We start from the raw sequence: 56,212 nt of genomic DNA, 5'->3' as shown, positions 1-56,212 counted from the left end.
GGCGCTTGCGAGCCGGTATCCGCGCGCACCGTGACAGTACGGGACACGACCTGTGCTGGCACCAACCCCAGCTGTGGGGTCTGCTGCCGGAACGCGTGGAACCGGACGTGGCCGTACCCCCGTGGCCGCGGTTCCTGCGCGGCTGCGTCCTCTACCGGGAATCCCTGGAGAGCCAGCTCCCGAACGCACCCGTCCACGACCGGGAGTACGGCGCGTAGGCGTGCACAGTGTTGCCCGCTTCCCGCCACGGACGCCCGGGACCACGCTCGCAGGATGCGTCCGGCGATGCCACGATGGAGCCACGCGCCGGAAAGCGAGCGTCCATGGGAGATACCGCCACCGCAGGGACGAGGTCGCGGCTGTTCTCCGGCCGGGACCGGGCCGTGATTGCCGCGGCCTCCCTGTCCATGCTCCTTGTGCAGATGGACTGGTTCGCCCTGAACCTCATGCTGCCGGTCATCGCCCGCGACTTCGACACCCCCACGACGGATCTGCAATGGCTGGTCAGCGGATACATGCTGACGCTGGGCGCGTTGATGATCACAGGCGGGCGGGCCGCCGACGTGCACGGCAGACGGCGGATCATCGTGATCGGCCTGAGCGGATTCGCCGTCCTCTCGATTGTGTGCAGCGCCGCACAGAACGAGGTGTGGCTCGTCGTCGGGCGCGTGGTCCAAGGCGCGACCGCGGCGCTCATCTTCCCGGTCGCGGTGGCCGTGGTCACCGCGTACTTCCGTGATGACCGGCAGGGCCGGGCGGTCGCCACGGTGCTCGCCTTCAGTGCGATCGGCACCGCTCTGGGTCCCTTCGTCGGAGGCGCGTTCGCGGAGTACGTCAGCTGGCGCGCGGTCTTCCTGCTCAACGTTCCGTTCTGTGCGGTCGCGGCCTGCCTCATGTTGCGGTACGTCGGCGAGACCAGGGACGAGAAGGCCGGCCACAGCCTGGACATCAAGGGAGCGTGCGCCGTGGCCGGCGGACTCGCCGCCCTCATGCTCGCCGTCGACCAGGGCAGCCAGTGGGGATGGGGTGCACCGGCCACCCTCCTATGTCTGATCGGGGGTGCGGTCCTGCTGGTCGTTTTCGTCGTCATGGAGCAGCGGACCGCCGAGCCGCTGCTGGATCTGTCGCTGCTGCGGAACGGCCCCTTCGTCACCGTCACCCTCGCCGGGTCACTGTCCAATGTCGTGTACTGCCTCGTGGCCGTACTGTCCGCGCTCTACCTGCAACAGGCGCGCGGTCTGCCGCCGCTCGAGTCCGGCCTCGTCTTCCTCTCCCTGTCCGCCGGAGCGGGAGCCGCCAGTTACTGGTCGGGGCGGCTGGCGCAGCACTGGCGCCCGGAGTCGCTGATGGCCGCCGGAATGCTGTTGAGCGGTCTCAGCCTGCTCGGCCTCACCTGGGTCACCTCACTGGCCCTCTACGCCGCGGTCTTCGCCCTCGTGGGCGTCGGCCTCGGGCTCGGCTGGGCGCTCACCAATGTCGCCACACAGTCCTACGTACCCGCCTCCCGGCTCGCCGCCGCGTCGGGGCTGGTGCTCACTTCGCTGGTGCTGTTCGGCGCCGTGGCGGTGGCCGTGGCGTCCACCGTCCTGGAGGCGGTCAGCGGATCCGCGTCCCGTGCGGCCTCCGACGGGCCCGCGATCGAGGGTGTGCTGAGGGTCGCTGCCGCGCTCGCTCTCGTGGGCGCGGCGGCCTTGGCGGCGGTAGCCCGTAAGTACGCTCCTGGCAGGGTTGCGCCGTGATGCCACGGTCCCCTCACCCGGAGTGGAGAGCATGCACCTGCTGCTGACCTCGGACACCCACCTGCCCAAGCGGGCACGTGAGCTGCCGGCCGAGCTGCTGGAGGGGATCGAGTCGGCCGATGTGGTGTTCCATGCCGGCGACTGGGTCGATGTCCGCACGCTCCACCTGCTGCAGACGCGCGCGTCCCGGCTGGTCGCGGTGTACGGCAACAACGACGGTCCCGAACTGCGTGCCCGGCTGCCCGAGGTGGCCCGGGCAGAGCTGGGCGGCGTTCGCTTCGGAGCCGTCCACGAGACCGGGCCTGCCCAGGGCCGTGAACGCCGTTGCGCCGAGCGCTTCCCCGACCTGGACGTTCTGGTGTTCGGACACAGTCACATCCCCTGGGACACGACCGCAGCCGGGGGTCTGCGGCTGCTCAATCCCGGCTCACCGACCGACCGCAGGCGGCAGCCGCACTGCACGTACATGACCGCGGAGGTGACCGACGGGCGGCTGGGCGAGGTCCGTCTGCATCGCCTGTGACCCGCACGGGGCGCGTCGTGGGACAGTACCGCCCGTGATCCGCAACCGTGGTGGGAAATGGCGCGTCTTCGACCCTGTTGGCCGCGCGCGCGGCCTGGTGATGCGACCAAATGGGGGGAACCTGCGGTGAACAGATCCAGAGGGTGGACGAGACGCGGAGCATGGCTGATCGCCTCCGCCGTGCTGGCGTCGGCTGCAGTGGGGTGCAAGGACACAGGAGACGCCGGGGAGAGCGCGGGATCGAAGCCACCCGAGCCGGCGGCTTCTGCGAAGACGCCTGACGGTGACAAGGGCAAGGGCGACGGAAAAGAATCGGCCAAGCCGTCGCAGGACGCATCGAAGAAGCCGGGCGGCAGCGGCTCGACCGGTGCACTCACCTGCGATCAGCTACGGAACGCCGAGTTGCAGAACTCCTCGCTGCGGTTGCCCGACGCCCCCGAAGGGACCATCGCCCTCACGGACGGACGGTGGGAAGGCGACGGCGTGGTGATCGAACTGCAGCCGCAGTGCGGCATCGGGGACATGACCGGGGATCCGGCAGCGGACGCCGTGGGGGCCATCAAGGTGACGACAGGGGGAACAGGCAAGTTCTACGGCCTGGTCACCTGGCGCAACGACGCCGGGACGCCGGTTCCGGCGGCCGCGGCCTCACTCGGCGACCGCACTCCGGTTGTTTCGGTCGGCATCTCCTCGGAGCCCCCGAAGCAGGCGACCGTCGTCTACCTCACCCGCGGTGACTCCGATCCCGCGGCCGTGGTGACGCTCAGGCGGACCGCCGTCTACCAAGTGACGGGGCCTGCCATGGTCGAACTCCACCACAGCGATGCCCCGTACACCCCGTGACATCGAGCGCGACCGCTCGCCATGGGTCAGGGCGAACGGGTGACGCGGCGACGAGCCGGAACTTCTTGCCGGGGAACGAGCGTTGCCACGATGACGCGCGGCAACGCGCTGACGACGTCGGAACGAACCGAAGAGAAGCCGAGGTGGCACCGGTGGCGATGTGGGATCGGATCAAGGACCAGGCCAAGATTCTGCAGCAGGCCCAGGGGGTGCGGGGCTCGAGCGGTCACGGATCCGGATCGGGCTCTGGGGGCGGGCCGAAGGCCCTTCTGGTGAAGGCGCTGAAGTCGCAGCTCACTTCAGTGAAGGCCGAGCTGAAGAGCGGCGCCTACCGGGATGCCAGCATGGCGATGTGTGCCCTGGTGGCCGCCGCCGACGGGCATGTCGACCCGGCCGAGAGGCAGCATGTCGAATCGCTGATTCTGGGCAATGACGTCCTGCAGAACTTCCCCCCGGACCAGTTGCGTCAGCGGTTCAACAAGCACGTCGACCTGCTCGCGGGCAACTTCCAGCAGGGGAAGGCCGAGGCGATGCAGGACATCGCGAAGGCGGCGAAGAAGCAGACCGAGGCCAGGGCCGTGATCCAGACCGGCCTTGTCGTCGCCGGGGCGGACGGCTTCGTCGCGCCGGCCGAGGAGCAGGTCATCCGGGAAGCGTGTTCGGCACTGGGTCTGTCTCCTGCGGAGTTCAGCCTCTGAGGGCACGCACCGTCTGTCGTGACCTTCCCGGGCGTCAAGCCGGGAAGGTCACGCCGCGAGGGTGCCGTCCGCGCGCACCGATGCTCCGGCCGGGTGACGTCACCGGCTCGCACCCGCTCCCCGGTGTCCCTCTTTCGCGCGTCGGCATAACGTGAAAAGCCTCCGCGGAGGCAAGCCGTGTCCGCTTCCCATGAGAGGCGTCCGATGAGCGAGAACATCTGGAACTACCCGTCCGCGAGTGGCCACGCCGCCGGCATCGAGCTGGCCGGCTTCAAGGTCGAGGCGCTGGACGGGAGCATCGGCAGGGTCGACAAGCATTCCGATGACGTCGGGTCCGCATACCTTGTCGTCGACATCGGCATCTGGATCTTCGGTAAGCATGTGCTGCTGCCCGCGGGCACCGTCACCCGCATCGACACGGCAGGCGAAACCATCTTCGTCAGCCGCACCAAAGACCAGATCAAGGCGGCGCCGGAGTTCGACAAGGAACAGTACGTCGGAAACCCGGAGTTTCACGAGCAGATCGGCATGTATTACGGCAGCCATCGCGCCTGACGACAGCGGACCGCCGGACTGCGCCCGGCTACGGGCCGCTGTCGCAGGTGCGCAGCCGGACGAGTGGCCGGTGGCGGCGAGAGCGGCCGAGCGCCTCGCAGTGACCCGCAGCACCGCGTTGGCCTGCTGCACGTCGGCCGATATACGGGGAATCGTGCTCGCCACGCCGGGCACCGATACCGAGGAGGCCGGACGCCCCTCGCCCAGCAGGCCCGCGGCCAGTGCGACGGGCACCATGCCGTCGCCGAACACTGCCACCGCCCGGGCCACGAGGAACAGCCGGAAGTTGCCGTTCCACAGCCCCGGCCGCTCCGCCGCCACGCCGTCCAGGCGGGCCGGATCGGTCAACTCAGTGGCAGGGGCAGGGGCAGGGGCAGGGGCGTGCCCGCCCGTCGCACATTCATCCGTCACGTAGGCGAGATCTATCAGCCAAAAGGTCTGGACCACCAGCCGTTTACCGACGCCCGCCGACGCTCCCACGCCTCGTCCCCCCGGAGCCGGAACGAGGCGCAGGCGAATGATGTGCGTCACATCCGTACGCAACCATTCGCCAGCGACAAATCAACCAATAGGCCGGATAAGCCTGTCACCCGTGCCGCGATTGGTCCGCCTTGCTCCATTTTCGATGGAAGGGCCAGGACTCCCGACAAACGGAGGGGATGATTCCAGGGCGCTTTCCGGCACCGGTGGACCTCTGGTAGACGTGGCTGAGCCCTGCCCGCACCAGCCGGAAGTCTCGCCATGGACCAGGACCGCGCAGCCGACCACATAGCCTTCACGATCGACCTCACCTTCGAGGAGGCCCGGCGACGGGCCGAGGTCGTGACCGCGCTCGGACCGGACTGGGACCCGGCTGCCGCCCTCCGCTCCGAGGACGAGGCCTACGCGCTGCTGTACTCGGGCCTCGACGCCGAACAGCAGCGCACGTACGACATGCTCGTGGCCGCCGGTGTCCTGCCGGGAGGGGAGCCGGGCCGTGCGGCTGCCCATTGATCCGCAGGCGGACCACGCCCGCCGCGCCTGGGTCCCCTGCCCCGGCTGCGACGACGCACGTGACTGCGCCCCCTGCGCCGACGGGCGCAACTGCCGTGACCACTGGCGCTTCCTGATCTCCAACAAGGGCACCCGGGTCCATCTCCAGTGCCCCAGCTGCACCCACATGTGGACCCTCGAGACCCGCCGTGGCGGCCGTCCGCCAGGGTGAGGCGGTCGGAACACGTCGTGGAACCGCGGGGCCGCTGTCAGCGTCCGTCCGGGCAAGAGCAAGATCACGGACGCCGAGCTGAACAGGGGATTCCGCACATGCCCGGTGCTGCTGCCCGCTACCTCTATCTCGCACGGCACGGCGAGGCCTCGCCGGACGAGAGCGAGCTGACGGAGAACGGACGCCGCCAGGCCGTGCTGCTGGGCGAGCGGCTTCGGCGCAGCCCGATCACGGCGATACACCACGGTCCCCTCCCGCGGGCGTGGCAGACGGCCCAGCTGATCCGCGCCCAGCTCGGTGATGTGTCCCTGCAGCCGTCGGAGCCGGCCGGGGACTACATCCCCTACCTTCCGCAGCGCGACGAACTGCCGGCGGAATCGGCCGACGCCATGCTCGGCCGTCTGGCCCAGTTCCCGGCCGAGGAGCGTGAGAATGGTCCGCAGTGGGCGCGGGCGGCTCTCGCACGGTTCACCGGACCCGTCGAGGGCGACGAGCCCCTGCATGAGCTGATCGTCACGCACGCCTTCCTCGTCGCCTGGCTGGTGCGGGACGCCCTCGACGCTCCGAAGTGGCGGTGGATGGGCCTGAACTGCGCCAACGCCGCACTGACGGTCATCCGGTACGCGCCGGGCCGGCCCTCGTCGGTGATGTTCTTCAACGATATGAGCCACCTTCCCGAGGATCTTTGCTGGACCGGTTTCCCGCCGGAGCTCCAGATCTGAGGCACCGGCCGTCGAGCGGCACGCGCCGGCTCATTCCTGCGCCGGGGGATCCTCACCCCGCGTCGGGTTCGGCTGCCGGACATACACGACGGTCGTGGCCAGGAGGACAGCGGCGGCCAGGAACAGCAGCGCGGACACCGACCAGCCCAGGTGAATGAGGTACGCACCGATCAGACCCCCGACGAACATCGCGAGGATCGAGGCGGAACGGCGCTTCGCCGCTCCGGCACGGTGGCCGATGGCCGGGTCGTGTCCGAACGGGGAGCTGCTCAGCAGCGCGGTCGTGGTCGAGGTGGTGACCAGCGTCGTGCTCAGGGCGGGGACGTGCGCGCGCGTCGTGGTGACGTTTCGCATGCCCATGGCGACCGCGAGCACCGCAGTCACCAGGACCTGCCGGGCGGACGTGGTGCTCGGCGACAGCACGAGTCCCCATGCCGTGAGACCGGCGGCCGAGATGAGCAGGCCCTCGACCGCGAGGGCGAGGACGAGCCACCGGTGTGTACGGGCCTCGAGCCGCGGCTCCATCCTGGCGCCGATCACGGTGCCGACGGCGAAGGAGCCGAGCGAGACGGCCGGAACCATGGTCGACAGGCCGCCCTCCCCCGCCGCGCCGAAAGCGAGAAACAGGACGTTGCCCGTCTGCATGGCCGTGAAGACGGGCCCCAGTTGCAGGAAACAGGCCGCTTCCACCACTCCGGTGGACAGCGTCAGGACGATCAGCAGCGGTGTGAGGGCCCGGGGGCTCGGATCCACGTCCCCTCCTCACAGCCGGCGCGACTGCCCCCGAGTGTGACCGCACGCCTGCGGCCGACGCGGGATTGGGCCGATCGCGGGCACTGGCACCCCGCCCGACGAGCCGCTTCGCTGGTCCGTTCGCGCGAACGCCCGAACTGTCGCACACGTTCGCGCCGAAGGCTCCGTAACCGTGGGATCTGCACACAGCGGTCACCCACACCTAGGACCCCGTACGTTCCGTCGGCTGGCCGTCGTCCTGTCCGGCCTCCTGGTGGCCGGACTTCTCACCACAAGGTCCGCAGCCGCGGACCGTGCCGATGAGCCCCGTGAGCTCACGTCCAGGGAGCAGGCCGGCCTGGAGTTCGCCGGTGATGTGCTCCGGGGGCTCTTCGGCCGCGGGGCCGCCTTGAGCAACTGGCCGTACTGACAAGGGCGGCGGCCCCTCGGGAACAGGTGTCGCCGGGGTCCGGCCCGCTCGTCAGCGGGCCAGGGCCTCCCCGGCCGCGGCGTGGGCCGCCTCGCGATCGTGCGGGACCAGGCCGATACGGGTGCGGCGGTCGAGGACGTCGGACTCGTCGAGCGCGCCCTCGTGCCGTACCGCCCACACGAGTTCGGCTCCGGTGACCGGATGCCCGGGTACCACGGGGCGGGCCAGGGACGGGTCGGCGAGGCCGAGTGCGTGGACGGCGGGGGCCTCCGTGCCGTAGCGGCGGACCAGCCGCCGGGGCGCGTCGATGCCCGCGAGCGTGGCGGGAGGGGCGGCGCCGATCAGGGGCAGGGAGGCCGTACGGCACGGGCCCGCTGCCAGGCCGACGGCCGCCACCGCCGCGTCGAGCGCGTCCTGGGCCATGCGCCGGTAGGTGGTGAGCTTGCCGCCGACCACCGTGACGACTCCGTCGGGCGCGGTCAGCACCGCGTGCTTGCGGGAGATGTCGGCGGTACGGCCCGAGGCGCCCGCGTCCAGCAGCGGCCGCAGCCCGGCGAAGGCTCCCACGACGTCGTCCCGGGTCACACCGATGTCGAGGGCGGAGCCGAGTACATCGAGCAGGAAACCGATGTCGGTCTCGGGCACTTCGGGTACGTCCGGGATGTCGCCGTCGACGGGTTCGTCGGTGAGCCCCACGTAGACGCGGCCGTCGCCCTGGGGCAGCACGAGCACGAAACGGCTGCTCTCGCCGGGGATCGGGATGTGCATGCCGGCGGTGAGACTGCCGAGGTCCTCTGAACGCAGGACGAGATGCGTGCCGCGCGAGGGGCGCAGCCGGATGTCGTCGACCAGGCCGCCGGCCCAGACACCTGCGGCGTTGATGACCGTACGGGCCCGGATCAGCAGTTCCTCGCCGGTGAGTTCGTCGCGGACGCGGGCACCGGAACCGCTGAGGTAGAGGGCGCGGGTGCGCGTGAGGACACGGGCGCCATGGGCGGCCGCGGTGCGGGCGATCGCGGTCACCAGGCGTGCGTCGTCGGTGAGTTGGCCGTCCCAGGACAGCAGTCCGCCGCGCAGGCCGGTCGGCCGGAGAGCGGGTGCCATGTGGCGGGTCTCCACCGAGGAGAGGGTGCGCGGGGCGGGCAGGGTGGCGCGTGAGGTGCGGGCGGAGACGCGCAGCAGGTCGCCGGCGCGGAATCCGGCCCAGGCCAGTGCGGCCTGGCCGCGGGAGACCAGCGGGGTCAGCGGCAGGACGAACGGCTGGGCGCGCACCAGGTGCGGGGCGGTGCGTTCCATGAGGACACCGCGCTCGACGGCGCTTTCGTGGGCGACGTCGATCTGGCCGGTGGCGAGATAGCGAAGTCCGCCGTGGATGAGCTTGGAGCTCCAGCGGGAGGTGCCGAACGCGAGGTCGTGGGCATCGATCGCGGCGACGCTCAGTCCGCGGGAGGCTGCGTCCAGGGCGGCGCCCGCACCGGTCGCGCCGAGGCCGACGACCAGGACGTCGACCTCGGTGCCGTCGGCGAGTTCGGCGAGTTCGCGGGCGCGGCGTGCCGCGTTCAGCGACGAGGCATGGGCGGGGCTGTTGCTCGGTCGGCTCATGGGGTGAGGGTCCTCTCCAGAAGGGTGCGCAGTTCGCCGAGGAAGGCCGAGTCGGAGAGCTCGGGGTCGGTCCCGTCGGTCATGGTGCGCAGCGAGAGCGTGAAGGACTGCACGACGAGCAGCAGCGATCGCGCCTGGCGGTCGAGGTGGGCCGCGCGTACGGATCCGTCGGCGTGGCCCTCCTTCAGCGCGCCGGCGATGAGCCCGAGCAGCGCGTCCTGGCTGGCGCCGCGGCGGTCGAGCACATAGGGCAGCAGGAGCTCGGGGTCCACGTCGAGGATCTTGTGGAAGAGCGGGTGCGCGCGGAAGGCCGCGACTCCGGCGACCAGTCCGTCGACCAGCCGGACGCGGGTGGGGGCGTCGGGCTCGCTCGCGGGCATGGCCGACACGGCAAGGCCGATCCACTCCCTGGTCATCACGTCGCCGACCAGGGTCCTGACGTCCGGCCAGCGGCGGTAGAGCGTCATGCGCGACACCCCGGCGCGGCGGGCCACGTCGGTCAGGGTCGTGCGGCGTACGCCGACGGCGAGGACGCAGTCGCGTGCCGCGTCGAGGACAGCATCCGTGTCCGAGGTGTTGTGACGAATGGGCGTCATCTGTCACAGTGTAATGCCAGAGCGGGCCGTGTGGCACGGCGCCTTGCGAAATCGACGGTGAGGAACGACCCAAGTGACCCAAGACATGCTGTGGAGCGGCTGGGGTGACCCGGCCAAGGCGGCCCCGCTGCCCGACTCGGTGATCGGTCTGCTGCGCGACCTGCTCGGGGTCACGCCCCTCGAGACGGGACCGGCGGTGCTCGACGGCATCGACGTACCCGAGAGCCCGCTTTCCGCCGGGGCGCGCCAGGCGCTTGCCGACTGCGTCGGCGACGCGCACGTGCACACGGACGCGGAGAGCCGCATCCGGCACACCCGCGGCAAGTCCACCCCGGACCTGCTGCGCATCCGCGCCGGTGAGGTCGACGACATCCCGGCGGCCGTCCTGCTTCCGGGCAGCCATGACGAGGTGCTGGCCGTCCTGCGCGCCTGCGCCGAACATGGCGTGGCGGCGGTCCCCTTCGGCGGCGGCACCTCCGTCGTCGGCGGTCTCGCCCCGGAGGTGAAGCGGTCCTTCGTCGCGCTGGATCTGCGCCGCCTCGACGGGCTGCTCGCACTCGACGAGGTCTCGCGCACCGCCACCCTCCAGCCGGGGCTGCGCGCACCCCAGGCGGAGGCGCTGCTCAACGAGCGCGGCTTCACGCTCGGCCACTTCCCGCAGTCGTACGAGTGGGCCTCGATCGGCGGTTTCGCCGCCGCCCGCTCCAGTGGCCAGGCCTCGGCCGGTTACGGCCGCTTCGACGAGATGGTGCTCGGCCTCACCGTCGCCACCCCCGAGGGCACGTGGGAGGCAGGACGGGCGCCGCGTTCGGCCGCCGGCCCCGACCTGCGCCAGCTCGTCCTCGGCTCCGAAGGCGCACTCGGCGTGATCACCTCGGTGACCGTGCGGATCCGGCCCCTGCCCGCGACCCGTGTCTACGAGGGGTGGCGCTTCGCCTCCTTCGAGGCCGGCGCGGCAGCGCTGCGCACGCTTGCCCAGGACGGGCCGCGGCCGACCGTCCTGCGGCTGTCGGACGAGACGGAGACCTTCATCGGTCTCGCCCAGCCGGACAAGATCGGGAACTCGGACGCTCCGCAGCCGGGCGGATGCATGGCCATCGCCGGCTACGAGGGCACCCCCGAGGACACCGAGGACCGCAGGACCCGTGCCCGCGAGGTGCTCCTGGCCTGCGGGGGCGAGTTCGTGGGTGAGGAGCCCGGCGAGCGCTGGGCCCACGGGCGCTACAACGCGCCCTATCTGCGCGACGCGCTGCTGGACGCCGGCGCGTTCGCCGAGACCTTGGAGACCGCCGGGTTCTGGTCCGCACTGCCGGCGCTGTACGACGAGGTGCGCCAGGCCCTCACGGCCACCCTGACGGAGGCCGGCACGCCGCCGCTGGTGATGTGCCACATCTCGCACGTCTACGAGAACGGCGCGTCGCTCTACTTCACCGTGGTCTCGGCGCAGGGGGACGACCCGGTCGCGCACTGGGCCCCGGTCAAGCGGGCCGCCAACGACGCGATCCTTGCGGCCGGCGGCACCATCAGCCACCATCACGGCGTCGGGACCGACCACCGCGACTGGTTCACCCAGGAGATCGGTCCGCTCGGCATTCGCGTCCTGAAGGCCGTCAAGGCCGAACTCGACCCGGCTGCCGTCCTCAATCCCGGCGTGCTCATCCCCGTCCGCTGACCGAGCCCCCTGCTGTCCGAAAGGCACCTATATGCGACAGTTCACCGCCGTCGTCAATCCGACCGCAGGGGGTTCCAGCGGTACGGCGGCCCTGCTTCCGCTGGCCCGGCTCCTGCGGGAGGCCGGCGCGCAGCTCGACACGCAGTACAGCCGCAGCCTCGAGCATGCGCAGGAGCTGGCCCGGCGGGCCGGCGAGCAGGGGCATGTCGTACTCGCCGTCGGCGGGGACGGGATAGCCGGGTGCGTGGGCGGGGCCCTCAGCGGCACGGACACCGTGTTCGGCCTCGTGCCGGCCGGCCGCGGCAACGACTTCGCCCGCGCGCTGGGGCTGCCCTCCGACCCGGCACCCCTGGCCGAGCTGCTGCTGCACGGCGAACCACGGGCCGTCGACACGATCGAGGTCGAGTCGGCCGTGCACGCCAGGACCACCGTGCTGGGCAGCGTGTACGCGGGCGTCGACGCGGTCGCCAACCGGTACGCCAACACCTCCCGGCTGCTGCGCGGTGCCGCCTCGTACTACGCCGGCGGGCTGCGGGCGGTCGTGTCGTGGCGGCCCGCCGCGTACCGGATCACCATCGACGGCGTGGAGCACGAGCGGCTCGGCTACACGGTCGTCGCGGCCAACTCCGGCTTCTACGGCTTCGGCCGCAAGGTCGCCCCGGAGGCGCGGCTCGACGACGGGCTGCTCGATGTCGTCGTCATCCAGCACGCCCCCAAGCGCCTGTTCTTCACGATGATGAACGAACTGAAGACGGGCGCGCACCTCAAGCGTCCCCAGGTGGAGATCCTGCGGGGCAAGGAGGTCCGTATCGAGGCCGACCGGGAGGTGCCGTACGGCGCCGACGGCGAGGTCGACGCGACGCTTCCCGTGACGGTGCGGGTGCAGCCGGGCGCACTCAACGTACTCGGCTGACGCGAGCGGGACGGCCCCTGGACGGGGCCGTCCCGCTGCTCACTGCTCGCGCATGCCCCAGGGGGAGCCGTACTCCTCGAGGAGATCGAGGAAGGGACGGGCGTCGAAGGCTTCCGGCCCGAGAATGCCCCTCCCCGACCAGGCGTCGGTCGCGACGAGTTCGAGGGCGACCACCGGGTTGACGGCCGTCTGCCACACGACGGCCTGGCTGCCGTACTCCTTCATGGACCACTCGTTGTCGACGACGTGGTACAGGTAGACCTCGCGCGGCCGGCCGTCCTTGGTGCCCTTGACCCAGGTGCCCGCACAGGTCTTGCCGCGCATCCGGTCGCCGAGAGTGGCGGGATCGGGCAGGCAGGCCGCGACCACGTCACGCGGCGAGACCTGGACCGGCCCTTCGGGCCCCTTCACCATGACCGGATCGGTCTTGTCCAGACCCACCTGGTGCAGGACCTGCAGCGTGTTGATGAAGTCCGTGCCGAGGCCGTACTTGAAGGTGACCCGGTTCGCCTCCACCCAGCGCGGGATCAGCAGCACCTCTTCATGCTCGACGTTGACGCACTCGACCGGCCCGATGCCCTCGGGGAAGTCGAACACCTCGGGCTCGCTGAACGGCGGTGTCGTGAACCAGCCGCGGCCGGCCTCGAAGATCACCGGCGGGTTGAGGCACTCCTCGATCGTCGTCCAGATACTGAACGAGGGCGCGAAGTCGTAGCCCTCCACCGTGAGGTTCGCTCCGTCCCGGATCCCGACCTCCTCGATGGAGTCGAACAGTTCGTCGGCGGCGTAGCGGGCGAACACATCCGACAGACCCGGCTCCACTCCCATGCCGACGAGGGCCAGCCGGCCCGACTTCTCCCAGTCGTCCGCCAGCGAGAACTGCTCGTCGCCCAGTTTGACCCCGCACTCCTCGTACGGCCGCTCCGGGTGCGGATGCGACAGGGACATCGCCATGTCGAGGTAGTGTGCGCCTGCCGCGAGCGACGCGCGGAACAGCGGCATGACGAAGCGGGGGTCGGTCGCGTTCAGCAGGGCGTCGCAGCGCTCCCGCCGGAGAAGTTCCGTGACCGCCGCCTCGTCCGATGCGTCGATCCGGGCGGCGGCGAACCGGCCTTCCTCCGGTCCGCCGGAGCCGCTCCCGGCGGACGCGACGGCGGCCACGGCAGCCTCGGCTCGCGCCTGGTCGTAGTCGGCGACGACCATCCGTTCGAAGAATCCACGGCGGGCGGCGATCCGGGTGATGGCCGTACCCACACCACCGGCGCCGATCAGCAAGATGCGCATGACGAGGTCCTTCCCTGTTTCCCGGGGACTGTCCCGGCCCCCCGATCAAACTCATCGGCGGTTGATACGGTCAATGGCGTTGGCATAAGGCGCTCCCCGCGAGGAAAGGCAGGCCGATGGCGAAGAAGGTGGTGCCGGAGTCCGAGCGGCGGCGTCGTCGTCCCACGAAGACGGGCGTGGTCCTTTCGGAGCAGCTGATCGTGACGACGGCGCTGCGGATGCTGCGTGAGCATGGCGCCGCCGGGCTGACCGCCCGCCGTATCGGTGCCGCGCTGGGGGCCGATCCGAGCTCGCTCTACCGGTACTTCCGCGGTATGGACGAGCTGACGCTGGCCGTCGGTGACGAGCTGATCGGCCGCGCACTGCGTGGCTGGTCCGCGTCCGCCGACTGGCGGGCCGACCTGCGCGAGCTGGGTCTGCGCATCCATGCCGCCTATCTGGCCCATCCGCAGGCCGCGGTGCTGACGGCGAGCCGCGTCTCCGGACGTGCCCATGAGATCGCGTCGGACGAGATCATCCTCGGCGTGCTGCACCGGGCGGGTTTCCCCACGCCCGCGGCGGTGCGCGTCTACCACTGCTTCATCGACCAGACGCTGGCCTTCGCCGCGCTCGACGCGGCCACCGCCGCGCTGCCCGAGGCGGCCCGCCGGGCGGACGAAGCCGTCTGGCAGGCCACGTACGCCCGGCTGCCCGCGGACACACACCCCTGTATCGCACCGGCGGCGCCGCATCTCGTCGCGGAGATGAACGTCAGCGCCTATCCGGCGGCGCTGGACATGCTCATCGAGAGCGCTGCGGCCCGGCTCGCCGCAGTGTGACGGCCGCACGGGGCCGGGTCATCCTGGCGCCGGCGCCGACGGGCTCTCGATCCGGGCGAGTTGAGCGGCAAGGCTGCCCAGCCATTGCTCCAGGTCGATGAGCACCGGCAGTGGAGGGCTGACCGGTGGCTCGGTGGACGGGCGGAACACCGAGCGGACAGGAGTCCGCCTCGGCGCTCCCTCGGCACACAGTTCGGCCACCCGGTCGGTGGCGAGCGCGACTTGATCCGCCGCCGTACCGACCCGGGCGACCGCATCCGGGGGGATGGCCACTGTCGGCTGGTCGATGCGGGGCAGCGAGTGGACACCCAGCAGGACGTGGTTGGCGGCGATGAGGACGGCATGCCAGTCCCACATCGCGGCCGGCCGTTCGCCCGGTTCGCTGCGGAACTGCAGATAGGCGGCTTCGGCGAGACGCAGACAGTGCAGGGCGGGAATCGTGGAGGGTGGGGGAACGGATCCGGGCGGTTCGGCCACGAGCCCCCGGACGGTGCCCGGGACCAGCGGGGCACAGGCATGCAGCAGCGCGCCCATCGTTCGTCGGACCTCCCGGCGCGCTCCGGCGGGCCACGCGAGCAGCCCGCACAGCAGGCCGATCGCGCTGCCGGTGACCACGTCCTCGATCCGGATCTCCGCCAACTGCCAGGAAGCGGGAGCGAGCTGGGCGAACGCCGCCGCGACCACCAGCGTGAACAGTGCCTGCGCCCAGGCGATGCCCAGCAGTGGCCCCAGTGCGAAGGCCGCCAGCATGCCGGGTGCGAGCAGTACCGCGTAGGCGTTGGTGTGCTGCCCGGCCACGAACAGCAGCGTGCCTGCCGCCACGGCCCCCAAAAGAGTGCCGATCACCGCCGAACGCACCGCCGACCAGGTCTCCCACACGGTCGTACGACCGAGCGTCAGCACCGCGAGCAGCACCCAGAAGCCGTGTTCCAGATCCAGCGACCCTGCCACCAGCCGGGCCGCGCCCAGTCCTACGGCGATGCGGACCGCGTTCTGGAACTGCACCGAACGCAGGGTCATGTTGCCGGCGAGACGCCGCCACCACAGCGCGGGGGCGCTCGCGTCGGCGTACCAGAACAGCTCCTGGGGCGGGATCGGATCCGTACGTCTGCCGTCGAGCCCGACCGTCACGGAGACATACAGTGTCCGGACGGAAACGGCGGTGCCGAGGACTGCGGCCTGACGGCGCAGCGCCCTGCCGCCGGGTACGCGGTGCGGGGGGCCGCTCGCCTGGGCGAGGCGCTGTGCCTGGAAGTCCCGAATCGCCGTGTCCAGGGCAACGAGGCCGGCGGCGGGGGGCGGCCGTCCGGTGCGCAGGGCGGCCGCGACGGCATCACACAGCGCGGACACGCGGGCGAGGAGGCCGGCCGACGTGGCATCCGCGTCGGCGTCGGCGCTGCTCCCCGGCGGGGCGGTGCCGGCCGGCCGGAGATCCCCCGAGTGGGCCAGTTGGTCCAGCAGTCTGCGGGCCGCCGTACCGGCGTGCGCAAGCGCCCGGTCCGCCCGGCCGGGCCCTGCGGGCCGTTCGGCGGGCGGCAGGCTGGACAGCCGCAGGTTCCGGCCGGTCGCCCGCAGTTGGTCCGCAAAGGCGGCCTGCTCCGGCGGCGGACGGGCCGCCGTATCGTCTCCCGCCGCGGAGGCGGCGGTCGAGATGGCGTCCGCCAGCCGCTCGCGGTAGGGGACGGCCGTCGGCGCGGGGAGCAGGAAGACCTCGCACAGGGCCAGCACCAGCACGCCGAGGGTGATGCCGGTCAGCCGGTCCCCCAGGGCCTGTGGTGCGTAGGGCGGGAAACACGCCAGGATGTAGCAGAGCTGGAGCCCTGGCGCCGCTCCGGCCGCGCGGGGGCCTGCTACCGCGGCGAAGGCGAGCACGAACCCGACGACCAGCATCCCGAGGACCGCCGCCCAGGTGCTCACTGCCAGCACTGTGCCCAGCACGACCAGCAGCAGGCCGACGGGCAGCGCACGCAGCATCACGGCGGCCCGCTGCCGCCCCGATCCCGGGATCTGTGACATCGCGCCGAGCGCCACCGGCCCGAACAGAGCGTAGATCGCCGTCTCCGGCCGGTCCACGACGTACACGAAGGGGTAGAACCCGGCGCTCGCGGCCACGGTGACCCGGACGGCCCTGTGCACGATCGCCGTACGGTCGGGACCGGACGGGACGAAGTGGTGACGCTGCCCGCCCTTGCGGGCGGATTCGGCGCGCGTCACGGCAGTACCTCACGGCTGCCGTCCGCCATGCCGACGGCCGCGGGCGGTGACTGCGACAGCCCCCGGCCGTGAACGGCGAGCCGGTGGCGTACAGCCGTGTCGACGACCGACGCGGCCGGCATCGCGGCCCCGCCGGGCCGTGGGACGGCGTCAGATGCGTACTCGGGCGGCCGTTCGAGCGTCATCGCCGTGCTCGCCGCCGACGCGCCGGCGAGCGCGACCACGGCCGTGATGAAGGCCCCCGTCCGCGCCGTGGTTGACGGCTCTGCGCGCATGGGCACGTTCCTCTCGGGCGATGCCTGGCAGGCGTCGCGAGTGGGCCGGGCGTGGGCCCGCGTCCCATTGTGGGTGTGTACGCGGCGGACCGCAGCCCGGGCCGCGGAGTCCGGGGTGCGGCGGACGGGACGCGGACCAGGCCGCCCGGGCGGCCTGGTCCGGGACGCGGCGGACGTCCCGTTCGGCGAGCCGGATCGCGCGGGACGGGCGGGCCGGGGTGACCATGGCAGAGGGTGCAAGGAGGTCGTATGCCCGCCGAGTCCGCTGCTGCCGAGTTCGCTGCGCCGCGTGCCGTCGTCCCACTGCTCTGGGAGGTGACGGAGCGGTACTTCACCCTGCTGCAGGCCCATGCGTCCGCGGAGCGGATGCGGGAGGAGGTGCTGACCGACGACTTCCGCACCGGGTTCGTCGACGGTCTGGTCCGGGAGGGTGACCAGGGGCTGCGGGAGTTCCTCGCCGCGCGCTCGGACTTCTTCGACGAGTCGCACACCGTCGAGCAGATGTCCACGCCCGAGCAGCTCCCCGACGGCCGCGTGCGGGTCCGCACCCGGCTCCAGTTCTTTCTGCGGCAGCGGATCGGCAAGGCGCCGGCGAGCGACAGCTTCACGGGAAAGGCGTTCCACCTGTGGGAGTTCGCTCCACGGCCGGACGGGTCGTGGCGCGTGGCGGCCCAGCTGGTGGAGGGCTTCGCCGCGCTCGACGCCAACGCCCGGCGGCTGTTCTCGCAGCCCGCCTCCGGGCTGACCCTCGACGACCGCTGACCCGGACCCCGCCACCCGACCGCCCCCCACGGAGGCCGACCACGTGCGCACCTTCCTGCCGGTCCTGTTCGCGCTCTGCGCGGCGCTGAGCAACGCCGTCGCCACCGTTCTCCAGCGCAAGGCCGCCCTGAGCGTGCCGCGGTCGGAAGGTCTGCGTGCGGGGCTGATGGTCGATCTGCTGCGGCGGCCGCTGTGGCTGGCCGGGATCGGGGCCGTGATCGCCGCCGGTGTCTGCCAGGCGCTGGCCCTCGCGACCGGTCCGCTGACCGTCGTGCAGCCGCTGTTCATCCTCGAACTGCCGCTCACGCTCGTCGTCGCCTCGCTGCTGATGCACCGTGGACTGCCGCGGTCCGGTTGGCTGGCGGTGGCTGTGGTGGTGGTCGGGCTCGGCGTCGCGCTGGCCGCGGCGTCCCCCTCGGGCAACCGCACCCATGTAGCGCTGGACCGCTGGATCCCCGCACTCGCGGTGTGCGTCGCAGCGGTCGTCGTTCTCTGTCTGACGGCGATCAAGCATCCCGAGGGCCGGATCCGGGCAGGTTGTCTGGGCGCAGCCACCGCCATCGGATTCGCGGTGACGGCGGCCTTGATGAAGGCGTCCATGCACATCCTCGACGACTACGGAGTCGCCGCGTTCTTCACCTCCTGGCAGACGTACGCCTTCGCGGCGGTCGGCGGGGGCGCGCTGTTCCTGCTGGAGAACGCGATGCAGGCCGGGCCGCTGGTCGCCTCGCAGCCCGCCCTCACCCTCGGCGACGCGACGGTGAGTATGGTGCTCGGAATCATCATCTACGAGGAACACGTCCGCGCCGGCTGGTGGTTGCTGCCTCAGCTGCTCGGTGTCGCCCTGATCGCCGCGGGTGTCCTGGCACTTGCCCGGATCCCGCTCACGCAGTCGCTGGTCGCACCCGACGAACCGCAGAAGGACGCGGACGCCCTGTAGTCGGTTCTGCGTGGTACGGACCCTTGCTTCCCGACCCCTCAGCGTGGTTCAGTGGCTCATCCACTCAGCCACTGAGGAGAATTGTGGAGACACTGCCCCGCGAGACGATCGTCGACGCACTGGAGATGCGCCTGAGGGAGGACATCCTCACCGGCCGCCATCCCACCGGCAGTTATCTGCCTCCCGAGCGCGAACTCGCGGACGGCTACGGCGTCACCCGGACCACCCTCAAGCACGCCTTCGGCCGCCTGGTGCAGGCCGGACTGCTGGAGACCCGGCACGGCGTGGGCACCCGGGTGCGGGACTACGCGCGCCTCGGCGGTGCGGATCTGCTGCCCATGCTGGTGCGGCACAGCCCCGGCTGGCTCGGCGAGATCTTCGAAGTACGGCGCAGCATCGGCGCGTTGATCGCGGGCCGCGCCGCCGAGAAGGGCACGGCGACGCAACGCACCGAGCTGCGGGAGTTGCTGGCCGCTGTAGCGGGCGCCGAGGGCGGGGATGCGGTCCAGCTCGCCGACATCGAGGTGCACCGTGCGCTGGCGCGCGCCACCGGCAACCGGGTCTACACCCTGCTGACCAACACCCTCTTCAACGCCTACGTACCGATGCGGGCCCATCTGGTGGGGCCGTTCCTGGACCCGGAGGCCGCCCATGCGCGACTGGCCCCGGTCGTCGAAGCGGTCTGCGCGGGCGACGGTGCGGCGGCGCGCGCCGCTGCCGATGTGTATCTGAGCGCCACCGAGCGGATCATGCTCGACGGACTGGGGGTCGGGTGATGGCCGGGCGCGGAACGGAGTTCACCGAGACCATGGCCGGTTCGGTGCGGCTGGCCGGCGAGAGCGAGACGCGTCCGATGCGGCTCGATCTGGCCGTACGGGCCGAGGAGTTGATGCTCCCGCACCGGACGACCGACGGCACGCTGAGCGGCCGGGTGCGGATCGCCGGGTGGGCCGACGACCGCGATGTCCGGGGCGAGCTGGAGATATCGCCGATCGCCCGGCGGCGGATCCGCTACCGGCTGGACTTCACCGCCGAGGACGGCCGCCGCTACTCGCTCGACGGGTGGAAGTCCGTCTCGGCGCTGCGGCCGGTGCAGTCGATGACGGTACTCCCGTTCACGCTGCTGGCGGACGGCAAGGAGGCCGGACGAGGCACTCTGCGCTTCCGCGTGGCGACCGCGCTGCTGCCCTTCCTGGGCAGCTTCCGCTTTCCCCGGGCCCGGGGCGCACAGGACACGGCACGGCATCTGGCACCGCGCTGGAACGGCAGCCCCGGCCGCACCGAGGTCTGGTACACCACGCTCACCGACCCCAAGACCCGCACCGGAGTGTGGCTGCACCACGAGCTGACCGCGCCGGCCGACGGCTCCCCCGCACACGCACACGGCTGGGTCGCACTCTTCCCGCCCGAAGGCCCAGTCGAGCACGCCCGGTTCGGCCCCGAACCGTGGCAGCCGGATCCTGCCGGCTTCAGTGTGGAGGGGATCGAGGCCGGACCCGGCCGGCTGCGGGGGTCCGCGGGCGGATTCGGCTGGGATCTCACCGAACGCCCGGATGGCGAGCCCCTGTTCACCTTCCCGCGCTGGTCCTGGCGGCGTCCGCTGCTGCCGGCCGCGCAGATCCTCCCGTCCGCGCACGCCTCCTACACCGGCACGGTCAAGCACCCGGGTGGCGAACTGCACCTCGACGCAGCCCCGGGCGCTTCCGCCCGGATCTACGGACACGGCAACGCCCGCCGCTGGGCGTGGCTGCACGCCGACCTGGGCGGCGGCGACGTCCTCGAGATCGTGGCCGCCGTGTCCATGCGTCCCGGGCTGAACAAGCTGCCGCCGCTCACCTTCCTGCGACTGCGCAGGAACGGCCGCACCTGGCCGCGCCGGGCGGAGCGCAGCGCCGTCGGCTGGGCGGGGCTCGGCCGCTTCCGGACACGTATCGGCCTGCCCGTATGGACGGTGAGCGGCACGGCGGGGCTGCGCCGCATCCGGGTCGAGGTGACCCAGCCCGAGGAACGCACCCTGGCGCTCGACTACACCGATCCCGACGGCGGGGCCGCCGTGTGCCGCAACAGCGAGAGCGCGGACGCCCGGGTCCTGCTGGAGCGGTGGTGGGGCCGGTGGCGTACGGAAGCCGAGTGGTTCCTCGACGGCACGGCGCACGCGGAGGTGGGCGACCGGTGAGCAACAGGCTCGGCGGCCTCGTCGCCGCTCTTCTCGCCGACGACGGCAGCGCGTCCTGGCCCGGTGCGGTGACCGACCGGCTCGGCAGGATGCTCGATGCGATGCCCGCAGCGGCCCGGGCCGGGGTGCACGGTGCGGCCGCGGCCATCGACGCGTACGCCGCGGTACGCACGGGCCGGCGGCTGAGCGGGCTCACGCCGGGCGAGCGGGAGAACGTGCTGGCCTCGCTGACCGCCCGCCCCGCACTGGTGCCCGTGCTGGACGCCGTGAAAGTCCCGGTGATGCTGGCCGCGGGCACGGAACGGATGCTCCACGAGGAGCCGCGCCGCGCGCCCTCCGCGCCGCCGTTCGAGGATCCGCCGCTGGACTGCGTGGCGTCGGCCGAGTGGCCGGACCGTTCGACGGCCGACGCCGTCGTGATCGGCTCCGGCGCGGGCGGTGCGATCGCCGCGCGCACGCTCGCCCGCGCCGGGATGCGTGTCGTGGTCCTGGAGGAGGGACGCCGGCACACCACCGCCGGATTCGGGCGGCGGGCACCGCTTGACCGGTTCGCGGAGCTGTACCGCGACGGAGGCGCGACCGTCGCGCTCGGCAACCCGCCCGTGGTGCTTCCGGTGGGCCGGGCGGTGGGAGGCACCACCGTCGTCAACTCCGGTACGTGCTACCGCACTCCGGACCATGTGCTCGCGCGCTGGCGCGACAGGTTCGGAGTGGACCTGGCCGACGCGGCCTCCTTCGCGGCGCGCCTCGACGAGGTCGAACGCACTCTGCGGGTGGCGACCCAGCCGCTCGACGTCCTGGGCCGCAACGGGCGCACGGCCCTGGTCGGCGCCGAGATCCTCGGCTGGAAGGCCGGACCCCTGCGGCGCAACGCGCCTGGCTGCAAGGGCTCGTGCCAGTGCGTCGTCGGCTGTCCGACCGGCGCCAAGCAGAGCGTTCAGCTGTCCGTGCTGCCTGACGCATGCGCCGCGGGGGCACGGATCGTCACCAGCGCGTACGTGCGCCGCATCCTGACCGATCCGGACCGGCCCGGCGGCCCGCGGGCCTGTGGCGTCAGCGTACGGCGGCCGGACGGAACGGACTTCGAGATCCTCGCACCGCTCGTCGTCGTCGCGGCCGGGGCGCTGCACTCTCCCCCGCTGCTGCGGCGTTCCGGTCTCGGCCGTCACCCCCGGCTCGGGCGCAATCTCGCCGTCCATCCGGCGACCAGCGTCGCCGGGCGCTTCACGGAACGGATCACCGCGTGGCACGGCGTCCTGCAGAGCGTCGGCATCGAGCAGCACCACGACGACGGGATCCTCATCGAGGCCACGGCCGGGCCTCCGGGCATGGGATCGTTCGTGTTGCCCGGCGTGGGACGCGCCCTGCGGACGGAACTGGAGGAGGCGGGCAACCTCGCCACACTCGGCGCGATGATCGCCGACCGGCCCTCGGGCCGGGTCCTGGGAGCTCGGCGCAGTGTGCTGCGCTACGACCTCGATCCTCGCGACGGCCGACGGCTGCTGCGCGCGGTCGAGGCCATGGGAGAGCTGCTGTTCGCGGCAGGCGCCGAGGAGGTCCTGACGGGGATCGCGGCCGCGCCTCGGGCCCGTTCCGTCGCGGAACTGAGGCTGCTCCTAGGGAATGTGACGGCACGACAGCTGCATCTGTCGGCGTTCCACCCGACGGGGACGGTCGCCATCGGGGCCGACACGCAGACCGCGCCCGCCGATCCCCATGGCCGGCTGCGCGGCGTGCACGGCGTCCTGGTCGTGGACGGATCGGCGTTGCCGAGCTGTCCTGAGGTGAACCCTCAGCTGACCATCATGGCAACGGCACTGGCGGTGTGCGAGGCCGCTGCCGCGGGCGGCCCGGCCTGACCCCAGGGGCAGAGCGGCGGTTACGGGGCACCGGCCTGCGGCCGGTGCCCCGTAATGTCAGCTCGGCGGTGTGAGCTGCCCCAGCGTGTGCTCCAGACGGCGCACGGCGGAGCGGGCGCCGTCCGACGGCAGGGCCGAGAGTTCGCCGATCAGTGCGCGCACCCGGGCAGTCGCGTCGTCGGTGCGGTCGAGTTCCCGTTCGGTCCAGGCCGCGCGGACGACGCAGCGGGCTCGCTCGTCCAGTACCTCGGCGCCGAGCGCCTCGAACGCGGCGTCGGCCCTGTCGAGCAGGACGAGCGCCTCACGGCGGACGGCAGCCGCTTCCCCACCGTCCTGGGACCCGCCTTCGTCCTCCCCATCGTCGTCCTCGTCGTATTCGTACAGGTCGTCGAGGAGCAGCTCTGCCGTCTGTGTCCATGTCCTGGCGCGCTCCAGCAGGAGCTCGGGCCCGTCGCCGCCGACAGCCGAAAGCGCCTTCTCCATCAGATCCTTCGCGGCCCGTGAGTCACCCTCCTGGGCCTCGAGCCATGCCAGGGACCGCAGTGCCCGGGCGAGGGCGACCGCTTCGCCCACGGTCTCCCACAGGTCGACCGCGCGGTGGTAGGCGGCTACGGCCTCGTCCTGCATCCCCGCGCCCGCGAGGCATTCGGCGGCGAGCGTGGCCAGCTGGGCGTGCGGCCGCTGGTGTTCCCAGCCCTTGACCACCTCGGCGGCGAGCAGATACTGCTCGGCGGCGGCCCGCTGGTCACCGAGTGCGCGCAGGTTCCGCGCGAGCGTCTCCCGTGCCTGCACGGCGCGCTCGTCGCCGTGCTCCAGCAGGTCCGGCAGCACGGACTCGAGCACTTCGGCCGCCTCGGCGGCGCGTCCGGTCTCGCCGTAGGCCTGGGCGAGGACCAGGCGGGCATACGCTCCCGCGCCGGCCGAGTCCCCGGCTGCATCGAACCAGTGCGTCGCCTCCAGGGCGTAGAGCGCTGCTTCGGACTCCTTGCCGTCATGCTGGTAGAGGATCTCGGCCAGCGTGAGCCGTATCCGCCCCAGCTCGTCCGGCTCGACGAGTTCGGCGCCGTGCGTGAGGGCGGCGCGCGCCACCTGCTCGGCCTCCTGCGGGCGTTGCAGCATCAGCAGCAGCCGGGCGCGGCGGCTCAGGGACTCGGCGGCGTCCCACGGCCGGCCGGCGGTGATGCTGCGCCCGGCCGCGGAGGCGAACAGCTCGTCGGCACGCTCCACGTCGCCCGTGTGCCAGGCCTGTTCGGCCCGCAACTGCTCGGCGTCGGAGAGCAGATCGCCGATCTCGCCGCCCTCCTGAGTGACCGCGCCGGCGAACTCGGCGACGAACGCCGCCAGATCGGAGTCGAAACGCGTGTGGTCGAGGACGAGCTCACCGCCGTCCGTGTCCCGCAGGGCCGGCTCGAGCTTCAGCGCGGACAGTGCGGCCGTCGCGATCCGCCGTGTCCTGGTGGGATCGGACGGGTCCAGCGCCTGCGCCGACGCCGTGGCCGTCGCCAGCAGCTTCCGGATCTCGTCCGGCTCCGCCCCCGTTTGCGCTGCCGCGTACACCACCCTCAGCTCGTTGAGGGCCGCCCGGCCGGGGTCTCCGGCTGCCCGGTAGGCGGCGACGGTCTGCTCGAAGAAGCTGCGGACGGTGTCCCCGCCCGCGTGGCCCGCGCGGACCGCGCGGCGTTCCAGCAGGTCGGCGGCGAGCATCGGGTCGGGCGCCTCGTCCCGCTCGGCGACCAGAGCGTCGACCCTGTCCCATGCGGACGATGCCTTCGGGTGGCCTTGCGTGCGCAGTTGGCGTGCCTCGGCCACCAGCTCGGACAACGGCTGCTGCGACGCCGCCTCCTGCGGTGCCGGTGCGACAGCCGCAGAAGGTACGGCGGCGGTGAGCGACGCGGCCCGGACGCCCAGAGGCAGGCTGTCCACCAGCGGCCGGGCTCCGCGCCGGCCGGCCAGCCGGCGGGAGACCACGTCGCTGCCGTTGCGCAGGTCGAAGCGGGCCGCGATCGACACGGCCTCGGAGTCCAGGATGTCGTACAGCTCTCGCACCGTGCGCTGCTGTCCCGCGTACGCGACCGCGGGCTGCGTCTGAAGGCCGAGGGCCAGCAGGCGCTGGAGCAGTACGAGCGTCCCGGTGAACATCTCCAGTCGCGCCGAGGGGTTGCCCTGTGAGGTGAGGTGCGAGGCGTGCTCGGCGAGCAGTTCGAGGCCCCGGCCCTCGTTCCCGGTCAGTGCGCAGAACTCGATGTGCAGACCGATCGACGGCAGCAGGCTTTCGTTGCCCCGCGCCATGCGGTAGCCGCGCAAATGGTTTCTGCGGGCCTCGTCGGCGCGCCCGGTCCGCAACAGCGGCAGCAGTGACTTGGCGAGGACCCGGTGCGGCTCCTCCATGCAGGTGGAGCGGCCGGCGAGGACCGGCTCCCACACTTGCAGAGCCTTCTCGTCCTGTCCCTGTCGCAGCCAGTACCAGCCCTGGTCGTTGAGCTCGCAGGCGTGGCAGTTGGCCATCTGATCACGGTCAGCCGCGGTCCACGCGGCGAACGCGCGCGCCGCCCGCTCGGTGTCGCCGGTGTCGTCGGCGAGTTCGAACTCGGCCTGCCGAACGGCTCGTTCGCTGTAGCCGCCGACGCGGTACCGGCGCTCCATCTCGGCGAGCCACTTCTCCATGCTCGCGAGCGGCATCTCCGGCAGGGACAGCATGCCGGAGCTGACCCACTTGAACAGCCAGTGGAAGGTGTAGGTGTCACTGGAGTCGAACGCCGAGGGGTCCTGGTCCCACTCCTGAAGGAGCCGGGCGAACGGGACCATCATCTTGCCCCGCTCGGTGCTGTACTCGTACGCCTTGATCAGGCCGAACAGGGCCTGACGGAGCAGGTCGCGGTTACCGGTCGACTCGGCGGCCGCGACCAGTTCCTCGGCGCGCGCGTTGCGCAGGAGGCCGTTGGGCGCGGACGCGTTCTCCCACAGGGCACGGCGGATGTCCCCGGGGGGCGGGCTGGTGGTCACTTGTCGCCCTCCTCGGACGTGACGGCCTGAGCGGTGATCGGATGTGTGGCCCATTCCAGAAGGCCGAGGAAGGCCCGGTTGAGCAGTGACGTGTCGGCGGGGCGCAGCGGGCGCTGGGCCATCAGCAGGGCCTGGCCGTACAGCGACTCGACGGCGGTGCCGGCCAGCTCGGCGTCGGTGATGGCGGCGATGCGGCGGACCAGGGGGTTGTTGTGGTTGAGGACGAGCCGGGCGCGCGGTGCCGAGCCGCGCAGTGCGCCGAGGATGTCGCTCCACAGGTTGTCGGCGCTCTCCTCGGCCGCCGCGCGGTCCCGCTCGTGGCGGGCCTCGCGGTCGTCGAGGAAGAGCGCCGGTACGGTCACCGGCTGGAAGGCCCGTAGCGCCACGTCGCACGCGAGTGGGTCGAGGCGGGTCCGGGCCGTGGCGAGGAAGGCGGCGAGGGCCAGTTCCTGGTGGGGCTCGACCGGGTCGAGATGTGCCGTGACAGCGCCCGCGTCGAGTTCGCTGACGGTGACCTCGTCCCTGATCTGCGGCAGCAGGGCGATGAGATCGGCGTCGTAGGTGTACCCGCCGTTGACGACTCCCAGGCCGTGTGCGGCCGCGATGGGCGAGACCTGACGGAACTCCTCGACGGTGCGCGTGAAGTGGACCTGGGGGTGCGCGCGGACGAACTCGTCGAGCGTGACGCGGCCGTCGCTGGTTTCGAACGGCAGCCACGGCAGCATCAGCGCGAACAGTTCCGCGTCGTGCCGGGCCATGGACTTGACGCCCAGATGGTGCACGGTGAGGAAGGCGGCGAGGCGGTCGGGATCACCGGCGGCGAGCTCGGCGAGCCATTCGCGGATCCGGACGCCCAGCGCTTCGCGTACGGCGGCGAGCGTCTCGTCGTCGTACAGGTTCTCCCGGGACGCGGTGGGGCGAAGGGTGTCGGTGTCGAGGACGACCCGGACGAAGAACGCCCAGTCCGGAAGCAGGTTGTCCGCCCGGTCGGTGAGGAGCATGCCCTTCAGGTAGACGCGGTGGGCCGCCCGGTGGGCAGGGCTGGTCGCGGCGGGGAGGACGTAGCCGACTCCTCGCACCCCGGCGACGGGCAGGTCCAGGTCGATGGAGTCGAGCGGCGTGAACCCGAAGACACGCGAGCAGTGCCCGGCGAGCGCGACACGGCGAGCGGTGGGCGTCGGGTGGGCCCGGTCCCATACGGCGGGCCGCTCGGTCAGGGGACGGTCGATGGCGTCCGGGCCGATGAAGGTGACGTCGTGGGGCAGCAGCGAACCGAAGTCCGCGGCGAGTTCGGCGACGCGCCCGGGGTCGGTCCATTCCTGGGCGCCGGGCCGCGGCTCCAGCCGGACGGTCGTGCCGGGTTCCGGACGGGCCTCGTGGGGCAGGGTCCGCACCGTGTACGAACCGTCGTCGCTCGCCAGCCACTCGACGGGCGGCTCGTCGGGCTTGCGCGCGGACCGCGACACGACGCGGATCTGCCGGGCGACGACGAAGCAGGCGAGCAGTCCGATGCCGAACTGGCCGAGAAACTCCTGCCGCGCGTTCTCCAGACCGTCGCGTTTGGAACTGCGGCCGATGGTGGCGAGCAGCGTGTGCACCTCGTCGGAGGTCAGGCCGATGCCTGTGTCCTCCATGACGACGGCGTCGCCCGTAGCCGTGAGGCGGATGTTCATGGGCGCCGACGGGTCGTGGGCGAGGCGGGCGGTGACGGCGTCCACCGCGTTCTGGAGCAGTTCGCGCACGTAGACGCGGGGGCTCGAGTAGAGGTGGTGGGAGAGCAGGTCGACAAGACCCCGCAGGTCCACCTGGAAGGTGTTGGCCGTCGGCAGGGACGCCTGGTCGCCGTCGGGCGACGCGTCTGCTGCCGGTCGGGAGGATTCGGGCGAGGAGAGGTTCATGGGCGCAGGGGGCGTCCTCGCGACTCCGATGTGGCGGCCGCGGGCGCGGGTCGGGCGATCGCGGGGTCCCCCCCTCACGAATCGCGATATGGCCCGGCCCCCGGCCTCGGCGGCGCAGGCACGCGTACACAGGCGTGCCTGCGCCGCCGAGGAGGGCCCGGAATTGATGACCATGGTAAGGACGGGCACCGACAATGCCCAGAGACTTTCACCGTGCGGCGGTCCTGCCCGCGGTTCAGCGTCCGCGCAGCGACCCGGCCGTGTTGCCCGTCCGCTCGCGCAACAGGATCCGCAGGGTGTTGGCGTGCTCGTAGCCGACCTTGCGGGCGATGGACTCCAGCGACAGGTCCGTCGTGCGCAGCAGGTGCGAGGCCTGCTCGACGCGCAGATCCTGTACGAAGCGCACCGGTGAGGTGCCGAGCACCCGGCGGACCGTCCGCTGGAGGGTGCGTTCGCTCACCCCCAGGGACCGGGCCGCTTCGGCCATCCCGATCGGCCCGTCGAGATGCAGCCGCACCCATCGTTCGAACGCGGCGACGAGCGGATCGTTCTGGGCCAGGGCGCTCGGGATGGTGTACGCCGACTGCGAGGGCCGTTCGTCGACGACGAGGTATCGGGCGATCAGATCCGCAAGGGCGGGGCTGGTCATCCGGACGACGGCGAGTGCGAGATCGACGTGCCCGAAGGCGGCGCCGGCCGTCGTCACCCCGTCCGATGTCGTCACCATCCGCGTCTCGTCGAGCGTGACCGACGGAAAACGTTTGCGGAACAGCGGGGCGAGCCACCAGGTGGTGGTCGCCTCCCGCCCGTCGAGAATCCCGGACTCGGCCAGGACGAAGGTGCCGGTGCAGGCCGAGGCGACGGGTGCTCCGCGTTCGCGGGTGGCGGCCACGAGGTCGCGTACGGGCGCGAGCGCGGGACCGGCGATCTGCTCGAGGAGCGTGTCGGGCCGCCTCTCGGCGAGCGCCGGGACGAGCAGCAGGTCGGCGTGCGCGGCAGCGCTCACCGGTTCGGCCGTCACGAGGTGGCCCGCGCCGGTGCGGACCCGGCGGCGGGCGCCGACCGTCGTCACCTGCCAGGCGGGCGGCGGATGGGGCAGCTCGCCGCGCATCCCGTTGGCCGCGTCCAGCACGTCCAGCAGCGCCGAGAGCCCGGAGTCGAACACACCGTCGTACACCACCAGCGCGACATCCATGGCGGAAATGGTATCCGACACGTCGTTTACGACACTGGGGTGGTACGGATCGGCGGCCTACGTTGATGCTGTCCCCGAATCCGGAGCGCACCGCACAGCCAAGGAGCAACCTCATGAACATCGGACTGCTGGCGCGTATCGAGGCCAAGCCGGAGTACGCCGACCAGGTGCAGGGCCTGCTGCAGAGTGCCTTGCAGCTCGCCCGCGAGGAGGAGCACACCGTGACCTGGTTCGCGTTCCGGGAGAGCGAGACCACGTTCGGTGTCTTCGACACGTTCGAGAGCGAGGAGGGGCGGACGGGCCATCTGCAGGGCCGGATCGCCGCGGCCCTGATGGAGGCGGCGCCGACCATGCTGGCGTCACCGCCGGACATCCGCCCCGTCGACCTCCTCGCGGTCAAGCTGCCCTGACCGCACGGGCCCGCGGAATCCACCCACGACAGCAACCACCAACGACCCCCGCCCCAGACAAGCCACAAGGCCGTAAGGCCGCACACGTGGAACCACCCACCGCCCCCAACCACCAACGACCCCCGTCCCAGACAAGCCACAAGGCCGTAAGGCCGCACACGTGGAACCACCCACCGCCCCCAACCACCAACGACCCCCGTCCCGGACAGGCCACGGGCCCGTGAGCCGTCAGGCGCGCGACCGCTCGGGCCAGGTGAACCCCAGTGCCTGAGCGGCCTCGCGGCTCCCGCCGGCGAGGCTCGCGTACGTCGTCGGGTTCACCTCGGCCAGCCGCCGCAGCGCGGCCTCGGCCCGCTCCTCGGGCGGCGTGCCGCCGTCGGGCAGGGTCCAGACGAACCGGACCCACGCATTCCCGGTGTCCTTCGCCGGGGGGCTGGGGTACGTGAAGGACAGCTCGACCTGCTCGGGCTCGGCGTAGTGGGTGCCGATCCAGCCCGCTGCACAGCGCCACCGGCCGAGCAGACCGGGCTCGGCGCGCAGGCGCTCACCCAGCAGCCGTGCCACGGTGCGGGCCGGCCACTCCCAGGTGTGATCGCTCTCGGCGCGGCTGATCTCCTCGTCGTACTCGGCCGCGTCGAAGCGGAGTTCGCCCGGCAACGGGAGTCCGGCAGCGGACCGCGAAGCGTTCGGACGGCGCCAGTTGCGCCATACGACGGTGTCGCCTTCGCGGCTGATGGTGACGTACAGGGCACCGCAGCATCCCTCGGTGCACCATGCCTCCGCGAGCTGCACGTCGGTGGGCTGCTCGGACGCCCGGAGCTGACCGCGGCCGAGCAGGTACTCGGGAGTCTGCGCCTGCCCGCTGTCGAATGCCTGGGCGATCACAGGCATGCCGTCCACGAGAAGGCGGGTCTCCACCTGTCCCGGGCCCGCCGGATCCGGCACGGTGACCTGCACCGCCAGCCGGTTGAACGCCCGGCGTTCGGCAGGGGCGAAAGAGTACGTCGTGCCGGTCGTACGCCGGATCCACGCGGCCCGCCGTCGCTCGGCGATGTCGGCGGACGGTTCGGCCGCGATGACCTGGGCGGTCCACTCCGGGTGGGACAGCACCGACCTGAGGCCGGCTGCGATCCGTTCCCGCTCGCCCGGTTCCCAGTCCAGCAGGGCGCTCCGGCCGCTGTGGAGGTCGAGGAGGAGGGACAGCAGGAGGGCGTAATGATCGAGCGAGGGCGGCAGTCCACCGATCCGGCGGACGAGGGCCGCATACGCGGGCATCGCGTCCGTGTACTGCCCGATCCCGGACCGGTAGTCGTTCGGGTCGGTCATGATGGCCAGCAGCCGGGCGGCCTGGGCCAGCGTGGCCGTGTCGAGGGGGTGTTGGTCCAGCACGTCGGCGAGTCGGGTGCTTTCGGCGATACTGCGCGCCTGGGATGCGGGGGTGGTGCGGCGGTCGAGCGGTTCGGCCAGGAGCCACCTGCGGGACGCCGGGTCGCCGCGGGTGCAGAGCGCTTCGACCAGTTTGCGCCGTCGTCGTGGGTGGGAGCGCTCCGCGAGCCAGCTGAGGTCGCCCGTGGCGCAGTCGACGGCCACCAGCGCGTCGGCTGCCGGGTCCGTGCAGCAGGCCAGCAGTCCGACGGTCCGGATCAACTCCGCGTCCTGTGGGCGGCCGTGACGGGCCAGCAGCGCGAGCCCGACCCAGACGGTGCGGCGGTCCACTGCGTGGCGTACGAGGTGTCTGCCCAGCGAGCGGCACCACTCGACGTCCGGGAGCGGCACCGCCTCCAGTGACCGTGACACCTCGCATGCGGAGAGGTCCAGAGCCAGGACGCGGGTGTGCAGTTCCTGCGCGGTGCGCTCGGTGTCCCCACCGTCGAGGCAGGTCAGAGCGTCCTGCAACCCGGCCCTGCGTTCGGTGACGGAACCGGATCTGCCGGGCTGGGCCGACCGGTCGGGGAGCGGCCTGCCACCGTCGGGCAGCGGTTTGCCGGGCGCCTGGCGATGCAGGCGCAGTGCGTGGTCGTACAGCGATGTCCGGGTGGCGAGCGCCTTGCGCTCGTCGCTCACGCTCACCGGCGGGTGAAGGTCTCGATTCTCTTCGTCATGCGACGCATCCTGCCATCACCCGCCGGAGCCGGACCACCCGATTTCCACGGGGCCGTGTGTCAGCGGCGTCGCCCGCGCAGGCGGTCGAGGGCCTGACGGGCCTGCGCCCGCCTTCTCGGGTCGGCGGCGGCCCGACGGGCCGAGTCGACCGCCCGCCGGCCCTGCGGCGTGCGGATCACGTGCTTGATGCGTGCGAACAGTCCGGGCACTGTGCCTCCTCGGGTGCGGAAACTCGGACGGTGTACCGTCCCCTTCCCGACTGCGCCTACCCCACAAGTCGGTTGTGATGGGTGCCGGTGAGGGGGGCGGGCCGTGCGCCCGGCCCGCACCCCTCCCGTGCGTCATTGCACGCTCGTGATCCAGCGCTGGACCGTCGCGTTGGTCCTGTCGTCCAGGGCGCACAGGGCCTCGATGGCCGCGAGGTCGCCGGGGCGGGGAGCGATGCCCGCGGTGGTCAGGGCGGCGTGGAGATCCAGCCGCCGCCGGTCCGCGGGTTCCAGCGTCACCTGCACCCGCTGTCCGGGTTCCGGGGCGGGCGGGAAGAAGGCGTCGGCCCCACGGTCCCCGGCTGCTTCGTCGAACGGGTCGCAGGCGTCGGCGCCGGGGAAACGGTACGGGTCGATCGTCGATCCCGTCGTCGGCATCACGTGAGTGGAGAGCTGCCAGGCAGTCACAACGTTCCTCCTCAGTAGTGGTCTCGCTGAGCGATAGGAAGCGTGCGCGGCCTCCTCCAGTTGCACCGCGGGCCGCACACCACCCGAATGCCCCCTATGCCATCTCGTCACATCAGCTGTTCCTGTACGCGCGCCAGCCCCCGTGGTGACTGATGTCCTCGGCGTCCTGGACCGCGCCCGGTTCGCACAGAAAACCCGGCGCCATGGTTCCGTCCGCGAGTTCGACACGGCCGATCGCCATCGGGCGGGGCAGCGCGGCGGTCAGGATTCCGAGGCCCTGGACAGGCAGTTCCCAGACCTCTGCCTCGACGGCGGTTCCGCCCTCACCGGTGTGGACGAGTCCGGGCTTCGGCGGATCGGTGCGCAGGGCGAACAGCCGGTAGACGGGTGCGGTGGAGGTCCGGGACAGCAAGCGTCCCCCGAGGGCGAGGAGTTCGTGGTTGAGGGGCTGGCCGGTCAGGTGGGCTCCGACCACGGCGATCCGGGCGGGCGGGGTGAGGTGGGCGGCGATCCGGGCGAGGCGGTCGTCCGTGCCGGCCGGGCCGGTCAGCATGACCCCGAAGGGGTGGCCGTCCTCGAGGACACCTGCGGGAACGGCGACCGCCGCGAGGTCGAAGAGGTTGGTGGAGTTGGTGAACCTGCCGAGCCGTGCGTTCACCCCGATCGGGTCCGCGGCGACGTCGGCGAGCGTCGGATGACCGGGCGTGGTGGGCAGGAGCAGCGCATCCGCCTCCTCGGCGGCGAAGCCGGCCATGGCGCGGGTGCGCAGCTCCGCGAGGCGGGCCTGGTCGGCGAAGAGCCGGTGCGCGGGGATGTCGCGGGCACCCCGGATGATGGAGGCGACCGTGGGGTCGAGGTCGGGGGTCTCCTTGTCGACGAAGGCACCCACGGCGGTGTAGCGCTCGGCTACGAACGCGCCCTCGTACAGCATCGCCGCGGCCTCGGTGAACGGGGTGAGGTCGACGGGGACGAGCTGGGCTCCGGCTGCGGCGAGTCTCGCCGCCGCGGCCTCGAAGGCCTCCGCCCAGCCGTCGTCCATCTCTCCCAGCTGCGCGTTCGTGGGCACGGCGATACGCCATGGGCCGGGCGAGCGGTGCGGGGCGCGGCGGCCGGGCGGGGACGAGACGAGGGCGAGCGCGTGTTCGGCCTCGGGGAGGGTGCGGGCGAAGACACTGACGCAGTCCAGGCTCGCGCATGCGGGGACGACACCGTCGGTGGGCACGAGCCCGCGGCTGGGCTTGAGTCCCACGATGTTGTTGAACGCGGCGGGTACGCGCCCGGACCCGGCGGTGTCGGTGCCGAGGGCGAGGTCGGCGATGCCCAGGGCCACCGCGACCGCGGATCCCGAGCTCGACCCGCCGGCGACGCGGGCCGGGTCGAGCACACTGGGCACGGCTCCGTAGGGCGAACGGGTGCCGACGAGACCGGTGGCGAACTGGTCCATGTTGGTGCTGCCGAGCACGATGGCACCCGCTGCCTTGAGGCGGGCGACTGCCGTGGCGTCCGCGGCCGGCCGGTATCCGTAGGAGGGGCAGCCGGCCGTGGTCGGGATGCCGGCGATGTCGATGTTGGCCTTCACGGCGAGGGTCCGCCCGGCGAGCGGCAGTTGCTCACCGGCGGCCAGGCGGCGGTCGACGGCCCGGGCGTCCTCCTCGGCTTCGGCGAGGGGACGGAGGGTGATCCACACGTCCGGTCTGCGGATGTACGCGATACGGGCGTAGGCATCACGCACCCGGTCGAGCGCGGTGGCAGGCATGGCAGGAGCTCCTTGAAGGGTCATGCGGGTGTCATACGGGGGACGGTGCGAGGACGAGCAGAGGCGTACCCGCTTCGACCTGGGAGCCGGGGGCGACCAGCAGCCGGCTGATCAGGCCCGCGGAGGGTGCGTGGACCCGGGATTCCATCTTCATGGCCTCCAGGGTGAGCAGGGGCTGGCCCGCCGCCACCTCGGTGCCGGGCTCGACATGCAGCTGCCAGACCGAGGCCGCGAATTCCGCCTCCACCAGCCGGGCGCCGTCGGGCAGTTCAACGGCGGGCTCGGCGGCAGGTGACGGGGCGGGGGCCTCGTCACGGTCGAATTCGCCGGCCGCCTCCCACGCGTCGCGTTCGGCGGAGAAGGCGGCTGCCTGTCGGGCGCGGAATGCCGCGATGGACGGTGCGTTCTCGGCGAGGAAGCGCTGGTGGTCCGCGAGCGAGAAAGTGCCGTCCTCGATGCGCGGCGTGAAGCGTCCCGCCGCCATGTCCGCACGCAGTTCCAGGAGTTCGTCCGCCTCCGCCGGATACCACCTGATCCGGTCGAAGAAGTTCAGCAGCCACGGGCGCTCCTGCCAGCGGGACCACACCTGGGTGGTGCGCCCGACGAACTGGTATCCGCCGGGGCCCTCCATGCCGTAGATGCACAGGTAGGCGCCGCCGATGCCCACGGAGTTCTCCGCGGTCCAGGTCCGGGCCGGGTTGTACTTCGTCGTCACCAGCCGGTGGCGCGGGTCCAGGGGGGTCGCGACGGGTGCGCCCAGGTAGACGTCGCCGAGCCCCAGGACGAGATACTCGGCTTCGAAGACCGTGCGGTACACGTCGTCGGCCGTGTCGAGTCCGTTGACCCTGCGGATGAACTCGATGTTCCACGGGCACCAGGGGGCGTCGTCGCGTACGCCCGCCATGTAGCGGGCGATCGCCTCGCGGGTGGCCGGGTCGTCCCAGGAGAGCGGCAGATGAACGGTCCTGGAGGGGACCACGAGGGCATCGGTGGGGCCGAGTCCGGACTCCAGGCGTATCAGCGTGGGCAGCAGCGCTTCCTGGGACAAGGCGTCCGGATCGATCCTGATCTGGAGCGAGCGGATGCCCGGGGTCAGATCCCGCACGCCTGGCAGGTTCGCTGCCGCCACCGCCTCGGCCAGCGCGTGCACGCGCATCCGCAGGGCGAGATCCAGATTCATCTCCCCGAACTCGACGAGTACGTTGTCGTCGCCGCTGCGTCGGTAGGTGACCGACTCGCCGCGCGCAAGGATCCCGCCGTCGTCGACGGCGGGGCGCGCCCGTCCTGCGGTGGTGACGGGAACGAACCGGACCGTGTCGCCGGGGCGCAGCTGTCCGAGCTTCCAGCGTTCGCCCGTCACGACGGTCGCGGGGCAGACGAAGCCTCCGAGCGAGGGCCCGTCCGGGCCGAGCAGCACCGGCATGTCACCCGTGTAGTCGACGGCGCCCACCGAGTAGGGCGTGTCGTGGATGTTGGACGGGTGCAGCCCGGCCTCGCCGCCGTCGGTCCGTGCCCACCGGGGCTTCGGCCCGACCAGCCGCACGCCCGTACGTGCGGAGTTGAAATGGACCTTCCACTGGGCGCCGTAGAACTCGTGGATGTCCTCCTCGGTGAAGAACTCCGGTGCCGCGTGCGGTCCTTCGGCGGCGCCGATGTGCCATTCCCCGCCGATGTCCGGCCGGTCCGCAGGGGGCACGGCGGTTGCTGCCGCCGAGGCAGTACCGCCGTGCAGCACATCGCCCGTGCGCAGCGGGCGGCCGCCGTGTCCGCCGAATCGGCCCAGGGTGAAGGTGGCGGTACTGCCCAGGAAGTCCGGGACGTCGAGGCCGCCGCCGGCCAGCAGGAGGTAGGTCCGCAGGCCCGGCCCGTCCGGGGCGCCGATCCGCAGGCAGGATCCGGCGGGGACGGTGACCGGCTCCCACTGGGCAGCGGGGGCACCGTCGACGGTCACCGGCGCCGGTGCGCCGGTGACGCACACGGTCGTCGCGTGGGTGAACCGCAGCGACGGGCCCTCGAGTGTGCACTCCAGTCCGGGTGCGCCTGCATCGTTGCCGAGCGCCAGGTTGCCCAGACGGAAGGACAGGTCGTCCATCGGCCCGGACGGCGGCACGCCCACGCTCCAGTAGCCGGTGCGGCCCGGCCAGTCCTGGACGGTGGTCAGCGTGCCGGGCGCCATGACCTCGATACGCGGCGTGGGATCGCTGACCGTGGCGAGGCTCGTGGTCGTGTGGGTCGCGGCCTGGACTGAGGTGTCGGCGAGTGCCGCGCGGACGAGTCCGAGATTGGTCTCGATGCCGTCGACACGGGTGGCGGCCAGTGCCGCGTCCAGGCGCCGCAGCGCGTCGGCGCGATCGGTTCCGTACGCCACGACCTTGGCCAGCAGGGGGTCGTACGCCGTCGTCACCTCCGTGCCCGTCTCGATCCAGGTGTCGACCCGGACGTCCGCGGGGAAGTCCACCCGGGTCAGCAGGCCGGCGCCGGGGCGGTGGTCACGGGACGGGTCCTCGGCGTACACGCGGGCCTCGACGGCGTGACCGCGGGGCGTGCCCGGCTCTTGTACGACGCCGGTGTCGCCCTGCGCGAGGCGGAGCATCCATTCGACGAGGTCGACCCCGTAGATCGCCTCGGTCACCGGGTGTTCCACCTGGAGGCGGGTGTTGACCTCGAGGAAGTACGCCTCGTCACGTGCCGCGTCGTACACGAACTCCACTGTCCCTGCCGACCGGTAGCCGACGCTCCCGCAGAGGCTCCGGGCCGACGTGGCCAGTTGCTCCCGCAGGGCGCGGGGCAGGCCGGGTGCGGGCGCCTCCTCCACCACTTTCTGGTTCCGGCGCTGCAGTGAGCAGTCGCGGTCGCCGAAGGTGACCACCCGCCCTTCGCCGTCGCCGAAGACCTGCACCTCGACATGGCGGGCGCGTTCGACGAGACGCTCCAGGAACACGCCCGCGGACGAGAAGGAGGCGGCTGCGACGCGTTGCACGCGCTCCCAGGCGTCGGCCAGTTCCGCGCGGTCGTGCACCGCGCGCATGCCGATCCCGCCGCCACCGCCGGTGGCCTTCAGCATGACCGGGTAGCCGATCTCGTCGGCCGCCGCGAGTGCGGCGTCGAGGCCGGGCAGCAGGCCGCTGCCGGGGGCGAGGGGGACGCCGGCGGCCTCTGCGGCGGCGCGCGCGGTGTGTTTGGCGCCGAAGAGGTCGAGCTGGGCGGCGCTCGGGCCGACGAAGACGATGCCTGCCGCCTCGCAGCGGCGTGCGAAGTCCGCGTCCTCGGAGAGGAATCCGTAGCCGGGATGGATGGCTCCGGCGCCGGTGTCCTTCGCCGCCTTGAGGACGAGATCGGCGTCGAGGTAGGACTCCCTCGCCGGCGCAGGGCCCAGTCGTAGGGCCTCGTCGGCGAGCCTGACGTGGGGCGCCGAGCGGTCGGGGTCCGAGAAGACCGCGACGGTGCGCAACCCGAGGCGCCGGGCGGTGCGGATGACGCGGACCGCGATCTCGCCGCGGTTGGCGACGAGCAGGGTGTCGAAGGCGGTCATACGGCGGCCCTGCCGATCGTCATCTCGACGGCGGTCGGCTCGAAGCCGTTGCAGGGGTTGTTGATCTGGGGGCAGTTGGAGACGAGGACGAGCACGTCCCGCTCGGCGCGCAGGGTGACGCGCAGGCCGGGCGCGGAGATGCCGTCGACGATGCCGAGGGTGCCGTCCTTCTCGACCGGTACGTTCATGAACCAGTTGACGTTGGAGACGAGATCGCGTTTACCCAGGCCGTGCCGTGCGCCTTCGGCGAGGAAGTTGTCGACGCAGGCATGCTGCGACCAGGTGTGGTGGCCGTAGCGCAGCGTGTTCGACTCCTTGGAGCAGGCGCCGCCGACGGTGTCGTGGCGTCCGCAGGTGTCCTCGGTGACGGTCATCAAGGGCGTGTGCTCGTTGGACATCAGCACACTGCCGGTGGTCAGGAAGATGTTCCCCTGGGCCTGGAGGGTGTCGGGGGCGCTGTAACGCACCGCGGTGTCGTGTGCGTCGTACACCAGGAAGTCGACGGCCTGGTTGCCGTGCAGGTCTGTGATGGTGAGCTGCTCGCCGGTGCGGACGACGGCGCTCCAGGCGGCGCGGGCGGGTACCACGGTCATGACTGTCCCTTCCCGGCGAGGAATTCGCGGGTGTTGAGGTGGGCGCGGCGGCCTTCAGGGGTTGCGTCGTACAGCGGATCGCCGGGGACGGTGGGGGCGGCGCGCCAGGCGAGCACCTCGAGCGGGGTGCTGATGTACTCGGGGCGCGGATCGAGCGGATGCGGGACGTTGGCGATCAGCACGGTGACGTCCTGCTCCGCGCGCAGCGTGATCGAGGCGCCCGGGCCCGCAGGTCCCGTGAAGTGGAGGGTGCCGTCGTCGCGGACCTCCACGCCCTGGAAGAAGGAGACGGACGGCGGCAGGTCGCGCGGCTCCAGGCCGTTCTTCAGGGCCGCGAGGGTCAGCAGCTCCCGGCCGGCCGGGGAGGCGGAGCACGCGGCACCGTCGCCGTAGCGCCGCGTGTTGCGTACGAGGGTGGAGGTGCCGCACAGGGCGTCGTGCCGGCCCGAGGTGTCCGTGACGAGGGTGGCGAGCACCCGGCCCTGGTCCGACAGGAGCTGCTGTCCGGCCCGCAGATACGCGTTCCACTGGACCTTCACGGTGTCGGCGGCGTTGAGACGCTCCCAGGGGCGGCCGTCGGCGTGGAGCAGCACATGGGCGCAGGCGTCGCCCTCGAGGTCGGTGAGCCGCAGCTCGGTGCCCCGGGCAAGGACGCGGTGGGTGTAGCCGCCGCCCGCCACGGTCTCCGCCCACACCAGGTGCCCGGCTTCGCAGGGCGGCGCGGGCCAGTCGGTGGCGGGGACCACCGGCATGGCCTCGGCCTTCGTGCCGTCCTGGGCCCGGGCGTGGTCGCGGGCCCCGTCTGTTGTCGCGGTCGCCATGGCGGCAGACCTCCTCCGGCTCGGCATTCGGCATTTCTGTCGCACGACAGAAATTAGGAGGAGCCCGCGTCCGCCGGATTGCCCTCCGATTGCCGCTCCGTTACGTGGTGCTCACGGGCCGCCGCGTCCCGGAGCGCAGCCGCACGCCCCTGGCCCTCCCGTCCGCGCGACGGGAGGGCCAGGGGCGTGTCGTTGCTCCTGGCGCTCGGCAGCCCTCAGGCTCCCCGGCGGCTCCGCAAGGCGCGTACGAGCGCGCCGAGTGCGAGTGCGCCCGCGAGGAACAGAACGGTGAACCACTGGAAGTACCAGTGAGCCCGGATGGGGTGCGACCTGCGGCGATGCCCTCGCACCCCATCTGAGCTGCGAAAACTACTGCCAGTGTTTGTCATCATTTCGCAGCGTTATTCGCCCTCTGGTGCCCTCGCCGCGTGCCGGCCTATCCAAGATCCGTCCGCGTTCCCTGCCCTCATGGTCCCCGCTAGCCTGCTCATCCTCGGCGCCCTCGGCTGCTGCGCAGTGTCATGTGCCGTCCGGCCGTTCCGCACCGACGGCTGCGCCTCGGCCGCCGGCTGCTCAACGCCTGGCGTCAAACCCGAGACGCTGGCATTCGGTAAGGAGAACTACGCCCGGAGCGACCGGGCTTCCGGCTGTTCGGAGAGCCTGCGTTGTTCTGACTCGGCGAAGGCATCTACGGCCCGGGCGAAGGCTTCACTGCACCGTTGTGCGTAAGCATGCGGCGCTCGGCCTGCCGGTGCTCGTTGTCGGTCTGCTCGGTGTGGCGGCCAGCACAATGCTCGGCTAGCGCACACCAGCGCCCCTCCCCGCGGGCATCGGTGAGGGGCACTGTCGTGCGTTCAGCGGCTCCGTGCGACAGACCAGCGCTTCCACGCACCGAGCCCGAGCAGCCCGGTGATCACGACATCTCCGACCAAGGTCGGGGTGTCCGCAGCTTTGGCGATGCTACCGACCCCGCCGAGGGCAAGCGACCCGAGGATGAAGGCAAGGAAAATCAGGAACGCTTTCATGGCAGCCCCCCAAGGCGCGCGAGTGAGGGCGCCAACGTAGCGCCCGTAGTCACACGATTAGGGAGCATTCGCCATGTCCGGAACGCGCCCTTGTTCAACCTTCGGCCTGCTGCTGCAATTTCGAGAAATGTCTGCGAGAGGGGAAGCGTCATGAAGTTACGCTTTATCGGCACCACCTCGGGTGGCGGAAACTGTCCCACGCTGTACGAGACCGACCGCGGCACCATCGTTGTCCAGGGCTACGTCGTCACCGACGAGGAAGCCCTTGGCCAGCTGCGGGACGTCCTCGACGGCGAGTCGTTCGTCGAGGTGCCCCGCGAGCTCCTCACCCGTTTCGCGCCCAAGGAGTGACGTGCCCGACCTGATCACGGGCGAGGTTTTCGGACGCCTCTTCGAGGACTTCGAGCACACCGCCTGGCGCCTGGAGACCCGCACGGTCTACACCGTCGACGAGGAACGGGAGCCCTTCGCCCGTCACCGGCGCGGCGAGGACCCCGGCACCGACTGGTTCCAGCCGTGGCTGGACACCATGCGCCGCGGCATCGAGCAGGGCAAGCGGATCGCGCGCGTTCGGGTCGTCCCCGACGTTCTCACCGACTACCTCGAGTTCGAGCTGTGGCTGTGCCAGTTCAACGTCCAGGTCGGCGAGGACATCCGCTACCTGTCGCAGGCACAGGCGGACAAGCTGGGCCTGCCCGACTACGACTACTGGCTCTTCGACTCCTGCCGTCTCGGGCGCATGCACTTCACAGACGAAGGCGTCCCCCTCGGCACCGAGATGATCGAGGACCCAAAGCAAGTCGTCCAGCACAGCTACCTGCGTGACACGGCCTGGCACCATGCCATCCCGTATGCCGACTACGTCGCCGGGCGGGCCACCAGCCGGTGACGAAGATCCACGAAGCGCGTGAAGCGCTCGGCCAGCGCCTCCGCGAGCTCCGCCGTGAAGCTGCTCTCAACGGCAAGGGGCTCGCAGAGGCATTGGGCTGGCAGGCCAGCAAGGTCAGCAAGATCGAGCTCGGTCGGCAGAGTCCGTCCGAGGCGGACATAGCCGCGTGGGCGGCCGCCTGCGATGCGGTCGAAGAGACGCCCGCACTCGTTGCGGCGTTGCGGAACCTCGAGACGCAGTACGCAGACTGGCGTCGGCAGCTGCGCGACGGAACCAAGCTTCGCCAGCAGGCACTCGCCGAGGTCGACGCCGCTACGAACGTCATCCGCGCCTTCGAGAGCACCTGGGTGCCCGGCCTGCTGCAGACCCCGGAGTACGCACGGTGTCGCCTCGCCGAGGTCGTGGACCTGTACGGCATCACGAACGACATTGACGCAGGCGTGCAGGCCCGCATGGAACGGCAGAACGTCCTCTACCAGCCGGGGCGCCGCTTCCACTTCGTCATCACCGAAGCGGTGCTGCAATACGGCACCGCACCTCGTGACGTCATGGCCGGTCAGATCGACCGACTCGTGAGCGCGTCCTCGCTCGCGTCCGTGCGACTGGGCATCGTTCCGTTCGGGATTCGCCTGCCGGTCAGCCCTCTGCATGGCTTCTGGATGTTCGACGACCGGATCATCATGGTCGAGACGTTCGCCGCCGAGATGCGCCTGACGCAGCCCGAGGAACTGCGGCTGTACCGGGGTGTGTTCGACCGGCTGGCGACCATGGCCCGATACGGCGCCGACGCGCGCCGTCTGCTCCATGGCGCCCTCGACACCCTGGGGGAGCAATCCTCGGGCGGATGCGAGAAATAGCGAGCAATCCGCTCGAGCTTTCTGAGCAACGTTCCTACGGTCGGTGACAGGACAGTCACTGCGACTCGGGGGCGCCCTGATGCTCTGCACCTATTGCGACTTGCCGGGAGCCAACCTCGTTGTGGCCGTCGCAATCTCGAACAGCGGCCCCGGCTGGGCACAGCACGCCCATGCGTCCTGTGCCGCTGCCCGAGGCGTCAAGGCACTGGACGAGCGCCTACCGGTCGAGCGAGACGCGGACGCGGCGGGGCGGCCGGCATGACGACTGAGGGCGGCACTCGTATCTGCGTCGTCTGCGACAAGCCCGTCACGGGCCCGGCCGTGCGCGTCCCGCAGTTCTCCGCGTCCGGCGCACGGCCCGACAACTGGCGCCATCCGCTCTGTATCAGGCGCCCCAAGTGACCCCGCCCTGGCCGATGCTCCAGCCCGGAAACCGGCCAGGGCGGTGAGGGCTCCACGCCAGGAGCCCAGCGCACCACGGCGCGCGGATAGGCCACGTGCCGAGCACACCAAGGAGCATGACATGACAGCTCTTGCACCGGAACGGATCTCCGCCCGCCAACTCGTCGACGACGAGCTGTTCGGACGGCTCCTCACGTTCCTCGAGCTCGAAGAGAACATGACCCGCCAGCACGCCGAGCGCGTGATGGAGCAGGCCCTGGCGTTCATCGACATGGCCGGCCACCGGACCGACGTACCACTGTCTCCGTCGAGCATGGTCGACCCGGGGTGGCACGCGTTCATGCTGCACACCCGCGAGTACGCGGCGTTCTGCGAGCAGCGGTTCGGCGGCTTCCTGCACCACGCCCCGGTGAAGGGGCAGCGTCTGCGTGACGGCGTCGCCATCAAGCGGACCGTGGCTGCCATCGAGGAGATGGGCTACGTCATCGACCACGACCTGTGGGGCACGGCGGCCGAGTGCAACCCGCCAGCCTGCTGCGGCGACGGCGGAGGCTGCGGCGGCGGAGGTAGCTGACCCACCTGCGCGGCCGTCCCTTGTGGCGGCCGCGCTCCCTTCTCTCGGACGGAGCCTGTCGTGCCCACCCTCGAAGCGGTAACCGCCTGCAGCCGGATCACGCTGTTCCCTCTGGGCGGCCTGATGGTCGGGTACACCACGCAGTCCAGCGACGCCCGCGGCCTGGGCGACATTGCCATCGTCGGCGTCGTTGAGCCGGACACCGCCACGGGGGAGCATCTGTGGCGGATGGCAGCAACGATGTTCACCAACCCGCCCAGCACCCAGGCCGCTGCCCGCTGGATCCTGACCCAGTGCACCCGGGCCCGCATCTGCCACGCCCCCTCGTACCGCGACCTGCCCGGTGCCAAGTGGGTCGGCGAGTTCGAGCGGACCGTGCGCCTGGACAGTCTCTTCGCCAACCATGACAGCGTGCGCACCGGCAGGATCACCCTCGGGTGATCGGCCCCATTGCCGCCCCGGTCGGTCTGCGTCCCCCGTCGCAGGCTGGCCGGGGCTTTCTCCCGCCCAGCGTGGTCCGCCCGCGTAGCCTGACAGACATGGCCCAAGAGTGGATTGATCCGCGGTACGCCGAGCTCGTCGCCGCGTGGAAGCGCAGCCAACTCCCGGTGTCGCGTGACCCGGAGGAGCCGAGGCCGCGACGGATGTTCCAGGTCCCGTCCGAGGGCTGACGCTCAGCACCCGTCCCGGTCGGTCTGCGTCCCCGTCGCGGGCTGGGGCTTTCGTTGCCTGATCTGGGCCGTCTCCCAGGCGGCCCATGCGCTCCTCTACGCCCACGCGCATGGGTGGCATCGACTGGGGGGACGGCCCAACCTGGGTAGCTGGCGCATTCGCTGCAGCCGCAGCCTTCTACGCACGCGGAACCCTGCGAAGCCAACAAGATCAGATCAGGGAGCAGCGCGAGTCATTGAGGAGCAGGCGGCGAATCTTCGACTCGAACGCGAGGCGCTGCTATCCGAACTTGCCGATCGCCGCTCGGCCCAAGCCAGGCAGATACTCCTGGAACTGCGCGCGGTGGGGGAGCCGAACGACGAGACTGGACAGCCAGAGAACGCGGACCGCTGGGTGGTTGTCGTTCGCAACACGAGTGGCGCTCCACTCCATGAGGTCTCCGCCCTCTTCGCAGGTGCTCCAGCCGCTCGAGGCTGGTCCGAGGACTATCTCGGTCCTGGTCGAATACGGGTGCTCGGCCGCTCGCAGGAATGCTCATTCAAATCGCAGCGCATAGAGCCCTTTGACCTGATGGGCGCCCGACCAATTGTGCAATTCAAGGATGACTCTGGCGTCCGCTGGTTGCTCGACTCAGACTCTCGACTCAAGGAGATACCGGCGACTTCACTCGAAGGCGAGTGAGAACGTCCGCGATCACTGCTGGTGACCAAACCCTAGAGGTGTCTTACTGATCGTTTCAGAATGCCGTCCTGCGGAGACGCTGGCGGCCCATGGAACAATCCCTTCAGTCACGGGCTCAGGGGGGATGACGCCGTATGGAACAGGTTGGGGCTGCGCGAGACCTCGTGCTCGGTTACGTCCGCGCTCTGAACGCGATTGATGAGGCCATGAGGGCGGCGAACCCCTCGCTCGAGCGACTGGCGGACGTCGTCGGCCTGGCCCGTTCACGCCGGATCAGCCGGAGTGATCACATCGGCACCTACTCCTACAAGGTTCACGGAGCAGGGTGCCGCTTCGTGAGCGACAACGGCGCTGACGTCGATGTGGACTTCGCAGCCGACGGGAGCGAAGTCTTCGACTTCTGGCGGCTGCGCTGGTATGGGCTGAGCCTGCCGGAGCCTCTTGACGTCACGGATCAGGACCTGCGGTCCGCAGTGCAATCGCTGCAACCGCTTCTGAATGAGGTGCGGCCGGGGTGGTTCAGCGTAGCCAACTGATCGCTTCAGGATGAGGTTCGTAGGCGGCGGAGGCATATGAGGCTGCAGGCCAGTTCGAGCAGGCCCTGGTGGAGATCGGCGCGTCGTTCGTAGCGGGTGCGGAGCCGTTTGAACTGGTGCAGCCAGGCGAGGGCGCGCTCAACCACCCAGCGCACCTTGCCCAGTCCGGAGCCGTGGGCGACGCCGCGTCGGGCGATCAGGGGTTTGATGCCGCGCTTCCACAGCAGGCGGCGGTACTTGTCGAAGTCGTAGCCCCGGTCGGCGTACAGGCGCCGGGGCCTGCAGCGGGGCGTCCCCGAAGTCCCCGAATCGGTGGGATGGCGTCCAGCCGCGGCAGGAGCTGGGTGACGTCGTGCCGGTTGCCGCCGGTGAGGGTGACGGCGAGCGGGGTCCCGTGGCGGTCGACGATCAGGTGGTGCTTCGAGCCGGGGCGGGCGCGGTCGACCGGTGAGGGGCCGACGTGATCCCCCTTTGAGAGCCCGGACGTGCGCCCCGTCCATGGAGCAGTCGTCCAGGTCCAGCAGGCCGGCACGGCGAAGCTCGGTCAGCAGGGCAGCGTGCAGGCGCGGCCACACGCCGGCCTCGGTCCAATCCCGCAGCCGGCGCCAGGCCGTCACCCCGGAGCAGCCCACCGTCTCCGCGGGGACATCACGCCATGCGACACCGTCCGCAGCACATACATCACACCGGCGAGTGCCACTCGGTCAGGAACGCGCAGCCGCCCGGGGTGGCGATGGCGCCGTTCGCGAGCAGGCGGCAGCAGCGGGGCCACCCGCTCCCACAGGTCGTCAGGAACAAGATCAGCACGCACCCCGGACACCCTGCCGACCAAGATTGTCGAGCACACGACCCGCAGCTCAACTCATTCTGAAACGATCAGTTTGCCACCCGTTGCCCAAGCCCGTACCGCCGCCGACCGGCCACAGGCCCCTACGGGCCCGGCCTCGCGGACAAAACGGGGCTTCGCAATGCCCCCAACGGCGCTCGTCTTGGGCGCGGGTCTGGAAGCGCATGCGGGAGGACGCCAATACAGCGCTGGCGGAGGCCGGGGCAGACGTGAGTGTCCCGGAGAAGGTGACGTTGCACTCTCTCCGGGACTTCTACGCAACGACGTTGATCACCAAGCGGGAGAACGTGAAGACGGTTCAGGTCCGGCTCGGGCACTCCAAGCCGTCAATCACTCTGGACAAGTACGTCGGCTTCTGGCCGACCGACGAGGACACCACAGCGGCCGCTATTGAGTCGGTTCCCGGAGGGCCGGAACAGGGGGCCGATCTGAAGCCGAGTGCCCTCGTTGTGCCCTCACAGTCCGCACTAGGAAGCCGAGCCCCATCATGACCAGCAAGAACAGAACGGTGAACCACTGGAAGTACCAGTGACCGCCCGACGGGTCGTACACCGCCTGCCGGGGCCAGGCCAGGTTGACTGTCATGAGCAGGCCGTACGCGAGCGCCACGGCGTTGACCGGCAGGCCCCACCGCCCCAGCGAGAACAGCGGCCGGCCCGTCTCGTCCTTCTCGTCCGGACCGGGCTCGCCCCACTGTCCGCGCAGCCGTCGCACGAGCATCGGGCCCGTGACCATCGCATAGGCCAGGTAGACCATCGCGATACAGGTGGTGCCGATGGCCAGCAGGGCTTCCGGGGAGAGGAAGTTGAGCAGCAGGAGCAGCGCGGCGAGCACCCCGACCGCGACGGCCGCCGCGGCCGGCATCCCGGTACGGCGGGGCACCTTGGCGAGCATCGCCGAACAGGGCATCTGGCGGTCGCGCGCCATGGAGTACAGCATGCGGGTGGCCGATGTCTGGATGGCGAGGGTGGCCGCGCAGATCGCCAGGACGACATCGGCGAGCAGCACCTTGCCGACGCCGTCGCCGAGCGTGCTCGTCAGGACGTACGAGAGGCCTTCCGTGGCGAGCCGACCGTCGGTGAGGCTCGGCGCCGCGAGCAGGCCGCCGAGCAGCAGCAGCCCGCCGCACACTCCGGAGGTGGTGAGCGCGCTGAAGGTCGTACGCGGCGCGGTCCGCCGGGGGTTGACCGTCTCCTCGCTCATCTCGCTCGCGCTCTCGAAGCCGATCAGGACGTAGGCGGCCGTGAAGGAGCCGATGAGCAGGGCACCGATCGCGCCGCCCGCCTCTCCGGTGTGCAACGTGATGCCGGGGGTGCGGTCGGAATGGGTGAGGAGCAGGGTCACGATCAGACCGACACCCACGATCTCCGCGGTCACCCCGATGGTGTTGACGACGGTCAGCACCCGGTTGTCGAGCACGTTCACGAGCGTGGTGACGACGAGCAGTATCAGACCGAGCAGCGCGGCGTTCGCGGCGCCGCTCGCGGACGTCGGCGACGGATCGCCGCCGACCAGCTGGAAGCCGGACCATATGGCGGGCAGCACGGCCTGCAGCGCGAGTGCCGCTGCGCCGACCACGACGATCCTGCCGATCACCATGAGCCAGCCCGCGTACCAGCCGAAGGCCGGGGTGCTGAGCCTGGTCGACCACTGGTAGATCGCGCCGGCGATGGGATAGCGGGCGGCGAGTTCGGCGAAGCAGGCGGCGACCAGCAGCTGTCCCGCGAGGACGACGGGCCAGGTCCAGAAGAAGGCCGGGCCGCCGAACGAGTAGCCGAGGGCGAAGAACTGGAAGACGGTCGTGAGGACGGAGATGAAGGAGAATCCGGCGGCGAAGGAGGCGTAGCGGCCCATCCGGCGGCGCAGTTCCTGCTGGTACCCGAATCCTGCGAGTTCGGCGGAGTCGGCGGCGTCACCCTCCGGGCCGGTTCCGGCCGGCCCGGGTCGTACGCCGCTGGGAGCGGTGGCGGTCATGGCAGCCCCTGTCACTTATTCCTGTCGTGCGACAGAAATTAGGGACCGGGTGTTTCACCGGTATATCGCCGCCGTGTCCGCCCCGGGCCCAAGTCCTCACGCCCGGCCGTCGCGGCCCGGTCCCGGGGCTCTCGGTGGTCCGGTCGGGCGTTGAGTGGCACGCTGAAGGTGGGCATCTGCCGAGGGGACCCGGGAGGGCCGATGGGACGAGATGTCCCGGCGATGGTGTTCACCCGTGACGACCGGCGCCGGTACCGCAGCAAGATGCAGCACTGCCTCGATGCGTTCGCGCGGATGCTGCGTGAGGAACAGTTCGAGTTCGAACGGCCCCAGGTGGGTCTGGAGATCGAACTGAACCTGGTGGACGCCACCGGGCAGCCCGCGATGCGCAGCACCGAGGTGCTCGACGCGATCGCCGATCCCGCCTGGTCGAGCGAGCTCGGCCGGTTCAATCTGGAGATCAACATCCCGCCGCGCACCCGGCTGACCGCGGGCGGCCCCGATTCCTGGGAACAGGAGATCCGGGACGCGCTGAACCACGCCGAGGAGCGGGCGGCGGCGCTGGGGGCGCACCTGATGATGATCGGGATTCTGCCGACACTGCGGCAGAGCGATGTGAGCGGGGCGGCGCTGTCGGAGAATCCGCGGTACCGGCTGCTGAACGAGCAGGTCTTCGCGGCCCGCGGGGAGGATCTGCGGATCGAGCTGGACGGGGTGGACCGGCTGCGGACGTACGCGGACACGATCACGCCGGAGGCCGCGTGCACCAGCACCCAGTTCCATCTCCAGGTCTCGCCCGACGAGTTCCCGCGCTACTGGAACGCCGCCCAGGCGATCGCCGGTGTGCAGGTGGCGCTGGCGGCGAACTCGCCCTTCCTGTTCGGCAACGAGCTGTGGCGCGAGACCCGGATCCCCCTGTTCGAGCAGGCCACCGACACCCGGCCGGAAGAGATCAAGGTGCAGGGTGTGCGGCCCCGGGTCTGGTTCGGCGAGCGGTGGATCACCAGCGTCTTCGATCTCTTCGAGGAGAACGTGCGCTACTTCCCCGCGCTGCTGCCCCTGTGCGAGAAGGAGGACCCGCTGGACAAGCTCGACAGCGGCGGCGTCCCCGATCTGGGCGAGCTCACCCTGCACAACGGCACGATCTACCGCTGGAACCGTCCGGTGTACGCCGTCGCCGGCGGCGAACCGCATCTGCGGGTCGAGAACCGCGTGCTGCCCGCCGGGCCCACGGTGGCCGACACCCTGGCGAACGGCGCCTTCTACTACGGACTGACGCGCGCCCTCGTCGAAGAGGAGCGGCCGGTGTGGTCGCGGATGTCCTTCTCGGCGGCGGAGGAGAACCTGCACACCGCGGCACGGCACGGGATCGACGCGCGCCTGTACTGGCCGGGCGCGGGTGAGGTGCCGGCCGCCGAACTCGTCCTGCGGCGCCTGCTGCCGCTGGCACACCAGGGGCTCGAGATCTCCGGCATGGACGCCGCCTGGCGGGAACCGCTGCTCGGGATCATCGAGCAGCGCTGTGTCACCGGCCGCAACGGCGCCTTGTGGCAGTCGGAGATGGTCCACCACATCGAGGGCGGCGGGCAGGTCGACCGTCATGAGGCGCTGCGGCGCATGACGCTGCACTACATGGAGTACATGCATCTCAACGCCCCGGCGCACACCTGGCCGGTCGACTGAAGCCGGCAGCGGACCGCACCGTCAACGGTCCTTTGCCGCCTCCGCCTTGTCGAGTGCGGTGTCGAGCTCCATGGCGGCGGTGATCAGTGCGAGATGCGTGAACGCCTGGGGGAAGTTGCCGAGCTGCTCGCCGACCGGGCCGATCTCCTCGGCGAACAGACCGACATGGTTGGCATAGGTGAGCATCTTGTCGAAGGCGTAACGGGCCACGGTGAGCCGTCCGGCGCGTGCGAGGGCAGCGACGTACAGGAAGCTGCACATGGAGAACGTGCCCTCGCTCCCACGCAGTCCGTCGGGGGACGCACCGGGGTCGTAGCGGTAGACAAGACTGTCGGAGACCAGTTCCTCCTCCATGGCGTCGAGTGTCGACAGCCAGCGCGGCTCCTTGGGTGACAGAAAGCCGACCATGGGCATCAACAGCAGGGAGGCATCGAGCACTTCGCTGTCGTAGTGCTGGACGAAGGCCCTGCGACGGGTGCTCCAGCCGCGCTCCATGACCTGTTCCAGAATCTGGTCGCGGACGGCGGTCCAGGCGGCCACGGGGGCCGGGCGGGCCAGCTCCGTCGCCAGCCGCACACCACGGTCGAAGGCCACCCAGCACATCAGACGGCTGTACGTGAAGTGCTGCCGGCCGCCGCGGGTCTCCCAGATGCCCTCGTCGGGCCGGTCCCAGCGGGTGGACAGCCAGTCGAGGAACTCGGCGAACTTCCGCCAGCCGTCGTAGCCGACGAACTGCGTGACGTCCCGGGCCTGGGCGAGCGCGTAGACCGCTTCGCCGTAGATGTCGAGCTGCAGCTGATCGGCGGCTCCGTTGCCGAGCCGTACGGGGGCGGAACCGCGGTAGCCCTCGAGATGCCCGAGGATCTCCTCGTCAAGGTGGGGATCGCCGTCCACGCGGTACATGATCTGCAGGGGTTCTCCGGTGACGGTCCGGTCGCCGGTCAGACGCTCGCTCAGCCAGCGGCGGAAGGCGTTCGCCTCCTCGTCGAGCCCGAGGTCCAGCAGGACTCTGACCGACAGGGAGGCATCGCGGATCCAGGTGTAGCGGTAGTCCCAGTTGCGCTCGCCGCCGATCTGTTCCGGAAGCCCCATGGTGACCGCCGCGACGGGAGCACCGGTGGGCGCATAGGTGAGCAGCTTGAGGGTGATGGCGGAGCGGTTGACCATGTGCTGCCAGCGGCCGCGGTAGCGGCTGCGCCGGGTCCAGTCGTGCCAGAAATCGCGGGTCGCCTGGAAGTCGTGCCACACGCCGGCTTCCGTGGCCGGGGCAGGCTGCTCGTCCCCGTCCGCGTACACGGTCAGCACGACGGCCGCCCCCTCCCCCTGATTGAGCACCACCGAGCCGTGCACGTCGTCGGCGTCGCGTTCCAGGGTCAGGGTCCCGGTGCCCACGGTCTCCAGCCGGGCCTGGGTACCGGCGGCCGAGAAGTGGGCCTGCCCGGGCTCCAGACGCAGGCGGTGGGGGGCGCGCCCGTAGTCGAAGCGGGGCCGGCAGGTGAGGGTGAAGCGGACGGTGCCGCGGGTGACCCGCAGCACCCTGACCAGCCGGGTGGGCGCAGAGGGGTCGTCGTGCCCGTCGACCGGCACGAAGTCGACGACCTCGCCGACACCGTCGGGGGTGAGGAACCGGGTGACCAGAACAGCCGTGTCGGGGAGATAGAGCTGCCGCACGGTGGTGCCCGGGGCGTCGCAGGTGAGGGCGAAGAGGCCGCCGCGGTCGTGGTCGAGCAGCCCCCCGAACAGGCTCGGCGCGTCGAAGCGCGGCGCGCAGAACCAGTCGACGACACCCTCGGACGACACCAGCGCGGCGGTGCGCATGTTCCCTACGAGACCGTGCTCCGCGATCGGAGGGTAACGGCGCATGCGGTCCTTGCCCCTTCATGTGCCCCCGACGCGTGCTCCCACGGTAGGTCAGGGGCACCCGGCGGGCACGTCGGTGCGGCACGCGGGTGTGCGGTGCCGCCGACACCGACACCGACACCGACACCGACACCGACGAACGCGCGGTCCGTGGGCGCACTGGCGGGACTGCCGTCTCAGCGGCCGTACGCGTCGCGGCACATGGCCGTGATGCCCGGGTTCGTGAGGCCGTCGGAGGCGTTGCACAGGCCGTGCATGTCGTACGCCTTCGGCCGGGGACGAGGCATGCGCACCACGGGACGCGGCCGGTGCGTACGCGGGCGCTGGACCGTGCGCTTCGGCACCCCGGCGCGCCGCACTGCCGGATCGGGCACGGCGCGTGCGGGCGCCGCCGCGGGGCGGTCACCGGTGTTCTCCGGCTGTGTGTGCCGGAGGGGCTTGTCCTCCGGGCCGGTGGCCACCAGCTCCTCGCGCGCCGACGGCTGGGCAGGGTAGGGCCGTTCGGCGGCTGCGGGCGAGGGGGCGCCCGCCGGAGCCGGGGCGGGCGACGCGGGCCGCGGCACCGGCTCGACCGAGGTGCAGCCCACCGCGCCCATGAGGAGGGCGGTGGCAAGGGTGAGGGTCTTGATCGGGAGTCGCATCCGATCACCTTCCCGCAGCGCGCCCCAGGTGATCCACGGAGCGCGTCAGGGACCACCGGCACGAGTGACGTCGGCCGGTGGGCACCTGGTGCGATTCGCCGTCAGTCCTCCGATCGCAGCTCGAGTGATCGCAACTCGAGCACGCCACAGGGGAGCGCGCGCGGCAGCACCAGCAGGGAGCGGCCGGTGGGCTTGCGCGGGACCGGGACCGCGCGCCGCTGACTGCGCCAGGCACGTACGAGCGCGTCGTAGATCGGCGATTGCGACGGTGTGCAGCTCACGGGTGCCGGCTCCGGGATTTCACCGGCCCTGTCCGAGGCAATTCTCTCGTCTTCCATGGCCGTCCAACGTCGATGATGTCCGTAGAGGTACGTTCCCCGGTCCCCGGAATGCGCCCGGTTTTCTCTCCTTTTCTTCGACGATGAAAGAAATTGATGCCCAGCACGGCTGGGATGGGGGGCGCACGCCAGCGCGCAATCATCTCTGTTCGGTAACAAAGCGCCCCTTCCGTAGGCATAGTCCACCACTTTGGTCCACGTTGTTCCCCAACCCAGAACGGACACCAGGGAATCAAATAGTCCATCCTGCGAACACCCGCTCGATACGGGACAAGAGCGAGTGACGGCGCCTCCGAGAGCCCGTTGACGGAATTCACCCGGATCGGTAAATCCGGCTACCACCGGAGATCCACGAAAGCGGGGCCGCCGGCTGCAACCCGGCGACCCCCGTTCGACCCACCCCGCAAGCCAGAATTGGGGAAGGCCTTGACAGAAAAGGTTATCCGAAGAATCGCACCTTCATCACTTGGTCCGACGATCGAGCGAGCCCGCACCGGCGACAGTCAGGCATTCGCCGGCCTGTACAGCTGTTACTACCATGAGGTATTCCGCTTTGTACTGGTACGGGTCACCGATCGCCATCTGGCCGAGGACATCACAAGCGAAACGTTCCTGCGTGCCTTCGGGGCGATGGAACGTTACGCCCCGACCGGGGCCGATGTCGGCGCCTGGTTCATCACGATCGCCCGCAATCTGATCATCGACCACTTCCGGTCCTCGCGGGTGCGACGGGAAGTGCTCATCGGTGACGCCAGAGCCCAGGACACCGTCACCGCACCGTCGGCGGAGGAACAGGCCCTGGAGATGATCCGGCACGAGCCGCTGCGGTCCGCGCTGGCCGCCCTGCCGGCCCATCACCGCAAGACGATCCTGCTCCAGTACTGGGCGGGCTGGCCCAATGAACGCATCGCACGGGAGATGGACGGACGCACCACGGGAGCCGTGAAGGCGTTGCGGCGCCGCGCGTTCCTCCGTCTGCGCACCTCGCTGAGGCGGGAGGCCATGGCGCAATGACATGGAGAACAAGGGGAAGGTCCGCCAGGCACCGCCTCGAAACGCCCCTGCTGCCGATCACGGTGCCCCAGCCCTTCCCGGCGCCGGGGGCCGCGCTCGCCCCTGTCGATGCGCACCGTGTCCTGCTGCACTGCGCGCTGGACGTGGCCGGCGTCCCCCTCGACGCGGCGGACCACATCGCCATCACGCACATCGCGGAGCTCGACTTCTCATCCGTGGACCGCGTGATCTCGTGGATCTCACGCGGACCGTCCGGCGTCGGCTGACCTCAGAACCAGGGCGTCGAGGACGGACCGGTACGCGCTGGGCGGGGCCGCTGTCCGGTCGGAGCCTCCGACCGGACAGCGGCCCCGCCCGGTGACCCGGAACCCTTGCACGGTCCTTGCGGGGCTACATGCCGCCCGCCACCCGCAGGACGGCCCCGGTGGCGTACGACGCATCGGCGGACAGCAACCAGGCCACCGCCCCGGCGATCTCCTGCGGCTGCCCCGCCCGGCCCAGCGGAATGGCGGGCGCGACCTTGGCCGGGCGCTGCGGATCCTCGTGGAACTCGGTCCGGATGACGCCCGGGGCCACGCAGTTGACCCGGATCCCGTCACCTGCGACCTCCTTGGACAGCCCGACCGTCATCGCGTCCACGGCGGCCTTGGTGGCGGCGTAGTGCACGTACTGGCCGGGGCTGCCGAGGGTGGCCGCCGCGGAGGAGATGTTGACGATCGCCCCGCCGCCGGACGCGCTCATGTCGCGGACCGCACGGCGGCAACAGAGCAGATACCCCAGCACATTGACGTCCAGAGCGTGGCGCATCCCGGCAGCGTCCGCGTCGGCGAGGCGGCCGTTGGGGCCGCTGATTCCCGCGTTGTTGACCAGTCCGGTCACGGTGCCGAGCGCGGCGGCGCTGTCGAACAGCCGGGCGACCGACCGCTCGTCGGCGGTGTCCACCTGCACGGGGAGCGATGTGCGGCCCGCCTTCCGGACAGCCTCGGCCACGGCCTGCGCGGCAGCCGCGTCGGAACGGTATCCGACCACGACATCGTGGCCGTCGGCGGCCAGGCGCACGCAGACAGCGGCGCCGATACCGCGGCTGCCACCGGTGACGATGGTGAGGGACTGGCGCACGGCTGCTCTCCGTATCCTCGTCGGACGACTGAGCAGAGCCTCTCATCCCCCGGCGGCCTGCCCAGGGTTGGAGGAGTCGGCACACGAAGTTCTCCTGCAGAATGCCCAGTTGCGTGCGAACCACGAGCGGGTTCGGCAACCGGCTTCAGGTGGCGGTCGTACCGTGCACCTGACGTCCCGGCCCCCGGCTGCTCCCCCTCGCTGCCGGCGCTACCGTGGAGAACGGTGATTCTCAGATCAGGAGAGGTCCGGGGATGGACAGCGCAGTCGCCAGGGAACGGGCATTGGACGCAGCCGAGGAGCTGTTCTATGCACGAGGCATCCAGGCCGTCGGCATGGACGCCGTCCGGGCCGCGTCCGGTGTCTCCCTCAAGCGCCTCTACCAGCTCTTTCCCGCCAAGGAAGCGCTCGTCGAGGCGTATCTGCTGCGGCGTGACGTCCGCTGGCGGCAGCGGCTCGCCGACCGCGTCGACCGCCACCAGGATCCGCGCGAGCGCATCCTCGCCGTCTACGACCGGCTCCACGAGTGGTTCAGCGAGCCCGGCTTCCACGGCTGTGCCTGGATCAACAGCTTCGGGGAGCTCGGTGCCACCTCGCCCCGCGTCGCGGAGCTTGCCCGCGCCCACAAGCAGGCCGTCAGGGACTACCTGAGGACACTGGTGTCCGACGCCGGTCTGCCGGCGGACACCGCCGACCCTCTCCATCTGCTCGCCGAGGGCGCGATGACCACCGCCGCGATCTTCGGCTCCCCGGAGCCCGCGCTGCAGGCGAAGAAGGCCGCGGCCCGGCTGCTCGACGCGGCGCGCTGATCATGTCCGGCACGGGCCACGGCAGACCGGCCGCGGTGGCGGCATGCGCGGGAAAACCTTGTGCTGCACAGACCTTGGGGATCAACAGCGGCCTTGGCATGCTTGAGCAACCCGTGGCGCGTGGCGCGTATTCATGGACCCTGGGCTGCGCCGTGCGCGGTTCGCCCGCCGTTTGCCGGAGGTGTAGAAAGAGCTTATGGCCGGACGCTACGGCCGCCCGCGCTCGGTTCTGAGAATGCGAACTGTCGCAGGCCAGGTCTTTCTCCTGCAGGTGGCGATCGTGGTGTTGCTCGTCGCCGCCGCCATGGCCGCTCTCGTCCTCCAGTCCCGCGCGGACAGCGAACGCGAGGCCACCAACCGTTCGGTCGCCGTGGCGGAAACGTTCGCGAATTCACCCGGTATCGAAGAGGCACTGGAAAGCCCCGATCCGACGGCCGTTCTGCAGCCCAAGGCAGAGGCGGCCCGTAAGAAGTCCGGGGTCGACTTCATCGTCGTGCTGAACACGGACGGCATCCGCTACACCCATCCCCTTCCCGACCGGATCGGGAAGCAGTTCGTCGGCAATCTCGAACCGGCCCTGCACGGCCAGGTGGTCACCGAGAAGATCACGGGGACGATCGGGCCGCTCGTGCAGGCTGTCGTGCCCGTCACGGGCAGTAACGGCAAGGTGGTCGGCATTGTGTCGGCGGGCATCACCATCGCCAACGTCAGCGGTGTCGTCGAGGACCAGTTCCCGCTGCTGTTCGGCGCCGCCGCCGGCGTGCTGCTCCTCGCCACCGGCGGGACCGCACTGGTGACCGGCCGCCTGCGGCGGCAGACGCACGGTCTCGGACCGGTCGAGATGACCCGCATGTACGAGCACCACGACGCGGTGCTGCACGCCGTGCGCGAGGGGGTGCTCATCGTCGGCGAGGACGGCGATGTGCTGCTCGCCAACGACGAGGCGCGCCGCCTGCTCGATCTGCCGCCGGACGTGGAGGGCTCCCCGGTCGCGGAGCTGGGCCTCGACCCGCTCACGACCCGGCTGCTGTCCTCGGGCAGGAACGCGACCGACGAGGTGTATCCGGTCGGGGACCGGCTGCTCGCCGTCAACCAGCGCTCGACGGACAAGGACGGCGGACCGCCGGGCAGTGTCGCGACGCTGCGCGACACCACCGAACTGCGTGCGCTCACCGGCCGGGCCGATGTGGCGCGCGGCCGTCTGAAGCTGCTGTACGACGCGGGCACGGAGATCGGCACGACCCTCGATGTAGTGCGCACCTGCGAGGAGCTGACCGAGTTCGCGTCGTCGCGGTTCGCCGACTTCGCCACCGTGGATCTGTCGGAGGCGGTCCTCAACGGCGAGGAGCCGACCGCCACGGGTGCGGACACCGGCATGCGACGAACGGCGTTCACCGGTGCCGGGGACACCGCGCTCTATCCGCTCGGCCACCTGATCCGATTCGTCCCGACCACGCGTATGGGGACCGGCCTGCGCCGGGGCGAGGCGGTGCTCGAGGCGGATCTGCGGTCGCTCTCCGGGTGGCAGGAGCAGGATCCGGTGCGGGCGGCCAAGCTGGTCGAGTACGGCCTCCACTCGATGATCGCGGTCCCGCTGCGGGCCCGCGGCGTCATTCTGGGCGTCGCGATGTTCTGGCGCGCCCAGCGGCCCGAGCCCTTCGAGGCGGAGGATCTGTCACTCGCCGAGGAACTGGTGGCCAGGGCTGCGGTGAGCATCGACAACGCGCGCCGCTACTCGCGCGAGCACAC

The 56,212-nt window shown here is 71.1% G+C and carries 55 protein-coding genes and 1 pseudogene (2 of these 56 cut by a window edge); 33 read left to right on the top strand and 23 right to left on the bottom strand.

Annotated features, from left to right (window positions below; genetic code table 11):
- From OHS70_RS35645 to OHS70_RS35600, 9 genes are all read left to right on the top strand, one after another.
- Nucleotides 1-218: the 3' portion of a hypothetical protein gene (locus OHS70_RS35645; protein ID WP_328404526.1), read on the top strand. It extends 58 nt beyond the left edge of the window; 218 of the gene's 276 nt are visible here — the last part of the coding sequence; its start codon lies off the left edge, out of view; its stop codon occupies nt 216-218.
- A gap of 105 nt (nt 219-323) precedes the next feature.
- Nucleotides 324-1,739, top strand: a complete 1,416-nt coding sequence (locus OHS70_RS35640; RefSeq protein ID WP_328404524.1) for an MFS transporter — start codon at nt 324-326, stop codon at nt 1,737-1,739.
- A 31-nt stretch (nt 1,740-1,770) separates the two neighbouring features.
- The gene (locus OHS70_RS35635; RefSeq protein ID WP_328404522.1) at nt 1,771-2,262 is read left to right on the top strand and encodes a metallophosphoesterase family protein; all 492 of its coding nucleotides are present in this window, start codon (nt 1,771-1,773) and stop codon (nt 2,260-2,262) included.
- A gap of 126 nt (nt 2,263-2,388) precedes the next feature.
- Nucleotides 2,389-3,105, top strand: coding sequence for a hypothetical protein (locus OHS70_RS35630; RefSeq protein ID WP_328404520.1), 717 nt, complete (start codon nt 2,389-2,391; stop codon nt 3,103-3,105).
- A 152-nt stretch (nt 3,106-3,257) separates the two neighbouring features.
- Nucleotides 3,258-3,803: a tellurite resistance TerB family protein gene (locus OHS70_RS35625; RefSeq protein ID WP_328404518.1), complete on the top strand. Its 546-nt coding sequence runs from the start codon at nt 3,258-3,260 to the stop codon at nt 3,801-3,803.
- 204 nt (nt 3,804-4,007) lie between these two features.
- Entirely contained in the window at nt 4,008-4,358 is a 351-nt protein-coding gene (locus OHS70_RS35620) for a PRC-barrel domain containing protein (RefSeq protein ID WP_328404516.1), read from the top strand.
- A gap of 741 nt (nt 4,359-5,099) precedes the next feature.
- Nucleotides 5,100-5,351, top strand: coding sequence for a DUF6400 family protein (locus OHS70_RS35610; RefSeq protein ID WP_328404514.1), 252 nt, complete (start codon nt 5,100-5,102; stop codon nt 5,349-5,351).
- Entirely contained in the window at nt 5,335-5,562 is a 228-nt protein-coding gene (locus OHS70_RS35605) for a hypothetical protein (protein ID WP_328404512.1), read from the top strand. The genes OHS70_RS35610 and OHS70_RS35605 overlap by 17 nt, the downstream gene beginning before the upstream one ends.
- Nucleotides 5,563-5,660: 98 nt before the next feature.
- Nucleotides 5,661-6,284 carry a histidine phosphatase family protein gene (locus OHS70_RS35600; protein ID WP_328404510.1) on the top strand — a complete coding sequence of 208 codons (624 nt, stop codon included), beginning with the start codon at nt 5,661-5,663 and terminating at the stop codon, nt 6,282-6,284.
- A gap of 30 nt (nt 6,285-6,314) precedes the next feature.
- On the opposite strand, the gene OHS70_RS35595 is transcribed toward OHS70_RS35600, so the two are convergent.
- On the bottom strand, nt 6,315-7,037 hold the full coding sequence (locus OHS70_RS35595; RefSeq protein ID WP_328404508.1) for a YoaK family protein: 723 nt from the start codon (nt 7,035-7,037) through the stop codon (nt 6,315-6,317).
- A gap of 172 nt (nt 7,038-7,209) precedes the next feature.
- Here OHS70_RS35595 and OHS70_RS35590 point away from each other — a divergent pair, with 172 nt between their 5' ends.
- On the top strand, nt 7,210-7,446 hold the full coding sequence (locus tag OHS70_RS35590; RefSeq protein WP_328404506.1) for a hypothetical protein: 237 nt from the start codon (nt 7,210-7,212) through the stop codon (nt 7,444-7,446).
- A 51-nt stretch (nt 7,447-7,497) separates the two neighbouring features.
- Here OHS70_RS35590 and OHS70_RS35585 read toward each other — a convergent pair whose 3' ends face one another.
- Complete coding sequence (locus tag OHS70_RS35585) at nt 7,498-9,048, bottom strand: glycerol-3-phosphate dehydrogenase/oxidase (RefSeq protein ID WP_328404504.1); 1,551 nt, start codon at nt 9,046-9,048, stop codon at nt 7,498-7,500.
- Nucleotides 9,045-9,644 carry a TetR/AcrR family transcriptional regulator gene (locus OHS70_RS35580; RefSeq protein WP_328404502.1) on the bottom strand — a complete coding sequence of 200 codons (600 nt, stop codon included), beginning with the start codon at nt 9,642-9,644 and terminating at the stop codon, nt 9,045-9,047. Before OHS70_RS35580 ends, OHS70_RS35585 begins: the two co-directional genes overlap by 4 nt.
- 85 nt (nt 9,645-9,729) lie before the next feature.
- Here OHS70_RS35580 and OHS70_RS35575 point away from each other — a divergent pair, with 85 nt between their 5' ends.
- The gene (locus OHS70_RS35575) at nt 9,730-11,316 is read left to right on the top strand and encodes an FAD-binding oxidoreductase (RefSeq protein WP_328406129.1); all 1,587 of its coding nucleotides are present in this window, start codon (nt 9,730-9,732) and stop codon (nt 11,314-11,316) included.
- Nucleotides 11,317-11,347: 31 nt separating this feature from the next.
- Nucleotides 11,348-12,229, top strand: coding sequence for a diacylglycerol/lipid kinase family protein (locus tag OHS70_RS35570; RefSeq protein WP_328404500.1), 882 nt, complete (start codon nt 11,348-11,350; stop codon nt 12,227-12,229).
- Nucleotides 12,230-12,268: 39 nt separating this feature from the next.
- Here OHS70_RS35570 and OHS70_RS35565 read toward each other — a convergent pair whose 3' ends face one another.
- Nucleotides 12,269-13,513, bottom strand: a complete 1,245-nt coding sequence (locus OHS70_RS35565; protein WP_328404498.1) for a saccharopine dehydrogenase family protein — start codon at nt 13,511-13,513, stop codon at nt 12,269-12,271.
- Nucleotides 13,514-13,629: 116 nt separating this feature from the next.
- Between OHS70_RS35565 and OHS70_RS35560 the strand changes: the two genes are divergently transcribed.
- The gene (locus OHS70_RS35560) at nt 13,630-14,331 is read left to right on the top strand and encodes a TetR/AcrR family transcriptional regulator (RefSeq protein WP_328404496.1); all 702 of its coding nucleotides are present in this window, start codon (nt 13,630-13,632) and stop codon (nt 14,329-14,331) included.
- 18 nt (nt 14,332-14,349) lie between these two features.
- On the opposite strand, the gene OHS70_RS35555 is transcribed toward OHS70_RS35560, so the two are convergent.
- Together OHS70_RS35555 and OHS70_RS35550 are read right to left on the bottom strand one after the other, a co-directional pair.
- A complete protein-coding gene (locus tag OHS70_RS35555; RefSeq protein ID WP_328404494.1) occupies nt 14,350-16,545 on the bottom strand; it encodes an FUSC family protein in 2,196 nt (731 codons plus the stop codon).
- Complete coding sequence (locus OHS70_RS35550; protein WP_328404492.1) at nt 16,542-16,820, bottom strand: hypothetical protein; 279 nt, start codon at nt 16,818-16,820, stop codon at nt 16,542-16,544. The genes OHS70_RS35555 and OHS70_RS35550 overlap by 4 nt, the downstream gene beginning before the upstream one ends.
- Before the next feature lie 249 nt (nt 16,821-17,069).
- Between OHS70_RS35550 and OHS70_RS35545 the strand changes: the two genes are divergently transcribed.
- From OHS70_RS35545 to OHS70_RS35525, 5 genes are all read left to right on the top strand, one after another.
- Nucleotides 17,070-17,582: a hypothetical protein gene (locus OHS70_RS35545; protein WP_328404491.1), complete on the top strand. Its 513-nt coding sequence runs from the start codon at nt 17,070-17,072 to the stop codon at nt 17,580-17,582.
- Nucleotides 17,583-17,625: 43 nt separating this feature from the next.
- Nucleotides 17,626-18,522 carry a DMT family transporter gene (locus tag OHS70_RS35540; protein ID WP_328404489.1) on the top strand — a complete coding sequence of 299 codons (897 nt, stop codon included), beginning with the start codon at nt 17,626-17,628 and terminating at the stop codon, nt 18,520-18,522.
- A gap of 83 nt (nt 18,523-18,605) precedes the next feature.
- Complete coding sequence (locus OHS70_RS35535; protein ID WP_328404487.1) at nt 18,606-19,298, top strand: FadR/GntR family transcriptional regulator; 693 nt, start codon at nt 18,606-18,608, stop codon at nt 19,296-19,298.
- Nucleotides 19,298-20,698 carry a hypothetical protein gene (locus OHS70_RS35530; RefSeq protein ID WP_328404485.1) on the top strand — a complete coding sequence of 467 codons (1,401 nt, stop codon included), beginning with the start codon at nt 19,298-19,300 and terminating at the stop codon, nt 20,696-20,698. The genes OHS70_RS35535 and OHS70_RS35530 overlap by 1 nt, the downstream gene beginning before the upstream one ends.
- A complete protein-coding gene (locus OHS70_RS35525) occupies nt 20,695-22,557 on the top strand; it encodes a GMC family oxidoreductase (RefSeq protein ID WP_328404483.1) in 1,863 nt (620 codons plus the stop codon). The genes OHS70_RS35530 and OHS70_RS35525 overlap by 4 nt, the downstream gene beginning before the upstream one ends.
- 57 nt (nt 22,558-22,614) lie before the next feature.
- Here OHS70_RS35525 and OHS70_RS35520 read toward each other — a convergent pair whose 3' ends face one another.
- From OHS70_RS35520 to OHS70_RS35510, 3 genes are all read right to left on the bottom strand, one after another.
- Entirely contained in the window at nt 22,615-25,560 is a 2,946-nt protein-coding gene (locus OHS70_RS35520; RefSeq protein WP_328404481.1) for a tetratricopeptide repeat protein, read from the bottom strand.
- Nucleotides 25,557-27,458, bottom strand: coding sequence for an HSP90 family protein (locus OHS70_RS35515; protein ID WP_328404479.1), 1,902 nt, complete (start codon nt 27,456-27,458; stop codon nt 25,557-25,559). The genes OHS70_RS35520 and OHS70_RS35515 overlap by 4 nt, the downstream gene beginning before the upstream one ends.
- Nucleotides 27,459-27,693: 235 nt before the next feature.
- Complete coding sequence (locus tag OHS70_RS35510; protein WP_328404476.1) at nt 27,694-28,653, bottom strand: GlxA family transcriptional regulator; 960 nt, start codon at nt 28,651-28,653, stop codon at nt 27,694-27,696.
- Nucleotides 28,654-28,766: 113 nt separating this feature from the next.
- Here OHS70_RS35510 and OHS70_RS35505 point away from each other — a divergent pair, with 113 nt between their 5' ends.
- A complete protein-coding gene (locus OHS70_RS35505) occupies nt 28,767-29,063 on the top strand; it encodes a putative quinol monooxygenase (protein ID WP_328404474.1) in 297 nt (98 codons plus the stop codon).
- 228 nt (nt 29,064-29,291) lie between these two features.
- Here OHS70_RS35505 and OHS70_RS35500 read toward each other — a convergent pair whose 3' ends face one another.
- The 8 genes from OHS70_RS35500 to OHS70_RS35465 form a co-directional block, all read right to left on the bottom strand.
- Nucleotides 29,292-31,127: a hypothetical protein gene (locus OHS70_RS35500; protein ID WP_328404472.1), complete on the bottom strand. Its 1,836-nt coding sequence runs from the start codon at nt 31,125-31,127 to the stop codon at nt 29,292-29,294.
- Between the two features lie 98 nt (nt 31,128-31,225).
- Entirely contained in the window at nt 31,226-31,375 is a 150-nt protein-coding gene (locus tag OHS70_RS35495; RefSeq protein ID WP_328404469.1) for a hypothetical protein, read from the bottom strand.
- Between the two features lie 132 nt (nt 31,376-31,507).
- Nucleotides 31,508-31,840 (bottom strand): hypothetical protein, encoded by a 333-nt coding sequence (locus OHS70_RS35490; RefSeq protein ID WP_328404467.1) that lies wholly within the window; start codon nt 31,838-31,840, stop codon nt 31,508-31,510.
- Between the two features lie 112 nt (nt 31,841-31,952).
- Nucleotides 31,953-33,596, bottom strand: coding sequence for an allophanate hydrolase (gene atzF, locus OHS70_RS35485; RefSeq protein ID WP_328404465.1), 1,644 nt, complete (start codon nt 33,594-33,596; stop codon nt 31,953-31,955).
- 31 nt (nt 33,597-33,627) lie between these two features.
- Nucleotides 33,628-37,128 carry a 5-oxoprolinase/urea amidolyase family protein gene (locus tag OHS70_RS35480; RefSeq protein ID WP_328404463.1) on the bottom strand — a complete coding sequence of 1,167 codons (3,501 nt, stop codon included), beginning with the start codon at nt 37,126-37,128 and terminating at the stop codon, nt 33,628-33,630.
- A complete protein-coding gene (locus OHS70_RS35475) occupies nt 37,125-37,721 on the bottom strand; it encodes an urea amidolyase associated protein UAAP2 (protein WP_328404461.1) in 597 nt (198 codons plus the stop codon). Before OHS70_RS35475 ends, OHS70_RS35480 begins: the two co-directional genes overlap by 4 nt.
- Entirely contained in the window at nt 37,718-38,542 is an 825-nt protein-coding gene (locus OHS70_RS35470) for an urea amidolyase associated protein UAAP1 (protein ID WP_328404459.1), read from the bottom strand. The genes OHS70_RS35475 and OHS70_RS35470 overlap by 4 nt, the downstream gene beginning before the upstream one ends.
- A gap of 854 nt (nt 38,543-39,396) precedes the next feature.
- Nucleotides 39,397-39,567: a hypothetical protein gene (locus tag OHS70_RS35465; protein ID WP_328404457.1), complete on the bottom strand. Its 171-nt coding sequence runs from the start codon at nt 39,565-39,567 to the stop codon at nt 39,397-39,399.
- Nucleotides 39,568-39,717: 150 nt separating this feature from the next.
- On the opposite strand from OHS70_RS35465, the gene OHS70_RS35460 reads away from it, so the two are divergent.
- From OHS70_RS35460 to OHS70_RS35425, 8 genes are all read left to right on the top strand, one after another.
- Nucleotides 39,718-39,918, top strand: a complete 201-nt coding sequence (locus tag OHS70_RS35460) for a hypothetical protein (RefSeq protein ID WP_328404456.1) — start codon at nt 39,718-39,720, stop codon at nt 39,916-39,918.
- Between the two features lies 1 nt (nt 39,919).
- Nucleotides 39,920-40,456 carry a DUF6879 family protein gene (locus OHS70_RS35455; protein ID WP_328404454.1) on the top strand — a complete coding sequence of 179 codons (537 nt, stop codon included), beginning with the start codon at nt 39,920-39,922 and terminating at the stop codon, nt 40,454-40,456.
- Nucleotides 40,453-41,313: a helix-turn-helix domain-containing protein gene (locus tag OHS70_RS35450; protein ID WP_328404452.1), complete on the top strand. Its 861-nt coding sequence runs from the start codon at nt 40,453-40,455 to the stop codon at nt 41,311-41,313. The genes OHS70_RS35455 and OHS70_RS35450 overlap by 4 nt, the downstream gene beginning before the upstream one ends.
- Nucleotides 41,314-41,571: 258 nt before the next feature.
- Nucleotides 41,572-41,715, top strand: a complete 144-nt coding sequence (locus OHS70_RS35445) for a hypothetical protein (protein WP_328404450.1) — start codon at nt 41,572-41,574, stop codon at nt 41,713-41,715.
- 121 nt (nt 41,716-41,836) lie between these two features.
- Complete coding sequence (locus OHS70_RS35440) at nt 41,837-42,289, top strand: glycine-rich domain-containing protein (protein ID WP_328404448.1); 453 nt, start codon at nt 41,837-41,839, stop codon at nt 42,287-42,289.
- Nucleotides 42,290-42,349: 60 nt separating this feature from the next.
- On the top strand, nt 42,350-42,730 hold the full coding sequence (locus tag OHS70_RS35435; RefSeq protein ID WP_328404446.1) for a hypothetical protein: 381 nt from the start codon (nt 42,350-42,352) through the stop codon (nt 42,728-42,730).
- A 98-nt stretch (nt 42,731-42,828) separates the two neighbouring features.
- Nucleotides 42,829-42,960, top strand: a complete 132-nt coding sequence (locus OHS70_RS35430; RefSeq protein ID WP_328404444.1) for a hypothetical protein — start codon at nt 42,829-42,831, stop codon at nt 42,958-42,960.
- An 816-nt stretch (nt 42,961-43,776) separates the two neighbouring features.
- Entirely contained in the window at nt 43,777-44,178 is a 402-nt protein-coding gene (locus OHS70_RS35425; protein ID WP_328404442.1) for a DUF6896 domain-containing protein, read from the top strand.
- Nucleotides 44,179-44,183: 5 nt separating this feature from the next.
- Here the strand turns inward: OHS70_RS35425 and OHS70_RS35420 are convergent.
- A pseudogene (locus OHS70_RS35420) lies at nt 44,184-44,989 on the bottom strand (IS5 family transposase).
- A gap of 200 nt (nt 44,990-45,189) precedes the next feature.
- On the opposite strand from OHS70_RS35420, the gene OHS70_RS35415 reads away from it, so the two are divergent.
- Nucleotides 45,190-45,516, top strand: coding sequence for a tyrosine-type recombinase/integrase (locus tag OHS70_RS35415; RefSeq protein WP_328404440.1), 327 nt, complete (start codon nt 45,190-45,192; stop codon nt 45,514-45,516).
- Here the strand turns inward: OHS70_RS35415 and OHS70_RS35410 are convergent.
- On the bottom strand, nt 45,413-46,999 hold the full coding sequence (locus tag OHS70_RS35410; RefSeq protein WP_328404438.1) for an amino acid permease: 1,587 nt from the start codon (nt 46,997-46,999) through the stop codon (nt 45,413-45,415). The two genes, OHS70_RS35415 and OHS70_RS35410, sit on opposite strands and share 104 nt — an antisense overlap.
- A 201-nt stretch (nt 47,000-47,200) precedes the next feature.
- Between OHS70_RS35410 and OHS70_RS35405 the strand changes: the two genes are divergently transcribed.
- Complete coding sequence (locus OHS70_RS35405) at nt 47,201-48,682, top strand: glutamate--cysteine ligase (protein ID WP_328404436.1); 1,482 nt, start codon at nt 47,201-47,203, stop codon at nt 48,680-48,682.
- A 21-nt stretch (nt 48,683-48,703) separates the two neighbouring features.
- Here the strand turns inward: OHS70_RS35405 and OHS70_RS35400 are convergent, their stop codons facing one another.
- The 3 genes from OHS70_RS35400 to OHS70_RS35390 form a co-directional block, all read right to left on the bottom strand.
- Nucleotides 48,704-50,545, bottom strand: coding sequence for a glycoside hydrolase family 15 protein (locus OHS70_RS35400; protein WP_328404434.1), 1,842 nt, complete (start codon nt 50,543-50,545; stop codon nt 48,704-48,706).
- Nucleotides 50,546-50,718: 173 nt separating this feature from the next.
- Nucleotides 50,719-51,183, bottom strand: coding sequence for a hypothetical protein (locus OHS70_RS35395; RefSeq protein ID WP_328404432.1), 465 nt, complete (start codon nt 51,181-51,183; stop codon nt 50,719-50,721).
- A gap of 101 nt (nt 51,184-51,284) precedes the next feature.
- On the bottom strand, nt 51,285-51,464 hold the full coding sequence (locus tag OHS70_RS35390) for a hypothetical protein (protein ID WP_328404430.1): 180 nt from the start codon (nt 51,462-51,464) through the stop codon (nt 51,285-51,287).
- Nucleotides 51,465-51,824: 360 nt separating this feature from the next.
- Here OHS70_RS35390 and OHS70_RS35385 point away from each other — a divergent pair, with 360 nt between their 5' ends.
- The gene (locus tag OHS70_RS35385) at nt 51,825-52,535 is read left to right on the top strand and encodes an RNA polymerase sigma factor (RefSeq protein ID WP_328404428.1); all 711 of its coding nucleotides are present in this window, start codon (nt 51,825-51,827) and stop codon (nt 52,533-52,535) included.
- Entirely contained in the window at nt 52,532-52,801 is a 270-nt protein-coding gene (locus OHS70_RS35380; protein WP_328404426.1) for a hypothetical protein, read from the top strand. The genes OHS70_RS35385 and OHS70_RS35380 overlap by 4 nt, the downstream gene beginning before the upstream one ends.
- A 124-nt stretch (nt 52,802-52,925) precedes the next feature.
- Here OHS70_RS35380 and OHS70_RS35375 read toward each other — a convergent pair whose 3' ends face one another.
- A complete protein-coding gene (locus OHS70_RS35375; protein ID WP_328404424.1) occupies nt 52,926-53,654 on the bottom strand; it encodes an SDR family NAD(P)-dependent oxidoreductase in 729 nt (242 codons plus the stop codon).
- Between the two features lie 254 nt (nt 53,655-53,908).
- Here OHS70_RS35375 and OHS70_RS35370 point away from each other — a divergent pair, with 254 nt between their 5' ends.
- Nucleotides 53,909-54,463, top strand: a complete 555-nt coding sequence (locus OHS70_RS35370; protein WP_328404422.1) for a TetR/AcrR family transcriptional regulator — start codon at nt 53,909-53,911, stop codon at nt 54,461-54,463.
- 196 nt (nt 54,464-54,659) lie between these two features.
- A protein-coding gene (locus OHS70_RS35365) for a SpoIIE family protein phosphatase (protein WP_328404420.1) crosses the window boundary here: on the top strand, nt 54,660-56,212 show its 5' portion. The gene runs 1,156 nt beyond the window's last position; 1,553 of the gene's 2,709 nt are visible here — the first part of the coding sequence; it begins with the start codon at nt 54,660-54,662; its stop codon lies beyond the right edge, outside the window.

The sequence above is a fragment of the Streptomyces sp. NBC_00390 genome (assembly GCF_036057275.1).
Taxonomy (GTDB): domain Bacteria; phylum Actinomycetota; class Actinomycetes; order Streptomycetales; family Streptomycetaceae; genus Streptomyces.
This window is presented reverse-complemented; position numbering and strand designations above follow the sequence as displayed.

Excerpts from the sequence above, each read along its gene's own strand:
- OHS70_RS35585 (WP_328404504.1), bottom strand. The coding sequence starts at position 9,048 with ATGAGCCGACCGAGCAACAGCCCCGCCCATGCCTCGTCGCTGAACGCG.
- OHS70_RS35405 (WP_328404436.1), top strand. The coding sequence starts at position 47,201 with ATGGGACGAGATGTCCCGGCGATGGTGTTCACCCGTGACGACCGGCGC.
- OHS70_RS35440 (WP_328404448.1), top strand. The coding sequence starts at position 41,837 with ATGACAGCTCTTGCACCGGAACGGATCTCCGCCCGCCAACTCGTCGAC.
- OHS70_RS35635 (WP_328404522.1), top strand. The coding sequence starts at position 1,771 with ATGCACCTGCTGCTGACCTCGGACACCCACCTGCCCAAGCGGGCACGT.
- OHS70_RS35545 (WP_328404491.1), top strand. The coding sequence starts at position 17,070 with ATGCCCGCCGAGTCCGCTGCTGCCGAGTTCGCTGCGCCGCGTGCCGTC.
- OHS70_RS35515 (WP_328404479.1), bottom strand. The coding sequence starts at position 27,458 with ATGAACCTCTCCTCGCCCGAATCCTCCCGACCGGCAGCAGACGCGTCG.
- OHS70_RS35430 (WP_328404444.1), top strand. The coding sequence starts at position 42,829 with ATGGCCCAAGAGTGGATTGATCCGCGGTACGCCGAGCTCGTCGCCGCG.
- OHS70_RS35395 (WP_328404432.1), bottom strand. The coding sequence starts at position 51,183 with ATGCGACTCCCGATCAAGACCCTCACCCTTGCCACCGCCCTCCTCATG.
- OHS70_RS35560 (WP_328404496.1), top strand. The coding sequence starts at position 13,630 with ATGGCGAAGAAGGTGGTGCCGGAGTCCGAGCGGCGGCGTCGTCGTCCC.
- OHS70_RS35565 (WP_328404498.1), bottom strand. The coding sequence starts at position 13,513 with ATGCGCATCTTGCTGATCGGCGCCGGTGGTGTGGGTACGGCCATCACC.
- OHS70_RS35610 (WP_328404514.1), top strand. The coding sequence starts at position 5,100 with ATGGACCAGGACCGCGCAGCCGACCACATAGCCTTCACGATCGACCTC.
- OHS70_RS35570 (WP_328404500.1), top strand. The coding sequence starts at position 11,348 with ATGCGACAGTTCACCGCCGTCGTCAATCCGACCGCAGGGGGTTCCAGC.
- OHS70_RS35380 (WP_328404426.1), top strand. The coding sequence starts at position 52,532 with ATGACATGGAGAACAAGGGGAAGGTCCGCCAGGCACCGCCTCGAAACG.
- OHS70_RS35600 (WP_328404510.1), top strand. The coding sequence starts at position 5,661 with ATGCCCGGTGCTGCTGCCCGCTACCTCTATCTCGCACGGCACGGCGAG.
- OHS70_RS35470 (WP_328404459.1), bottom strand. The coding sequence starts at position 38,542 with ATGGCGACCGCGACAACAGACGGGGCCCGCGACCACGCCCGGGCCCAG.
- OHS70_RS35400 (WP_328404434.1), bottom strand. The coding sequence starts at position 50,545 with ATGCGCCGTTACCCTCCGATCGCGGAGCACGGTCTCGTAGGGAACATG.
- OHS70_RS35530 (WP_328404485.1), top strand. The coding sequence starts at position 19,298 with ATGGCCGGGCGCGGAACGGAGTTCACCGAGACCATGGCCGGTTCGGTG.
- OHS70_RS35505 (WP_328404474.1), top strand. The coding sequence starts at position 28,767 with ATGAACATCGGACTGCTGGCGCGTATCGAGGCCAAGCCGGAGTACGCC.
- OHS70_RS35410 (WP_328404438.1), bottom strand. The coding sequence starts at position 46,999 with ATGACCGCCACCGCTCCCAGCGGCGTACGACCCGGGCCGGCCGGAACC.
- OHS70_RS35480 (WP_328404463.1), bottom strand. The coding sequence starts at position 37,128 with ATGACCGCCTTCGACACCCTGCTCGTCGCCAACCGCGGCGAGATCGCG.
- OHS70_RS35445 (WP_328404450.1), top strand. The coding sequence starts at position 41,572 with ATGACGACTGAGGGCGGCACTCGTATCTGCGTCGTCTGCGACAAGCCC.
- OHS70_RS35640 (WP_328404524.1), top strand. The coding sequence starts at position 324 with ATGGGAGATACCGCCACCGCAGGGACGAGGTCGCGGCTGTTCTCCGGC.
- OHS70_RS35370 (WP_328404422.1), top strand. The coding sequence starts at position 53,909 with ATGGACAGCGCAGTCGCCAGGGAACGGGCATTGGACGCAGCCGAGGAG.
- OHS70_RS35475 (WP_328404461.1), bottom strand. The coding sequence starts at position 37,721 with ATGACCGTGGTACCCGCCCGCGCCGCCTGGAGCGCCGTCGTCCGCACC.
- OHS70_RS35460 (WP_328404456.1), top strand. The coding sequence starts at position 39,718 with ATGAAGTTACGCTTTATCGGCACCACCTCGGGTGGCGGAAACTGTCCC.
- OHS70_RS35465 (WP_328404457.1), bottom strand. The coding sequence starts at position 39,567 with ATGAAAGCGTTCCTGATTTTCCTTGCCTTCATCCTCGGGTCGCTTGCC.
- OHS70_RS35575 (WP_328406129.1), top strand. The coding sequence starts at position 9,730 with ATGCTGTGGAGCGGCTGGGGTGACCCGGCCAAGGCGGCCCCGCTGCCC.
- OHS70_RS35415 (WP_328404440.1), top strand. The coding sequence starts at position 45,190 with ATGCGGGAGGACGCCAATACAGCGCTGGCGGAGGCCGGGGCAGACGTG.
- OHS70_RS35425 (WP_328404442.1), top strand. The coding sequence starts at position 43,777 with ATGGAACAGGTTGGGGCTGCGCGAGACCTCGTGCTCGGTTACGTCCGC.
- OHS70_RS35580 (WP_328404502.1), bottom strand. The coding sequence starts at position 9,644 with ATGACGCCCATTCGTCACAACACCTCGGACACGGATGCTGTCCTCGAC.
- OHS70_RS35550 (WP_328404492.1), bottom strand. The coding sequence starts at position 16,820 with ATGCGCGCAGAGCCGTCAACCACGGCGCGGACGGGGGCCTTCATCACG.
- atzF (WP_328404465.1), bottom strand. The coding sequence starts at position 33,596 with ATGCCTGCCACCGCGCTCGACCGGGTGCGTGATGCCTACGCCCGTATC.
- OHS70_RS35510 (WP_328404476.1), bottom strand. The coding sequence starts at position 28,653 with ATGGATGTCGCGCTGGTGGTGTACGACGGTGTGTTCGACTCCGGGCTC.
- OHS70_RS35620 (WP_328404516.1), top strand. The coding sequence starts at position 4,008 with ATGAGCGAGAACATCTGGAACTACCCGTCCGCGAGTGGCCACGCCGCC.